Annotated in this window: 44 protein-coding genes, 3 CRISPR repeat arrays and 1 riboswitch; of the genes, 6 read left to right on the top strand and 38 right to left on the bottom strand. The window is 38.6% G+C overall.

What is annotated here, in order from left to right; translation table 11 throughout:
• Position 1 precedes the first annotated feature (1 nt).
• Positions 2-3,140: direct repeats of the CRISPR family, unit length 32 nt; unit sequence TTTCAATCCACACTCTCCATACAGAGAGTGAC.
• A gap of 64 nt (positions 3,141-3,204) precedes the next feature.
• Positions 3,205-6,618: a CRISPR direct-repeat array (repeat unit 33 nt; unit sequence ATTTCAATCCACACTCTCCATACAGAGAGTGAC).
• A gap of 162 nt (positions 6,619-6,780) precedes the next feature.
• The 13 genes from cas2 to AN161_RS24725 form a co-directional block, all read right to left on the bottom strand.
• Complete coding sequence (gene cas2 / locus AN161_RS24785) at positions 6,781-7,071, bottom strand: CRISPR-associated endonuclease Cas2 (RefSeq protein WP_053596978.1); 291 nt, start codon at positions 7,069-7,071, stop codon at positions 6,781-6,783.
• A gap of 9 nt (positions 7,072-7,080) precedes the next feature.
• Positions 7,081-8,112 (bottom strand): type I-C CRISPR-associated endonuclease Cas1c, encoded by a 1,032-nt coding sequence (gene cas1c, locus AN161_RS24780; RefSeq protein WP_053596977.1) that lies wholly within the window; start codon positions 8,110-8,112, stop codon positions 7,081-7,083.
• A complete protein-coding gene (gene cas4 / locus AN161_RS24775) occupies positions 8,112-8,762 on the bottom strand; it encodes a CRISPR-associated protein Cas4 (protein ID WP_053597034.1) in 651 nt (216 codons plus the stop codon). The genes cas1c and cas4 overlap by 1 nt, the downstream gene beginning before the upstream one ends.
• On the bottom strand, positions 8,752-9,588 hold the full coding sequence (gene cas7c / locus AN161_RS24770) for a type I-C CRISPR-associated protein Cas7/Csd2 (protein ID WP_053596976.1): 837 nt from the start codon (positions 9,586-9,588) through the stop codon (positions 8,752-8,754). Before cas7c ends, cas4 begins: the two co-directional genes overlap by 11 nt.
• Before the next feature lie 3 nt (positions 9,589-9,591).
• Positions 9,592-11,517, bottom strand: a complete 1,926-nt coding sequence (cas8c, locus tag AN161_RS24765) for a type I-C CRISPR-associated protein Cas8c/Csd1 (protein ID WP_053596975.1) — start codon at positions 11,515-11,517, stop codon at positions 9,592-9,594.
• Positions 11,514-12,230 (bottom strand): type I-C CRISPR-associated protein Cas5c, encoded by a 717-nt coding sequence (cas5c, locus tag AN161_RS24760; protein ID WP_053597033.1) that lies wholly within the window; start codon positions 12,228-12,230, stop codon positions 11,514-11,516. The genes cas8c and cas5c overlap by 4 nt, the downstream gene beginning before the upstream one ends.
• Positions 12,231-12,603: 373 nt before the next feature.
• Positions 12,604-15,042, bottom strand: coding sequence for a CRISPR-associated helicase/endonuclease Cas3 (locus tag AN161_RS24755; RefSeq protein WP_053596974.1), 2,439 nt, complete (start codon positions 15,040-15,042; stop codon positions 12,604-12,606).
• A gap of 95 nt (positions 15,043-15,137) precedes the next feature.
• A CRISPR array of direct repeats spans positions 15,138-15,575; the repeat unit is 33 nt; unit sequence ATTTCAATCCACTCTCCTCATACGAGAAGAGAC.
• A 327-nt stretch (positions 15,576-15,902) separates the two neighbouring features.
• On the bottom strand, positions 15,903-16,829 hold the full coding sequence (locus tag AN161_RS24750; RefSeq protein WP_053596973.1) for an LPXTG cell wall anchor domain-containing protein: 927 nt from the start codon (positions 16,827-16,829) through the stop codon (positions 15,903-15,905).
• A 72-nt stretch (positions 16,830-16,901) separates the two neighbouring features.
• Entirely contained in the window at positions 16,902-18,584 is a 1,683-nt protein-coding gene (locus AN161_RS24745; RefSeq protein ID WP_053596972.1) for a methyl-accepting chemotaxis protein, read from the bottom strand.
• A 302-nt stretch (positions 18,585-18,886) separates the two neighbouring features.
• Positions 18,887-19,324: a hypothetical protein gene (locus AN161_RS24740; protein ID WP_053596971.1), complete on the bottom strand. Its 438-nt coding sequence runs from the start codon at positions 19,322-19,324 to the stop codon at positions 18,887-18,889.
• Positions 19,325-19,384: 60 nt separating this feature from the next.
• Positions 19,385-20,938: a YndJ family protein gene (locus AN161_RS24735; protein WP_053596970.1), complete on the bottom strand. Its 1,554-nt coding sequence runs from the start codon at positions 20,936-20,938 to the stop codon at positions 19,385-19,387.
• Positions 20,907-21,518 (bottom strand): DUF4166 domain-containing protein, encoded by a 612-nt coding sequence (locus AN161_RS24730; protein WP_053596969.1) that lies wholly within the window; start codon positions 21,516-21,518, stop codon positions 20,907-20,909. The genes AN161_RS24735 and AN161_RS24730 overlap by 32 nt, the downstream gene beginning before the upstream one ends.
• Positions 21,515-22,459, bottom strand: coding sequence for a DoxX-like family protein (locus tag AN161_RS24725; RefSeq protein ID WP_053596968.1), 945 nt, complete (start codon positions 22,457-22,459; stop codon positions 21,515-21,517). The genes AN161_RS24730 and AN161_RS24725 overlap by 4 nt, the downstream gene beginning before the upstream one ends.
• Before the next feature lie 669 nt (positions 22,460-23,128).
• Between AN161_RS24725 and AN161_RS24720 the strand changes: the two genes are divergently transcribed.
• The 3 genes from AN161_RS24720 to AN161_RS24710 are packed head-to-tail and all read left to right on the top strand — an operon-like array spanning position 23,129 to position 26,884.
• On the top strand, positions 23,129-23,590 hold the full coding sequence (locus tag AN161_RS24720; RefSeq protein WP_343069274.1) for a sigma-70 family RNA polymerase sigma factor: 462 nt from the start codon (positions 23,129-23,131) through the stop codon (positions 23,588-23,590).
• Positions 23,556-24,371: an ABC transporter ATP-binding protein gene (locus AN161_RS24715; RefSeq protein ID WP_082340399.1), complete on the top strand. Its 816-nt coding sequence runs from the start codon at positions 23,556-23,558 to the stop codon at positions 24,369-24,371. The genes AN161_RS24720 and AN161_RS24715 overlap by 35 nt, the downstream gene beginning before the upstream one ends.
• Positions 24,371-26,884 carry an ABC transporter permease gene (locus AN161_RS24710; protein WP_053596966.1) on the top strand — a complete coding sequence of 838 codons (2,514 nt, stop codon included), beginning with the start codon at positions 24,371-24,373 and terminating at the stop codon, positions 26,882-26,884. The genes AN161_RS24715 and AN161_RS24710 overlap by 1 nt, the downstream gene beginning before the upstream one ends.
• A gap of 138 nt (positions 26,885-27,022) precedes the next feature.
• On the opposite strand, the gene AN161_RS24705 is transcribed toward AN161_RS24710, so the two are convergent.
• The 7 genes from AN161_RS24705 to AN161_RS24675 all read right to left on the bottom strand — a co-directional run bounded on the left by AN161_RS24705 (position 27,023) and on the right by AN161_RS24675 (position 33,389).
• The gene (locus AN161_RS24705; RefSeq protein WP_053596965.1) at positions 27,023-27,547 is read right to left on the bottom strand and encodes a hypothetical protein; all 525 of its coding nucleotides are present in this window, start codon (positions 27,545-27,547) and stop codon (positions 27,023-27,025) included.
• Between the two features lie 87 nt (positions 27,548-27,634).
• A complete protein-coding gene (locus AN161_RS24700) occupies positions 27,635-28,741 on the bottom strand; it encodes a DUF4179 domain-containing protein (protein WP_053596964.1) in 1,107 nt (368 codons plus the stop codon).
• A complete protein-coding gene (locus AN161_RS24695) occupies positions 28,725-29,267 on the bottom strand; it encodes a sigma-70 family RNA polymerase sigma factor (protein WP_053596963.1) in 543 nt (180 codons plus the stop codon). The genes AN161_RS24700 and AN161_RS24695 overlap by 17 nt, the downstream gene beginning before the upstream one ends.
• Before the next feature lie 244 nt (positions 29,268-29,511).
• The gene (locus tag AN161_RS24690; RefSeq protein WP_053596962.1) at positions 29,512-30,228 is read right to left on the bottom strand and encodes a toast rack family protein; all 717 of its coding nucleotides are present in this window, start codon (positions 30,226-30,228) and stop codon (positions 29,512-29,514) included.
• A gap of 179 nt (positions 30,229-30,407) precedes the next feature.
• Complete coding sequence (locus AN161_RS24685) at positions 30,408-31,292, bottom strand: hypothetical protein (protein WP_053596961.1); 885 nt, start codon at positions 31,290-31,292, stop codon at positions 30,408-30,410.
• Positions 31,276-31,809 (bottom strand): sigma-70 family RNA polymerase sigma factor, encoded by a 534-nt coding sequence (locus tag AN161_RS24680; RefSeq protein WP_075807360.1) that lies wholly within the window; start codon positions 31,807-31,809, stop codon positions 31,276-31,278. Before AN161_RS24680 ends, AN161_RS24685 begins: the two co-directional genes overlap by 17 nt.
• 365 nt (positions 31,810-32,174) lie before the next feature.
• Complete coding sequence (locus AN161_RS24675) at positions 32,175-33,389, bottom strand: MFS transporter (protein WP_075807351.1); 1,215 nt, start codon at positions 33,387-33,389, stop codon at positions 32,175-32,177.
• A gap of 71 nt (positions 33,390-33,460) precedes the next feature.
• On the opposite strand from AN161_RS24675, the gene AN161_RS24670 reads away from it, so the two are divergent.
• A complete protein-coding gene (locus tag AN161_RS24670; RefSeq protein ID WP_241774642.1) occupies positions 33,461-34,378 on the top strand; it encodes a LysR family transcriptional regulator in 918 nt (305 codons plus the stop codon).
• Positions 34,379-34,671: 293 nt separating this feature from the next.
• On the opposite strand, the gene AN161_RS24665 is transcribed toward AN161_RS24670, so the two are convergent.
• The 3 genes from AN161_RS24665 to AN161_RS24655 form a co-directional block, all read right to left on the bottom strand.
• The gene (locus tag AN161_RS24665; RefSeq protein ID WP_053596958.1) at positions 34,672-35,772 is read right to left on the bottom strand and encodes a beta-propeller fold lactonase family protein; all 1,101 of its coding nucleotides are present in this window, start codon (positions 35,770-35,772) and stop codon (positions 34,672-34,674) included.
• 200 nt (positions 35,773-35,972) lie between these two features.
• The gene (locus tag AN161_RS24660; RefSeq protein WP_053596957.1) at positions 35,973-37,784 is read right to left on the bottom strand and encodes an ABC transporter ATP-binding protein; all 1,812 of its coding nucleotides are present in this window, start codon (positions 37,782-37,784) and stop codon (positions 35,973-35,975) included.
• The gene (locus AN161_RS24655; RefSeq protein WP_053596956.1) at positions 37,781-39,514 is read right to left on the bottom strand and encodes an ABC transporter ATP-binding protein; all 1,734 of its coding nucleotides are present in this window, start codon (positions 39,512-39,514) and stop codon (positions 37,781-37,783) included. Before AN161_RS24655 ends, AN161_RS24660 begins: the two co-directional genes overlap by 4 nt.
• 273 nt (positions 39,515-39,787) lie before the next feature.
• Here AN161_RS24655 and AN161_RS24650 point away from each other — a divergent pair, with 273 nt between their 5' ends.
• Entirely contained in the window at positions 39,788-40,519 is a 732-nt protein-coding gene (locus tag AN161_RS24650; RefSeq protein WP_053596955.1) for a hypothetical protein, read from the top strand.
• A gap of 360 nt (positions 40,520-40,879) precedes the next feature.
• Here the strand turns inward: AN161_RS24650 and AN161_RS24645 are convergent, their stop codons facing one another.
• The 4 genes from AN161_RS24645 to AN161_RS24630 form a co-directional block, all read right to left on the bottom strand.
• Complete coding sequence (locus tag AN161_RS24645) at positions 40,880-41,920, bottom strand: ribonucleotide-diphosphate reductase subunit beta (protein ID WP_053596954.1); 1,041 nt, start codon at positions 41,918-41,920, stop codon at positions 40,880-40,882.
• A 12-nt stretch (positions 41,921-41,932) separates the two neighbouring features.
• A complete protein-coding gene (locus tag AN161_RS24640) occupies positions 41,933-44,146 on the bottom strand; it encodes a ribonucleoside-diphosphate reductase subunit alpha (protein ID WP_053596953.1) in 2,214 nt (737 codons plus the stop codon).
• A gap of 164 nt (positions 44,147-44,310) precedes the next feature.
• A riboswitch (cobalamin riboswitch) is annotated at positions 44,311-44,498 on the bottom strand.
• Positions 44,499-44,605: 107 nt separating this feature from the next.
• Entirely contained in the window at positions 44,606-45,292 is a 687-nt protein-coding gene (locus AN161_RS24635) for a hypothetical protein (protein ID WP_075807350.1), read from the bottom strand.
• Positions 45,289-45,783, bottom strand: a complete 495-nt coding sequence (locus tag AN161_RS24630; RefSeq protein ID WP_053596952.1) for an ECF transporter S component — start codon at positions 45,781-45,783, stop codon at positions 45,289-45,291. The genes AN161_RS24635 and AN161_RS24630 overlap by 4 nt, the downstream gene beginning before the upstream one ends.
• Positions 45,784-45,945: 162 nt before the next feature.
• Here AN161_RS24630 and AN161_RS30385 point away from each other — a divergent pair, with 162 nt between their 5' ends.
• Complete coding sequence (locus AN161_RS30385; protein ID WP_053596951.1) at positions 45,946-46,197, top strand: hypothetical protein; 252 nt, start codon at positions 45,946-45,948, stop codon at positions 46,195-46,197.
• On the opposite strand, the gene AN161_RS24620 is transcribed toward AN161_RS30385, so the two are convergent.
• The 11 genes from AN161_RS24620 to AN161_RS24570 form a co-directional block, all read right to left on the bottom strand.
• A complete protein-coding gene (locus AN161_RS24620; protein WP_053596950.1) occupies positions 46,186-46,578 on the bottom strand; it encodes a bifunctional adenosylcobinamide kinase/adenosylcobinamide-phosphate guanylyltransferase in 393 nt (130 codons plus the stop codon). The genes AN161_RS30385 and AN161_RS24620 overlap by 12 nt on opposite strands.
• A complete protein-coding gene (locus AN161_RS24615) occupies positions 46,527-47,126 on the bottom strand; it encodes a histidine phosphatase family protein (protein ID WP_053596949.1) in 600 nt (199 codons plus the stop codon). Before AN161_RS24615 ends, AN161_RS24620 begins: the two co-directional genes overlap by 52 nt.
• The gene (cobS, locus tag AN161_RS24610; protein ID WP_053596948.1) at positions 47,099-47,875 is read right to left on the bottom strand and encodes an adenosylcobinamide-GDP ribazoletransferase; all 777 of its coding nucleotides are present in this window, start codon (positions 47,873-47,875) and stop codon (positions 47,099-47,101) included. The genes AN161_RS24615 and cobS overlap by 28 nt, the downstream gene beginning before the upstream one ends.
• A 39-nt stretch (positions 47,876-47,914) precedes the next feature.
• On the bottom strand, positions 47,915-48,490 hold the full coding sequence (locus tag AN161_RS24605; protein ID WP_053596947.1) for a bifunctional adenosylcobinamide kinase/adenosylcobinamide-phosphate guanylyltransferase: 576 nt from the start codon (positions 48,488-48,490) through the stop codon (positions 47,915-47,917).
• Between the two features lie 12 nt (positions 48,491-48,502).
• Positions 48,503-49,111, bottom strand: a complete 609-nt coding sequence (locus AN161_RS24600; RefSeq protein WP_053596946.1) for a histidine phosphatase family protein — start codon at positions 49,109-49,111, stop codon at positions 48,503-48,505.
• A gap of 11 nt (positions 49,112-49,122) precedes the next feature.
• Positions 49,123-50,202, bottom strand: coding sequence for an aminotransferase class I/II-fold pyridoxal phosphate-dependent enzyme (locus AN161_RS24595; protein ID WP_053596945.1), 1,080 nt, complete (start codon positions 50,200-50,202; stop codon positions 49,123-49,125).
• On the bottom strand, positions 50,189-51,145 hold the full coding sequence (cbiB, locus tag AN161_RS24590) for an adenosylcobinamide-phosphate synthase CbiB (protein WP_053596944.1): 957 nt from the start codon (positions 51,143-51,145) through the stop codon (positions 50,189-50,191). The genes AN161_RS24595 and cbiB overlap by 14 nt, the downstream gene beginning before the upstream one ends.
• Positions 51,142-51,825, bottom strand: coding sequence for an adenosylcobinamide amidohydrolase (locus AN161_RS24585; protein ID WP_053596943.1), 684 nt, complete (start codon positions 51,823-51,825; stop codon positions 51,142-51,144). Before AN161_RS24585 ends, cbiB begins: the two co-directional genes overlap by 4 nt.
• A 211-nt stretch (positions 51,826-52,036) precedes the next feature.
• Entirely contained in the window at positions 52,037-52,219 is a 183-nt protein-coding gene (locus AN161_RS24580) for a hypothetical protein (RefSeq protein ID WP_053596942.1), read from the bottom strand.
• A 226-nt stretch (positions 52,220-52,445) separates the two neighbouring features.
• Positions 52,446-53,804: an aspartate kinase gene (locus AN161_RS24575; protein WP_053596941.1), complete on the bottom strand. Its 1,359-nt coding sequence runs from the start codon at positions 53,802-53,804 to the stop codon at positions 52,446-52,448.
• Between the two features lie 1,078 nt (positions 53,805-54,882).
• A complete protein-coding gene (locus AN161_RS24570) occupies positions 54,883-56,220 on the bottom strand; it encodes a sodium-dependent transporter (protein ID WP_053596940.1) in 1,338 nt (445 codons plus the stop codon).
• Positions 56,221-56,535: the final 315 nt, after the last annotated feature.

Here is a 56,535-nt window from a genome sequence, read left to right as displayed (position 1 = left end):
ATTTCAATCCACACTCTCCATACAGAGAGTGACATTTACGTATACAGTAGAGCATTTCGTTCCTGCTATTTCAATCCACACTCTCCATACAGAGAGTGACTTAGGTAGAAAAACTATAAATGGTGTCTTAGTTGAATTTCAATCCACACTCTCCATACAGAGAGTGACGCTTTTTGAAATTCTCTAAATAAAACGTCCAGTTATTTCAATCCACACTCTCCATACAGAGAGTGACATCAATTTTTAAAATCTTATCTCCTGTCATTGTTATTTCAATCCACACTCTCCATACAGAGAGTGACATGCATGATGCAATTACTGTGTAAAAACCTTCTGATTTCAATCCACACTCTCCATACAGAGAGTGACATAATATTTTTCACCATCAAACATGCCGACACGATTTCAATCCACACTCTCCATACAGAGAGTGACGTTACACAGCTTGTGGAAATTGCAACAGAAAGTATAATTTCAATCCACACTCTCCATACAGAGAGTGACTGATTCTTTTACAAATGTATGTTCACTATCATATATTTCAATCCACACTCTCCATACAGAGAGTGACAACTTCTACTGGATAACTAATTCTTGTACTCATAATTTCAATCCACACTCTCCATACAGAGAGTGACATTTCTTCAACCTTGCTCAGGTCGTTAGCTTTAAAATTTCAATCCACACTCTCCATACAGAGAGTGACTGCTTAAACAACATGTATTCATCGTACTCATACATTTCAATCCACACTCTCCATACAGAGAGTGACCTTCCATTTCCATTTGTCCATTTGGACTATAGTAATTTCAATCCACACTCTCCATACAGAGAGTGACATGCTAGATTATACGGATTGGTACAGAGTGGCAATTTCAATCCACACTCTCCATACAGAGAGTGACAGTGATTTAGCTAGTGTCTACGGTAAAGCTGATAATTTCAATCCACACTCTCCATACAGAGAGTGACGGGAAAACGCTGATGATGTCCCTTTTGGCGCATTGGTGATTTCAATCCACACTCTCCATACAGAGAGTGACATGACATTGCTGCTGTACTGTTTGATTTTACAGGATTTCAATCCACACTCTCCATACAGAGAGTGACGGTACTGGCGACGAAAATTACGAATTCATTCAAATTTCAATCCACACTCTCCATACAGAGAGTGACACAGGCTGTTAGAGTTTCTTTAGGTGGTACTTATAATTTCAATCCACACTCTCCATACAGAGAGTGACGGAGCACTACCTCCTCCGGCACCCTTACCTGTACTATTTCAATCCACACTCTCCATACAGAGAGTGACAAATAGACGCATTACAGGCTGATATTAAACAGCTATTTCAATCCACACTCTCCATACAGAGAGTGACAAGGACCACTAAACGGAAACTGAAACAATGGTTTATTTCAATCCACACTCTCCATACAGAGAGTGACCAAGGTGCGTTAGACATCCATAGCCCAAGCCGTTGGATTTCAATCCACACTCTCCATACAGAGAGTGACAACGTTTAAGGATGAGCAAGATTTACTTACCTTATTTCAATCCACACTCTCCATACAGAGAGTGACTTCGGACGTTTAGTAAGAATGGCTTGTACTCGATCATTTCAATCCACACTCTCCATACAGAGAGTGACTAGTACATCTTTTTCCATTGGATTATCAGCTATTATTTCAATCCACACTCTCCATACAGAGAGTGACTGTTTCATCGATGTCCATAGGATCAACTAATGTACGATTTCAATCCACACTCTCCATACAGAGAGTGACTCCAGTTGCAATATTTAGTTAGTTGTAGATTTAAAATTTCAATCCACACTCTCCATACAGAGAGTGACTAAATCCTTTAGTCCAGATGAAGCACTTCTAAATATTTCAATCCACACTCTCCATACAGAGAGTGACAGGTGCTGTACCAAAAACAACTGGTACAATACTAATTTCAATCCACACTCTCCATACAGAGAGTGACCTTTCATGCGATGACCAACGTGTAGTATGTGCACATATTTCAATCCACACTCTCCATACAGAGAGTGACGGTAAAGCCATGATAGTTAATAAAGATGGTACGGCTATTTCAATCCACACTCTCCATACAGAGAGTGACAACAATTACAAGTAAATTTAACTGTTCAAGTACCAATTTCAATCCACACTCTCCATACAGAGAGTGACATCAATAAAAATTTGAAAATCACTGTTAAGCATATTTCAATCCACACTCTCCATACAGAGAGTGACGACCACCTTTGGAGACACTATTGAAAAAAAGTAGGTATTTCAATCCACACTCTCCATACAGAGAGTGACTGCTCTCCTGGAGTTACGTTGATATTCCTTAACGCATTTCAATCCACACTCTCCATACAGAGAGTGACTTGTTTACCTAAGACGTATATTTGAAAACCTTATAATTTCAATCCACACTCTCCATACAGAGAGTGACACCAGTAATTTCTGCTTCAATCATTGTAGATATCATTTCAATCCACACTCTCCATACAGAGAGTGACCGAGAGTGTTCAAACAGATTGGTCTATGGACAGGCATTTCAATCCACACTCTCCATACAGAGAGTGACTTGTTTACCTAAGACGTATATTTGAAAACCTTATAATTTCAATCCACACTCTCCATACAGAGAGTGACACCAGTAATTTCTGCTTCAATCATTGTAGATATCATTTCAATCCACACTCTCCATACAGAGAGTGACCGAGAGTGTTCAAACAGATTGGTCTATGGACAGGCATTTCAATCCACACTCTCCATACAGAGAGTGACTTGTTTACCTAAGACGTATATTTGAAAACCTTATAATTTCAATCCACACTCTCCATACAGAGAGTGACACCAGTAATTTCTGCTTCAATCATTGTAGATATCATTTCAATCCACACTCTCCATACAGAGAGTGACCGAGAGTGTTCAAACAGATTGGTCTATGGACAGGCATTTCAATCCACACTCTCCATACAGAGAGTGACTTGTTTACCTAAGACGTATATTTGAAAACCTTATAATTTCAATCCACACTCTCCATACAGAGAGTGACACCAGTAATTTCTGCTTCAATCATTGTAGATATCATTTCAATCCACACTCTCCATACAGAGAGTGACCGAGAGTGTTCAAACAGTCTATGGACANACACCAGTAATTTCTGCTTCAATCATTGTAGATATCATTTCAATCCACACTCTCCATACAGAGAGTGACCGAGAGTGTTCAAACAGATTGGTCTATGGACAGGCATTTCAATCCACACTCTCCATACAGAGAGTGACCGAGTGTGCTAGACTAGATTTTTCTTGCCACAATATTTCAATCCACACTCTCCATACAGAGAGTGACAATACCGATCCTTGCTCGTTGGCGTGTCCACGAAAATTTCAATCCACACTCTCCATACAGAGAGTGACCTGACAACACTTGCCATTATTGATACAATTTAATAATTTCAATCCACACTCTCCATACAGAGAGTGACAAAAAATCTTTGGATGAACTTTCTTTAATGGAAATTTCAATCCACACTCTCCATACAGAGAGTGACAGACTACTTTGCTATCCACGTTCTTGGTCAAGAGATTTCAATCCACACTCTCCATACAGAGAGTGACAACAAAAATATTATTTTTATGAGCTATATTTGAGATTTCAATCCACACTCTCCATACAGAGAGTGACTCTTCATAAAGTTCATCATCTTCGTCTAGATAACATTTCAATCCACACTCTCCATACAGAGAGTGACCAAAACTCTTAGTAACTTCTAAATCTAAAACAATATTTCAATCCACACTCTCCATACAGAGAGTGACGCATTAACTCCATTTCTCTTTGCGCTTTCTCTTATTTCAATCCACACTCTCCATACAGAGAGTGACCTGCGTTAATTTTTACTTTTCGTTTTTACAATCAAATTTCAATCCACACTCTCCATACAGAGAGTGACAAGATGTTACGGTGGCTAAACCTGTATTCGATGAAATTTCAATCCACACTCTCCATACAGAGAGTGACTAAATGAATCTGCCAATAAACTCGCAACTACCTTAATTTCAATCCACACTCTCCATACAGAGAGTGACGAAGCAAGAGGTTAAATCACAAGCGGAAGCATTGAATTTCAATCCACACTCTCCATACAGAGAGTGACTGTTATCCATGGTCAATAACTATGATTTATGGTTGATTTCAATCCACACTCTCCATACAGAGAGTGACTTGATACGTGGATCACATAAGATATGTTCTTCTAAATTTCAATCCACACTCTCCATACAGAGAGTGACGATGTATTAGCTGAGTACATGGATGATGAATTACGTATTTCAATCCACACTCTCCATACAGAGAGTGACGAAAGGCGCGGTAGGTGCTGGTAGATGGGCAATGATTTCAATCCACACTCTCCATACAGAGAGTGACACGTGGGGCATCAGTGACGCTTGCAGCATTGAAATATTTCAATCCACACTCTCCATACAGAGAGTGACAAAAATTATCAGACTGCCAAATTATCGAAACGTTTATTTCAATCCACACTCTCCATACAGAGAGTGACGCTACATCGCCATCTAGTATGTCTTTAATGGTAATTTCAATCCACACTCTCCATACAGAGAGTGACCTTTGCTTTTTGATCCCACTTAGGCCCAGTGCCAATTTCAATCCACACTCTCCATACAGAGAGTGACGTTAAATTGAGAAAGAATTTAAGTGATTTAGGAATTTCAATCCACACTCTCCATACAGAGAGTGACACCAATATCTCAAATTGCCCTCTCCGTCCTCTGTGATTTCAATCCACACTCTCCATACAGAGAGTGACGTTTTCGATTTTTTACGATAACTACAAAGATAGTATTATTTCAATCCACACTCTCCATACAGAGAGTGACCTACAAACTATCGTAACAAATTTATTAACAGGTATTTCAATCCACACTCTCCATACAGAGAGTGACGAGATATTACGATACTATGCAATAGATATTTGCAGAATTTCAATCCACACTCTCCATACAGAGAGTGACGCAAAGAAAATTGATTAATGTTATACTAAGTTAGATTTCAATCCACACTCTCCATACAGAGAGTGACGAGACCACTATGACCGTGTAGAGGATGCTTACAACATTTCAATCCACACTCTCCATACAGAGAGTGACTAGCAACGCCATAAAGTCCCAGGGCAATGAAAAAGATTTCAATCCACACTCTCCATACAGAGAGTGACAGTCCATCCATCAGACACCGCCTTCGCTAAGATATTTCAATCCACACTCTCCATACAGAGAGTGACTCGTAACGTGTCAGTTGATGGACGTATGGTCGATATTTCAATCCACACTCTCCATACAGAGAGTGACGTCGTCCTGGTCTGCCATCTCAACAAACTGACGAATAATTTCAATCCACACTCTCCATACAGAGAGTGACACGTCCACCAGCTTTGCGTCTTGTATATCATTAAATATTTCAATCCACACTCTCCATACAGAGAGTGACGTTCTTCAAATTTATTCATAACAATATCATCTATTATTTCAATCCACACTCTCCATACAGAGAGTGACCGTATTCAACACCGCCGATTGTCGCCACTGCTCCTATTTCAATCCACACTCTCCATACAGAGAGTGACATTTTCACTCATCCTTCCTTATCAATTCTATAAAAATTTCAATCCACACTCTCCATACAGAGAGTGACTGGTCGTTCAGCACGTCAAGATGATGGAGATATTATTTCAATCCACACTCTCCATACAGAGAGTGACCTTGTCCCGAAAACTAGTAGTTCTTCTATTAGATTTATTTCAATCCACACTCTCCATACAGAGAGTGACGAAAAAACTATTAATAGTGGAAATAGGTGATAAATTTCAATCCACACTCTCCATACAGAGAGTGACGTCATTGAACGATTAAAAGACATTGACAAAGTAATTTCAATCCACACTCTCCATACAGAGAGTGACGATTTACCGCAAGCTAGTGTTATACCTGGAGGATATTTCAATCCACACTCTCCATACAGAGAGTGACTAAATGGAAAGTTAAACTACTCTTTAAAAGATGCATTTCAATCCACACTCTCCATACAGAGAGTGACTATATTAATCACGAGTTTTATCGATGGTTTAGGAATTTCAATCCACACTCTCCATACAGAGAGTGACGTTTATTCCACTGTTTGCAGCAAGTCTTAAATTAGATTTCAATCCACACTCTCCATACAGAGAGTGACTCGTTCCGACTCACTTCCAATGCATTGATAAAATCATTTCAATCCACACTCTCCATACAGAGAGTGACGCGTATAATAAAAGCCATCCACTGATAAATGCGATTTCAATCCACACTCTCCATACAGAGAGTGACATCATCCTGTCGCCTCCAATGTACAAACGTATTTTGATTTCAATCCACACTCTCCATACAGAGAGTGACCAAAGTTTATCATTCTATTTAACAAATAACTGAACATTTCAATCCACACTCTCCATACAGAGAGTGACTGTGTTAACGTCGTTGATGAACTTACGAGACGACGAACATTTCAATCCACACTCTCCATACAGAGAGTGACTGCAAAAATTCATAAAAAAATAATAACTCTAAACGATTTTTGCTATTTATCTTTTCATTCTAATTCTTTCATACCATTCTTACCATTTCTGATGATTGAATTTTCATCAAAATTTGGTGCGGATCTCTCTAGGAATTTATGTTTGCTTGGCATCCGCACCGATTATAAAATTATTGTATCTTCAACATTGAATGTTTCTTTTGCTCCGATATGAATAACCTTTGATTTGTAATTGTTGCCTAGCTGATAGAAACGTAGACTATCTTCTTCCACATCAATAATCTCCTGTAGTGCGAGTTGTAGTTGCTTAAACTGAGTGGCATCTACTACACACTCAAAAACTGAATTTTGCACACGTATTCCGAAATTTTCACATATTTTTGCAACCTTTCGTAATCGCTTTCGGCCAATAGGTGTTTTCGTGACAACATCGTAAGTGACTAATACTAACATGTAAGCCCCTCATTTCCATAAAAAAGGTGGATATTCTTCTATATCCCCCCGTAAATAACGTGCAAGTAGAATTGCTTGTGCGTGAGGGACAAGACCCCAATTTATTTTTTCGTTTAAGTATGGATGTGTAAGACTTTCTTGTTTACGTTCTTGCCATGCTTTAATAAATTTCCTTCGTCCGTCATCCGTTAAGAGTACAGCACCGTTTTCTTTTTGTACAAAATCAGTAGATTGCATCATTTTTTTATTAATCATTTTAAGGACAAAGCGATCTGCCATAACACCACGTAGCTCCTCCATGACGTCTAGAGCAAGTGATGCACGACCTGGGCGATCACGGTGTAAATAGCCAACATAGGCATCCAAGCCTACTGTTTCCAATGCAGATGTGACATCTGAGGCAAGCAATGTGTAAGCAAGTGACAATAAAGCATTTACGTTGTCTGTTGGTGGACGACGATTACGATTTCTAAAGTAGAAAATGTCTTTTTGTTGCAAAATCATTTGGTCGAACAGTTTAAAATACGCTGTGGCAGCTTGTCCTTCTAGTCCACGTAAACGTTCTAAATCCTCAGTCACTAAAATCGCCTTCATGGCTGTTGTCAATTCACTAGAAACTTGCTTAAACATGGGTACATCTATACGAAGCGGGTAATCACGTGCCATTCGCTCTAAAATCCATTTTTGATTTGCAATCTTTGCAAATATAAAATTACGAGCAATTTTCGCACTTTCAACTTCATTTTCTGATAAACGATATTGCGTCTTACGTAATATTACATTGCCTTTACTTTCGCCAACTACTCGTGCTAAAAACCTCCCTGAACGTGACAAAAACGTTAAATTAATATTTTTTTCTGCACATGCATACATTAATTTAGGACTTGCTCCAGCATATCCAAAAGTACAGATTGCCTCAAAATTGTGTAGTGGAAATCTGCCGAGTTGCTGATTTTCATGTGTTATGACAACATTCTCACCTTTTAACGACAGGTAAATATCAGGAGTTGTAATAAATAATGTATTTAGCAATTTTTTCATTATAAATACCTCTCCATATAGCTGCGAACCGTAGTCGATGACATGAGCTCCGGCATACATAAATTTTGTAAAGAGCAGCTTACACAGTGCTTTCCTGTTTTCACTTTTGGCGTATGTCTTCTATCAAAATAATGATGCATTTGTTTAAACATAGACTGTACTTCATTACGCATTTCATCTGTAATATCAACTTTTACACGGCGTTTTATTTCATCATAAAATAAGTATGCAGCCGGAATGTCACATAATAGCATCTCCTCTAAACACATAACTTGCGCCACAAGCTGAACAACATCCTCCTGTCCCCTCTTTGGTTTTCCGCGCTTGTATTCTACTGGGATTGGTAAATAAGTACCAGTCTCGCCATGTATAGGAACACCATCTTTATGTTCGTAAAATTCTACGACATCACAAATACCATTCGTCTTTAAACTGTGAGAGCGAATGGGCATCGCTCTCACAATTAATTTATTTCCACGCTTTTCACGTAAAAATGGTTGATCTGCTTTTTCATGAACATGTTGTCCTTCAATCGTCAAAACATTTTCTGCCCATTGCTGTTCTATATGGATCAACGCCCATTGTCGTGAACAGAAGCGAAAATGCTGAATACCCGATAACATTAAATAATCGACATCATCATTTACCATCCAGCTCATGAACCTTCAGCCCCTCTAATGGCTCAACAGTAATTGTTAAATCCTCAAATGAATTTCCATCTAGCTTTAAAGAACGGTGTACTTTTGCTGATGAGTATTGGCCAAGCTTTGAATTATGCTCCCACCAAATCACTTTATGTACTTCTAGCGATCCCTCTGGACGAGCAGAAGAAGCATCGTTTTCAAACAATGTAATTAATGCTTCTTTTAATTTAACAGCATCTTCATTTGTAAAGCCTGTTTTCTCAGCTAATTGTGTATTAATACTTCCAAAAAACTTATAGATACCAAAATCAACTCGATGCTTCATGCCCATTGTATCAGAGCCCTTTTTATCGCCCGTTACAGAATTCACACTTTTTGTTATTTGAATACTTGTAATGTCGATTGGAGCAAGACTAATAGCTGGGTGAATAGATACTGGACCACGAACACCGACAGACAAAGAATCTCCTTTAAAAGCAAAAACTTGTCCAAATGCACGCACATCAAACCAAGTACCACTCGCAATCGTTGCATACACATCGGCATTGCCTTTTTTATCAGCCTTTATCTTTTTAAGCTCTGGAATCGCATCTGCTCGATCGTTTAAACTTTTAAAGCCGTCATTATTACGATCATCAGATTGTACAAAAATTGCTTCCCCCATATCTTGTAGGCGGTTGCGTAATTTACGCTTAATACATACATCCGATACTTCACCATAACCATCGTAATTTTGACGCGGACGATTACCATTTAATGGATCACCATTTGGATTGGCATTTTGTACAGAAAATACAACCGCAAAATCAATTTTATGATCTAATGTTGTCATCGTTTAACTCTCCTCTTCATTCTTTTCTTTTTTTGTATACAATGCTTGTCGTTGACTGTAATAACCTAATAAATATTTTCCACTAAGTGGCTCATCCGTAAAATCTTTTATATCCATTTGTGCACCAATGTCATCAATGAGCTTCGTATAATAAATGCCCTTTTCTCTTAACTTCATTTGATAGGGTTGTAGATTTCTTTGAATCGTTTCCCATGTCCTTGCAGGATGTCGAGAAAATGCATTCATATAACGCAACGCATTAGTCGGACGGTTTTCTTCCTTGCCCAAGGCATTACGTTCTAACACATCTGCAACTGCGAGTAAACGACCAAATAAGTAATCACGTTCTGGACTTGTCGTATCAAGTGCCATAGTATAAACCTCCTTATCTTTATCAAAATAATGCTTTTTCACGAGTGAGCATGCTACTCCTAGTACCTGTTCCCACTCCCACATTTGATCGTAGAATTGGGGATTTGAAGCACGAACAATTGCACTGCGCACTATATCAATCGGAATTTTTCGTCCATCAAGTATGCAAGGCAGCATTCGCTCTATCACACCTTTGACGACCTTATCACTAGGTCTTGGGCCATATGCGGCATGTGCAATTGTATAAAAGGACGGAGAGCCGAAGTACTGCACCCATTCATTTTCTTTCTTCCGCGTATGACGCCAGCTACAATCCTTATGCCAGATTAATAGCTTATCAAAATAATCTTTAATATCTAAATCTCGATAATAGAGTACTGCTAACCGTCCAGGCGTTGCCGCATCAAGCGTTAAAATATAAACCTTTTCATCATCATGTTCTTGAATATTCAGATTCTTTTTTATACCGCTAATAAGTAGACTATGCTGGTCTGCCAATACCTTCTTTGTATCAGCTTTTTGCGCAAGCATAGCATCGCGTTGTACCAAGAAATCATTCCATCCAGTAAACACACTACTCGATAAATCGTCAGCTACATATGGCATATCTGGATTTTTTGAGCCCCATACAAGAAAGATACGACCGTCCACTTGCTTTCCTTGCCGTTCAATCAGCCACTTTAATGCATTATGCGCTTTTTGCGAGACATCATAACTAATATTCGCTGCTTCAAAGCTATCCTTAAAACGACCACGGTATGTAAAACCGCTACTGTCATTTGCTGAAATTAACTTAGCCTTATCCCCCGAGTTACGTAGCTTATTAGGGTGACGCACAGTGAAAGGTAAATATTCACCTGTTACATAGCAAATATCGCTTTCCTGAAGCTTTGTATTATAAAATTGACTATATGCATCATAAATATCCTTATTACTCCAGACAGGATCAGTAATTTCTCCAGGTACATGAACATTAAAACGAACAAATGCGCTTTCCTGCGCACCTGCGAGCATCTGGAAAATAGGTGGCTTGTCCCCATCCTGCTTTGTATCCCATTTTGAATGCAATAGTCCTGCTTCTGTTAAATGTAAAATAGAGCGCTCTACCAAATCTTGAATAAGTGTTCCCTTTTTCACATATTCGTATATTGCTTGTATGTGCGGATGACTATAGTGCGAATCACACCATTCTCCGAGTTGTTCTAAATAATGGAGATGTGCATCTCTTTTATCTTCTTCTTGTGTAAAAGCAACATAATCACCTGCTACATACATCAGCTTGTCCTGTAACATATGAGACACATAATTTTTCCCTGAACGACTACCAGAGCTTTCGGTAAACGGTAAAATGGTATTGATTTTCCCAATTACTTTTGCATCATATAATGTACCATCAAGATTAATAATCATTTCAATATGTGCTGTTTGAGTTGTGTGCGAAATCGGCAGTAGTGTATATTCTAGCACTTTTTTATCTTTTGTTTCTTTTGAGAAAATCTCTCCTACTTGCGCTTCATTTTCCTCGTAGGTATTAAACAAAGCACGTAAATAACTCATTTCTTCACCTCCAGCTCATCGTATTCTTCATCCACAGCTGTCATTGATTCTCCTAGATTAAACGACTTTGCATGCATTTCCTTAATTGGACGAACAAGAGAACATTCTTCCGGACGAATAAAAGAAATATAGCCATTTTTCATCCTAGGTTGCCAAAGTCTTGTTTCTAGCATATTACGTCCTGTTTCGTCAGGATAATTTAGGCCATGCACCATCGTACCAAAATGCACCTCATCATAATTATCATAAAAACCTTCCCCAGCGCCGAAATTGCACGACTCTACATAAGCCTGACATTCTCTTGCACCCAAAAAAACATCACGACGACCACCCTTTTCGACACAACGCTTGGCAATATTATGATGTTTGTGCTCGTTGAAGTCTGGCTTTAAATCCATACGATTTGTATTAAACTCAAAATGTGCCTTTACTTGATAACGTACATCTCGCAAATAACTGTAATTGGCAAGCGTATTTCCTCCCGACATATCAATCGGTCGTACACCCTTCGATTCCATTCGAATAGCATTCATTACACGAATTTCATCAATATACCAAATGATAGATGGTTTCCAATAGATTGATTCCACAATTCCCTTAAGTGCTTGATAACTTGGAATTTGAGTTGTCATCTTTTCACCACCAAGTTTCATTAGTGGGTCTGTAAATAATGCATAGGCACCATGTACCTCAAACTCAATTTGATTTCGTATTTTTGTCATCCTGTCACCTCCTTGCACAACTTCTCTGTGAATTTTCGAGGGAAATTCTCTTCTTAATGAAAGTGAGTTAATTAAAAAGAAGAATCCCACACTCAAAAATTCCTAGAGAGTAATTCTATTTAAGAATTATCTATAACCAATTATTCCAATATGGACCTATTTTGTCAACAGATTATCTAGAAACATGACAAACATTAAATAAATATATTATATGAACAATATATTTTTAAATTAAACTTTAACTCTCCAATAATTATGCTATTATTATTAATGTCGCTTGATAGCGTGGATTGAAAAATATACTATATCATTTAAGTTTGAATGCAGCTCACTACCTGAAAAGCAATGAGCTGCTTTTCACTTCTTAAATAATACAATCGTCTAACTGTGCTTCTCCCTGAACACTTATTCCAAATTGATCGTCATATGCTGTTTCTTTTGCAACATAAATATTAAATATCCCGAACTGTACAACAATCAACTGATTGTTTTGCTTCAATGCTTCAAAATCATGTTTGAACACATTTACACTGCACTGCTGTGCCTTTTTCAAAAATACTTGATAATCATCAATTGGATCGTAGCCCATGAGCTGGCTAATGAGATTCTTCCCCTCACCGTACGGCACGAGTACCCCCTGTGTTTTGGCATCAATCACTTCAAAATGCGAAAAAGCTGTTTTATAACTAGCCAAGGTTGCTAATGGATAGTGTCTACCAGGTCCCTTAATATATGTTTTATTCTTATCTGTATCTATTCGAAATAATAATTCATAAATTGATGTTTTAAGTTTTGGTAATGGATAATTCAACGTTGAATCAAACGCCTTATAAATATGATTAAAGTAATGCGTCATTGCTTCGGTTGACAATAAATAACCACCAAATAGTGCAGGATTATCCTGTAAATCCTTCATTATATAATGCGAACATTCTCCGCCCATTTTAATAGTTGGTAGCTTGCTGAGCGATTCCTCTGCATGGTTAAAAACATATACATCTTGTAATTCTACCTCCCCATTACGATTACAACGTCCTGCAGCCTGTGCAATAGAGTCTAATCCAGCTAACGAGCGGATAACACATTCGAAGCTAATATCCACTCCCGCTTCAATCAATTGCGTACTAATACAAACAAACTTTTCCTTTCTTTGAAGTTTCAGTCTCATCTCTTCTAGTTTTTTCTTTCGATGTGCAGGACACATGCCAGTACTTAAATGCATAACGTCAAAATCAGCATATTTAAGCTGTTCGTATAAGTCATGAACTGCTTTTTTTGTATTTAAAATAACTAACAAATTGTTGCGAGTGATTAACGATTCTTCAACAAAACCACTGATTTCCTCCGTGTTCCACCCCTTATTTTTTAACAGTGGCGTGATGGATGTACGCTTAAATGCTTGAATAATCGTTGGCAAGTCTTCCACAAGTTCCCGATTAATATCAATATTATTGCGTACAAGCTGGAGAGCAGGTTGTGTAGCTGTACATAGAATAGATGTGGTATTACATGTATTTTTCATGAAATTCAACGCTTCATTAAACAATGATACACAATGAATCGGTACGGATTGTACTTCGTCAAAAATAAGTATACTATTTGCTAAGTTATGTAACCTTCTCACATTACGCGACTTCCCACTATAAAACGTCTCTAAAAATTGCACCATCGTCGTAAAAATTATTGGTGCATCCCAATCATCCTTTGCGGTATTCAACCTTCTTGCCACTTGATACTCCTTAAAGGATAGATTTTCATTGTGTTCAGTATCCTCAATTACATTACTGTGATGCTCCAATACATAATCCTCTGCCTGTAAAACTTCACGCACCTCTTGTGCATTTTGCTCAATGATGGTTGTGTACGGTACAATGTAAATAATACGTTGCTTTTGATGAAGTTGTGCATGTCGCAGGGCAAAACGAAGACTTGCTAAAGTTTTTCCACCACCTGTAGGAATAGATAGTGTATATATACCTGTTGGTAGTGATGCTTTATCAAGGCAATCTATCGACATTTGTTTGCGTAAACGTGTAATTTCGTTAGGTAATGATTTTTTCTGCTTCTCGGTTAAATCTTTATTTAGGCGTCCTTCAAAAGTTTTCCATAGTGATTGAACATCGAAAGGTGTAATTTCCTCCTGTTCCTCGAATGCTCGTGAGTTGTGACGATCTGCATCAATCAAGGCACTGAAAATAAATATCGTGACAAAGCTTGTTTCTTTTTGTATTACACTAGCTGCTTCTTCTGTTGTTTTCGCATTTTTCAGTTTACTTTCAAAATACGTTTCCAATTCCTTTGCAGCTTTTATAACGTAACTGTTCAAATAGGATAAATCATACATATGCTGTAAAAAACGTTGCTTTACAAGTGAAAAATCAATATTCTTCTCAGATGTCAGCCGATTCACAAAAGGCGACTGTCCATCCATATCTATCATATCTAGTAACTGTCCATGATGTGAAAAAATAGCATTTGCCACACACTCCACTAAAAAAGGAGAAACTGGATTAACTCTTTGAAAATGCTCCATCAAAAATTTGCCACCAGCAGTCGAGTGATCAACACTCCCACGTTTTGGTGGATCAGAAGGATTTGCCACCGCATCGCGAATATATTCCTGAAACGCATCACTAAATTTGCCCATATCATGCAACATACCTGCAAGTCCTGTTACATGCTTAAGCCCTATTTTCTGTCCGATTTCTTCAGCAATATATTGCACCTCTTTTAAATGATCTACTAACAATTGCTCTGCTCCGTCACTAGTTCGAATATGCGCAATAAAGTCTTTTACCAACATTTATATTCACCTTCTTATTTTATTTATTTTTTACAATCGACTTCCTTATATGAGCAGAGACATCATACATATCACTGTAATACCCTTGATGCCAAATTTCAAACCACTCCTCTCATACGAGAACAGACGCTTTTCCACAACTTCACTTCTTACGAGTGACTCCAATTTCAATCCACTCTCCTCATACGAGAAGAGACCATCAGTTTTAGCATCGACATTCCACAACGGATTATTTCAATCCACTCTCCTCATACGAGAAGAGACGAAATGTTCTATCAATAACAACCACTAAACAAGTTATTTCAATCCACTCTCCTCATACGAGAAGAGACGTTAGGTATTATTTCACTAGATGCTTACAACCAGATTTCAATCCACTCTCCTCATACGAGAAGAGACTTGTATTACTTTGACTCTCATATTGTTCCATTTTATTTCAATCCACTCTCCTCATACGAGAAGAGACAGAATTTCCTCTAGAAGTTGTGGAGAACGGAATAATTTCAATCCACTCTCCTCATACGAGAAGAGACAGCAAAACTTAATAAATCCATAACAAATACATCATTTTTATATCATAATATCTAATGCGCATAGGTTTTAAGGAATAAAACGACAAAATTAACGCTATCATATTTAAATGAATTTCGGTGCGAATCTCTCTATAAAGTTATGTTCGCTTGCTATTCGCGCCTTACCTAATTATAACAAAACATTGTATAATAAACCTAAATTAAAACTATTATTTTACATTTAATCAGTATAATATATTCCCTTGATTTAATCCTATTTTCTAAGCCACAAAAAAAACCAGCAATGACAAGATTTTCTCGTCAATTGCTGGTTTATTTCGATTTTCATTATTTTTTTCGTTTCATAAATACGAAGCCGAGGATGACAGCTAGTAATGCGATAATTGCTACAATCCATACAGTGCTTGAGCTTGATGTTGCGTCGTCAGTTGCAGTCGCTGATTGTTGTTCTTCTCTTGGTGTAGCTTTCGCTGATTTTATTTCTTTTGTGTCGTCTGAAGTCGCTTGTGTACCTGAATGTATTTGAATGTATTGTAGTGTTGGTGTGTTGGACGCCTGTTCTTCTTGATGATCATCACCGTGATCATGATTACCGTGATGATGGCCACCATCTGTTGTTAAAATGGATTTTTCTAATGTTTGACCAACCCAGCTTTTTGCCTCCGTTGAATCTGCAAAAATTCGTGGATGACCTGAAAGCATGTATGTTTTGCCTCCAATGACTACACCCGTCTCGTCACCTGTTACTACATCTTCAATCGTACCAGTTGGACCTTCAGAGAAGCCGCCCATTTGAATCAATGTGTGACCACCCATATCAACGTCCAGATTTTCTGTTAAAAAGGAAATATACTCCTCTTTCGTTAGTGTAGCATCTGGCTTTTCAAGATTTAGTTTATGATGAAATAATGCTGTATTAATTTCTTTATAAGTAATGTCTCCCTCAAGTGAAGAAACATAATCTTCATTTTTTGCTGCTTGGGCTAGCTCATCGACAGTAGCACCTTCAAGGCCAAAGAAGCCTCCTACCCAGCCAGCAAAATCTTTACGTGATAAATTTTCTGTTGGATTTAAAGCCATATCTTTGCCATTATAGCCAAGCAATCCGATGCTATGAAGTACCATTATTTCCTGTATATTTGTTGCAGTTTCTGGAACATCAGAAAAAAGCGTACTTTTATCCATAGTATGAGCGTAGGCTACAGGGGCCATAAGCAAAGTGCTCATCAGTATTAATAGTAAATATTTTCTCAATATGATTCCACCTTCCAATACAATAGTATACAGTCTAAATGTGATGAAAGTGTGAAATTCCGATAGATTTAATTATAATTTAAATTTTCGAATGAGCTCGTTCAAATTCTCTGCCATGCCCGCTAAATTTTCGGAACTATTGTTGATCTCATCCATAGAGCTTGCTGCTTGTTCGACAGTTGCAGAGGTTTCTTGAATGCCTGCAGCGGATTGTTCTGATACAGCTGCAATTTCGTCCACTGATTTATGAATATTCACAGTATTTTGTACTACTTCTTCTAGCTTTGTCGACATGCTGTCAATGTTTGTTGACATCGAATAAACAGCCTTTGCAATTTGGCTGAATGTTTCATTTGTAGAAGCAATTTGTGTTGTACCTTTTTCAACCTCTCCATAGCCATTTTCTAGTGAAGATGTAACCATGTTCGAATCTTGTTGAATTCTTTGTACAATACTTGTTATATCGTCAACTGAGACGGCTACTTGTTCAGCGAGTTTACGAACCTCATCTGCAACTACCGCAAAACCTTTACCGTGCTCCCCTGCTCGAGCCGCTTCTATAGCAGCATTAAGCGCCAGTAAATTCGTTTGCGCAGCTATATCCTGTATTACAGACACGATTTTTGAGATTTCCTGTGTTTGTTTACTTAGTTCGTCTACCTTATAAACAGCATCCTTCACAATATGATGAATGGATGTCATTTGCTCAGTGGATGCATCCATTAAACCTTGTCCCTCTTTCGTTAAAGACATGACATTTTTGGAATACTGATGAACATCCTTACTGCTGTTATTGACATCTGTCATCTTTAAGGTGAATTCTGCCATTGTTGTAGCTACATCTGATGCATTACTTGCCTGCACCTCTGTGCCACTCGCGATTTCAGTGACTGTATCGACAATTTGTTCCGTACCAGTTTTCACCTCTGTCGCTGATTGCATGAGCTCTTCACTATGCGCAGCTACGTCATTGGATACTGTTTGAATTTGCTTTAATAAACGATTCAAAATATCCGACATCGCATTAGTCGCTTCCATAAGCTGTCCTACCTCATCTTTTGAATTCACAATAAGTGCAGGCTCACTTAAATCACCTTCAGTAATTCGTTGCATACGATTTGTCAAAGTGATGATTGGTCTTGAAATGACTCGAGCACTTAACAATGCAATTATGATTGCAACGATAACAATGACAATTCCAACGATAATGCCTGTAAGCTGCTTATTCTCTCCTGATTTAATAATGTCTGCGCCTAACACATTAATCGCTTGTTTACGATGCTCGGCTAACCCCTCATAGCCTTCACGTATTTCCGTAGCCTTTTCATTCATAGTAGCTAAATTTTTCGTCGCTAGTTCAATCTTGCCTTGATCATAAACAGTAAATACTTCCTGTTCAACATACCTGCTCCATTCCTTCGCCATTTCCGCAAACTTGCTGAAATCTGCTGACTCTGATATTGCTAAACGTATTTTCTCGTTCTCTTCAGCATGCTTTACATTCTCTTCAAATATTTCCTTATACTTTTTTTCACCAGAAAGTACATACCCTCTAGCTGCGGCAATTCTTAGCCCAATCGTTTGAGCTTGTTCATAATCTGTAATGAGTAATTGTAATTCTTCATCAACGATTTGTTCCGTTGCGCTGTTGCTTTGTGATACTGCATAGTAATTGTAACCAATGTATAAAACCACTACTGCTATTACAATACTGAAGGAAAAAACGATTCTTTTACTTATTGACTTGAAATTCATTTCAAATTCTCCTTATTTTCCGAATGCAATCTAATGTGCCTTGTTATCTACCAGAGGCTTTTGGCCAACAGGAAGTTAAATTTTGCACATCATTAGTAATCTACCATTTTTAAGCTGGACTTGGATGATTTGAGAATTTTTTCTATATTAAAAGAAATAACTAGTACATTTTTATGTAATTTTAAGCATCTTTCGAAATATCTAAACAAACAGATGAACTACCTTAAAACGTTAAAACAAGACTTTTGCTCTAAAAAAGGAACAGCCTCAATAGTCAGCTGTTCCCTTCTATAGAAATATCATTAATCCCAATAATTAAACATAACGTCTCCGATTGTTTTACTGTCAAAGTGTGAAATATATTTCCATTCAACCTCAGATAAACTATGAAGCTCCTTATCCTGTGTCAGCAATATGTTTAGTGTATCTGCGACAAGGCATTTGCGCATCGGAAAATATTTGTGTAAGTGAGGCTTCGTTAAAAATTGAAAGTTTAGTTCTTCATCAAATTTAGCAAACGCAATATAAGGCATTAGTCTATGATGAAGAATTGTGAATTGTTCATCCCCCATTTGAATCAACGCTTGCATATAAACAAAGTGTGGTTGGTCAATAAATTGCAAAGCTTTCGCTCGTTGTTCACTTGTAGCTAAATGATAAACCATCGACTGAAATCTACGCATATCCTGTTCGATTAAATGGTCTGCATCAAAACCTGAAATGCCCTTCGTTAATCGCAACGAATCACCCCTTTTATTATTACCTTCGAGTAAAGACAGGCAGATTCCTTCAATAAAGATCTATTTTCTTGTTATTTGATAGTCAATTTGTAAAAAAGCTAGACCGAAAATGCGCATTTTGTGTACAGCCGTTAGTGTTGCTTCATCCTTTGACGTAATCGTAAAATGTTCATGTAAAGGTAGTTTGAATAAAAAACGATTGATTGCTAAATAAATCCCCGCATCTCCATCGTGATTGCTCGTTAAATGTAAATCACCATTATCTTCATATAAATATAACACCCCAATCATTGTTGAAAAAGGCAGTGGGAGCGCAATATTCATATATGTTATTTGCTCTGTTGTATGCTTCGAATAGATTGCGACAAAGGTTGTTTGTTTGTCTATGTTACGAATCCATGCACGTGGAGCTAAACGCCCATCTTGCAGCTCATCTACTTTAACAATCCTGCCTGTCATCTCAATTTGCTTACTGGAAAAGGGTAAGTTTAGCTGTTGCATGAAACGACTTAAGCCTTGATAAATCAAAGCAAACGGTTTAAACCAGGGTTTCCACTTTACAGATGCCCTTAAACGATAATGATTTGTTTCTTCATAAAAATGTGGAATCGTGTGAGGCAGTTTTGTCGTATCAACAAAGTCACTAAGCGAATCGACTAAACCAGGATGTGGATCACTTTGTTCTCGCAATTTCCCACGAATTTGGCTGATTGGAAATTGAAATGGTTGATGTGTGGTTTCTGGAATAGCTACAGCCCAAGCCAGCACCCCTACACTACCGAAGAAAACACCATTCATGAATCCATGAAATTTTAGCATCTCTGGTATTCCTACATAGACATTGCCTATAAGATGACCAAATGCATACATAAATGACCATAATATCGTGACACATAGAGACCCATAGGAAATTCGTAAAAGTAAGCCTTGCCCACGAGGGAGTTTCGTTTTTAGAGCAAGGAAAAATAAGCTGTAAATAGCAGCGATATAAAGTACCACTGAAACAATTTCTAGTATCGTAGAAAACGTTATACCCAATGCAACAAGGAGCGGGCCTGTCAATAAAATAACAACGACCGCATTGTACCATCTACTATTATGTATTCGCCCAAAAAGACCTATCGAAATCGCTAATAAACAAGCTGAGTAATGAAAATGAATGGCTGTTAACCACGTTATCAATGATGAAAAACCTGTATCGATGTTTGCGATAAAAGCAAAAAACCATAGTCCTCCGATAAATATATAGATAAGTCCAACATCAATCGAGATTTCTGCCATGTTTGTAAAGCCTCGCTGTAAAAATCGCTTCACACCTTGTATAGCTATAAACACCGTATAAAGCACATAAATAAGCGCAAGACCGATTGCTACCGACCCTTCAGACCACCAGTGGAGCATCGTAATTGCAACCATCATCACGACAATAATAGCATCACCGGCTTTGTTAAAGGCAATAACCATTTTCACCATCGCAGGAACAAAAATAAGCTGTGCGACTGTCAGTAGCAACATATATTCAGGCTGAGGGCTAAACAAATAACAAACGACCGACAGCACAAGCCCTAATACTAGGACTGGACTACATAGATTGTTGCGTAAATTCACCAGCATACATCATCAACCTCCCTATCAATGGATTATGGATGGACACATGAATCGTAAACACATTTCTTTTGTTGTCAAATCCTTCCTCGACAACAACACGTCCTTCCAACATTTTTGGTATCGGACATTCTATTTGAGAAACTACAAATCGCTGAACACCAGAACGAATGACCAATCTCCCCTCACTTGTCACCGCGAAATGTAAATCTGAATAAAAAAGAGCCGGTGAGCCTAAATAATCCTTCACTATTTTTTGAACTGGATCAACCGTCATCCTCGCATCAAAGTATCTTGTCTTGTTAGAAAAATAGAAGGTACGCTCCCATAATACTTCTAGTTCTCCGCTTGGCAATACTCGACAAGTATTACAAATTGAAAATGGCACATCCTCACCTGATTCAGGAAACAGGAATCTAGTTTTTGTAGCCATAGCATAAAAGGGACGCAGCCACTTTGCACCAGACTCAATTTTATGCATCACACCCTTTGCATAAAAAGGTTGATCTACAGGTAATGCATAACGCTTTTGTAGCTTCGGATGAAGTCGTGTAAAATCCTCGCCTAATAAAGTTTGATAAATCGTCATGCTGTTTCTCCTCGCTTTCGTTTACAGCTTTTAGCACTTGGCATATCTTTACTAAGAACAAACCCAATAATGGACAATACCCATAAAGCTACATTAAGTGTTACTGGATTAAATGGAGCAGTAGCAATCGTTTTATCTGCTAGCACGGCACCCATTGTTAAAAGCGGAAACAGTAAAATTTGAGCTCCAAACAATAAGCGCTTCCCTCGAGGTAACAGCCAACAAAGTGCAAAGATCATCTCTGCAATACCAATCCAGCTTACTATTTGAGTAGCGTTGCTCTTAGATGCTCCAGCATCGCTAAGCTGACTAGTTCCCCCACCTAGTAATTCCTCAACCATCATCACCTCACTCGGATGCTGCACGATGATTTTCGGCACAAGCCCATGGTATAGCCAGACAAAACAAAAAAGCACACTAATTAGGATTGTTAAAAAGAAGCGACGATACTGAGAATAAGGATTTTCTCCCTTTTCAAGCCATCTTTTTAAGACATCGAAGCTAAGAGCTGTTGCCCAGCCCATTATTGGACGAAACACACCATCAAATAACTTCCCTAATTTTCCATAGCGAACATCATAGTCATACTGCGTTAAAAATGTAAGCCCCTTGTTATGAGGAATATACTGCCAGTATCCTTTCCCCTCTGCAATCGGTGATATTTTTTGAGGCGTGCCAAAATGTAACGAGGATGTTTTGGTGCCATCTTCCTTCTGATGCTCCCCTTTACTTTCACCCCAGCCACTTACCTTCAAACCTGGCATCACCTTCGTCTCATAGGTAAAGCGCTGTGGTTCTTCAGGTGAACTTTTATCGATATATGTAATTGAGCTAAAACGTAAATCCCACTGCTCATGCAGCTTTGGATTTTGGGTATAGGTCCAAGCCTCGTCAATGGGTGCTAGTATATCTACCTCCACATAAATAGGCTTTTTCTTCATCTATATTTCCTCCTTCAAGCAAGCTAGTCGGTTTTACCTTTCAAAATATAAAACTTCAATAACTTTCATTCTTTAATGGTATTATAGCAATAAATTAATTTATCACCATAAATTGGACTTTATCTATTAAATTGGAACAACCCCAAAAGTAGGGATAACATTTGTATGTGTTGATCTTCGTTCCGACTGGGCGACTCCTTGGGGATCACAACGTCACAGATGAGACCCTGGAAAGTAGAGGAACGAAGGCTAAGAGCATCATGTCCTGTGATAACGCCTTCGTGACCAACTTCGTGCCTGTCGCTACGCTTTCGCACATACAAAACCCTCTGCTGCCGCTACGTTAGCACTACGCTTTCGCGCAAAAAACATCTTTTGGCCCAAGCGGCTCATCGGACGCCCCCAGGAGCTTTGCTCTGTGCGAAAGCGAAGCGTCAGCAGCAAAGCGCTCAGTCGGAACGGAAATCAACCCTACGTTATCGTGATTACCCACTAAATTCGAAGAAAATAAAAAAAGTTGAATCGAAATGATGGTTTGCCAAGTCTAATAGTCAGAAGGAGGCGATTTTCATTACTACAAAGCAAGAATCACTTGTAGAGTTAGCGCAAAACGGAGATGAGCAAGCATTTTATCAGCTTATTGAACAAGAGCAACATAAGTTATATCGAATGGCTTATGTTTATGTCCAAAATGAAAATGACGCCGTAGAAGTTTTTCAACAGACCATTATCCGTGCGTATGAGGGCCTACCTCAATTAAAGGATCCTCAATATTTTTCTACCTGGTTAACGCGCATTATTATCAATTGCTGTAAAACCTATCTTGCCAAGAAAAACTCTGTACAGCTTGTCGAACCACATTCATTAGAGGATCTCAATAGTACATCACCTACATATATCGAAGAAGAACTAGATTTATGGCATGCACTCTGCAAGCTAGAGGAAAAATATAAAACGGTTTTACTATTACGTTTTTATCAAGACAACTCTGTAAAGGATATTGCTGTGATTTTGCAATGTCCTGAGGGCACAGTGAAAACTCATATTCGCCGAGGCTTACAAGCTTTACGACAACAATTAAAGGGGGCATATATAGATGAATGGGTTCAATCCGTTGAAAGAAGTCATTAATGGGATTCCAATTCCCGAGGGACGTTTAACAGAAGTGTTACGCGTTGAAGGGATGTCAAAAATCTTTCAACAAAAGCATCATACGGTCAATGCATTGAAAAATATCCATTGTACGATTTATCAAGGTGAAATGGTGGCCATTATGGGGACGAGCGGTTCTGGTAAAAGTACACTGCTAAATATGATTAGTGCCATCGATGAACCAACTGAAGGAGCGTTATTCTTATTTGGAAAGGAAGCGCATGATATTTATCAAGAGCCAAAAGCATCGAAATTCCGTAAAGAGAATATCGGCTTTATCTTTCAATCATTCCATTTGTTGAAGGATTTATCAGTTGAAGATAATATTGCGCTCCCCCTTATCCTCAATGATGTACCAAGTAAAGAGATCAAAGTACGTGTACAGCAAATGATGGAAAAACTAAATATTGCTGCCTGGGCAAAGCATCGACCAAATGAGCTTTCTGGTGGTCAAAAGCAACGAGTAGCTATAGCACGCGCCATTATTGCAAACCCGCCAATTTTACTGGCCGATGAGCCGACTGGTGCATTGGATGTGAATACGACAGATGAAATTTTAGAGCTGTTAGTAAACTTGCAAAACAATATGAGTCAAACCATTTTACTCGTGACACATGACCCTTATGTGGCTACTTATGCAAACCGTGTATTATTCTTCCATGATGGTGCCATTGTGGATTCCTATCAAAATACGCAAACAGCTGAGGATTTAGATTGCATTTTATCAAAGTTCAAGCTGGTTACTAGAGGTGATGTGTAATGTTTACGATGCGTACCATTGCTCTGAAGCTATTTCGTGCAGCGTGGGCCAATGTATTAACGAGTATAAGTATTATTACCATTTCTATTTGCCTTGTCATGACAATGAGTGTTTACATATGGAATGCTAATAGTCAAATGAAGGAAGAAATACAAGCATTATATGGAGAAATGGATATAATGGTCGGCTATAATCCCGAGCAAAATATGCTATTAACTTCTCAGCAAATCGAAAATTTTGAGACAATGCCAGGTGTGACAAAAGTTTCTAGTGTGTCACTAGCTCATACAATTGTTGAAAATGAAAAAAGCACATCATTTTATACAGTTGGTGTTGAAAGCGATGACTTAGTGAAAAGCCGCTATCATTTTAATGTCAATCTTGGTCCGAATGATGTTGTTATTACTGAAAATGTGGCGCGTCTCTTCCACAAAGAGGTTGGCGATACTCTAAACGTTACTTTTAATAAAACGGTTGGAGACTCAGTTGAAGCAGATACAGGCAACTTTACGATACAAGAAATACTTCCACCTCTAAAAGGCACAGATAGCCCTAATATAATCCTAATACAAAATGATGTGTTGAAAATGTGGATGGAAAATAGTAATGCACAAACAGCCGGTATGTTTGCACTCATAAAAACGGAAGATAATGTGGCAACCGCAGTTGGTACGGATTTGAAACAGCTCGATGGAACATTACGTGTCGATGTCATGAGTGACTATGATGACTTCAAGAGAAATTTACAAGCATTAATGATTTTTATGATTGTTCTGTCATTCTTTATCTTACTTATTTCAAGCGTCTTACTACTGTCAACGTTCCAACTATTATTCCACAAAATTAAAGAACAGCTTATGGTATTACGTGCACTTGGCGCCTCCACAAAGCAAGTAGGACGCATTGTACAATTGCAATTATCTTTAATCATCGGCTTCGGTGTATTGCTGGGGACATCGATCAGTTTATTAGTAATAAAAAGTTGGCTACCACAGCTCATTAGCATCATGAAAATGCCAGATGCAAAAACTAATTTACCGATGATCTTTGTGTTAGGGATTGCTATTGTAAGCTTTTTATTGCTCCAGCTAATCACAAAGTGGCAAGTCCATAAAAGCTCTAGTCTATTACCTTTACAAATCGCAACAGAGAATGAAAATTTAAGTTTACGATGGGCAAAATGGAAAACGATTATTGTGAGCGGCGCTGCAGTCATATCCCTATTCTTGTTTTTGAATGCTTATAAAGTCGGAAAGAATAGTGGGCAAGGTGCACTCATGATTTTAATTGGCACATTACTTGTCAGTGGAATTTTCCTTTATATAATGCCATATCTCTTTACAGCACTATTCAAAATTTCATTGAAGCCTATTCGTACTGTGTTCGGCAAAGAAGCATACTTAGCGTGTCATCAGCTTATGCCACAGGTACGAAGAAATACACCGATTATACTTAGCATTATCGGGTTAATGGTCATTTTAATTTTCGGCAGCTCTTTATTTAAATCGGTTCAGCAAAACTCATATGAGTATATTAACTCTCAATATGAAACGTCGATTAAAATTGAAAATGAATTAAATGACCCAACTATTACACCTGCTCTAACAAAAGAAATTGAGGCATTGCCGAGCGTGTCCTATGCCTATGCACAAAGTAACTTTGCTTATATCTCATTACTGATTGATGATAAATGGACATCAAATGACATTATTGCGATAGATGTTCCTAAATATGTTCAATTAGATAAGCTAGATGCTATTGAAGGTGATTTTAAAAATGGGCTTATTGTTAAAGAAAGTTTTGCAAAAGAACATAAATTAACTGTTGGGGATCACTTAAAAGCAGGTACCTATGATAATGCATTACATCAAGAAGTTCCTATCGGCGAATTTCAAATTATTGATATTGTAGATTCTCCAATTAATGATTCCGATTTAATGGTTGATTGGTCCTCTTTCCTTTCAAACCTTGAAACAACAAGTATTAGTAGAACAAATATAACAGACATTATCGTGGAAACAGATGATACAGATCAGGCATTAACTGACCTCTCTTACTTACAAGAGCGTTGGCCAGCTTTAAAAATTACTGATAAAGAGACATTTATCAGGCAAAACGATGAAATGACCTTCCAGCGCTGGAGCCTTTTTGTTGGCGTCTTTGTTATTTTAATTTCTGCTACTTGTCTTGGCGTATTGCAAACATTGCTTCACTCCATTTACTCAAGACGTGCCGATTATGCGATCCAGCGGCTTATTGGTCTTTCACCTCGAGGATTAATTAAGCTGATTTTGACGCAAGTGTTATCCTTTGTCCTTTATGGACTGGCTGTTGGGACATTTCTTGGACTTCTAGTTACAAAATTAATGTTCACAATTGATGGAGGATCTTATGACTTCGTTACATTAGGTGTTACGAGTATCGTCTTTTTAGGCGCGACACTTATTGTCTTTACGCTACAAGGTTACTGGATTAGTCGTAAAAAATTGGCAAATGAAATGATTGATATTTAAACGAAAGCAGACCCTTTTTTGTAGCAGAGGGTCTGTTTTTCATTTATCACTCAATTGTTTCAGTTTATCGCCCTATTTTTTTGATTTATCACCCAACTATTTCAGTTTATCGGACACTTTTTCAAATTTATCGACATCTTACGCACCTACAAACAACACTGCTTGTCCGATCGCAATAAAAAAGGCTTCATGCTGTATCGGGCTGTTGTCTTCAATTTGTAGCGTAATCTCAAAATGTGTCTCACAAAAGACAGCCTGCCAGCGAGCAATCGGTTGATCGTCAAGAGAAAATACGGACCAGTCCTCCATTTCCTTGTTCAAATTTATTTTTTGGACGCCATCTGTGATGATTAGATCAGGAATCATAATTTGCCAGCCATCATAGGCAATCATATACTCTTTGCCTGTAACGAAATCCTTCCCTCGAAAATGCACTCGCCCACGACGCGACATCTTCTTACATGTAAAAAGAGCCTGACCAGCAATATCGCTAACATCAAAACGTACAAAATAACGATAGTCCATCGTGCGGTCAAACGCCTTTTTCAATCCATTCGAATACACACGTTGAACAGTAGACGATACTTCGCCCGCTTCATTTAAAATTGCGACTGACTCCGTTGACTCAATGGCCGCTGGTTGTTTATATGTATAAATCTTCAATCCGTTCGCTCCTTCATTCAGTTGCTTCCTATAAACTAACACAAAATAAGCGCCAAATACAAAGGTAGTATTTGACGCTTTGAATGTTTATTTAGTTTGCTTAGGTACTTCGACTGTGAATGGTTGGAACTTCACTTCTTTTAGTGACGACTTATCAAATGGTATTTCTGTTTCTGTACCATCTTTATCCATTTGTACGCCACCTCCGCCTGAAGGAAGCGATAAATAAGGGGAGATCGTTAATTTTTGAACAACGTCTGAAATCGGGTCAAAGGACTTGGTGCTACTAAATTTCCATACACCATTATCGAAATGACCTTCTGTCCCACCTGAATGCGATGTTATTTCCTTGCCATGCTCATCTGTAATACGGAATTCTATAAACGATGCACCTACTTGTGGATTATCAATTGTCCCCTTTTCAGTAGCTTTATAGTCAAGTGCTATACCTGATGGGCTAAATGAAATTTTGGACACATCGAGTTGAATGCCTTCTGCTTGTTGCTGATGACTAACTGGAACATAAATAGTATTCGTAATCTTTTTAACAGGAACTATAAATTCCCACTTTTCCCCTTCTTTCCCTTCTAACGTTAAGCCCATTTCAAAGGAATCCGGCATGTCCTCCTTCACTTCAAATCTTGCGATGCCTGTACGGACCGTTGAATTTAAATCTTTTTCACCATAGCCACCAGAACTCACTTTAGGGTTTTTACCATTAATAGTAAAGTTCGGTCCTGCCCCGAAGTAATTCTCACTTAATTCCTTTTCAGAATCAATCGTAAGTCCTACCGTAATATTAGATTCGTCATAAAGGATTTCATCTACGGTTACAGAAATACCGTTAATTGTATGCTTTTCTCCAACAGTGCTTGTTAACCCTTGTTCACTAGCTTGTTTTAGGCCAGGTAAGCCTGAGTTACTGAATACTGACCCGACAATTGGTAGCTGTGATAATGTACTTGCGAAAGTTGGTGATACATATGCGACAGAACCGATCATAATACTAAATGCGGCCGCCGCACTTGCTACATATAATAATGGTTTACGTTTACTTTTTCTTTTCATTTGCACAGGTGTTTGAGTCATATTTGTTTGCTCCTCTGCTTGTTGGATTCCTTTGGTAATTGCTGCTCGTACCTCATCTCTAGGGAATTCTGGAAGGGGTCCGTTTTCATTAAATGGCTTTTTCATTGAACGTTGCACTCCTTTCTAATTCTCGCTTCAACTGTTTTTTTCCACGATGCAAATACGTCTTAATAGTGCTCACAGGCTTTTCCATTACTTCAGAAATCTCTTTAATCGGTAAATCGTGATAATAAAATAAAATGATGGCCATTTGTTGAGAATGATTCAATTGATGTATGGCATCCGATAAATCGATTGGATTCGCCATAACATTTTCTTGCTCCTGTAACCGATTTAATAATTCACTTTCTTCATAAGGAATAATTTTTTGCCCTTTTTTTAGCAATCGGTAGCATTCATGTATTAAAATGCGAAACAGCCATGTGGAAAAAAATTCTGGATGCTTTAACTGATGAACGGTTAGATAGGCTTTACATGCTGCTTCTTGGATAGCATCCAATGCATCCTCTTTTTGGCCAACATAAGAAAACGCGGCATAGAATAGTTTTTCTTCCTCTAGAATGAGTAGCTGCTCAAACGCTTCCTTATTCCCTGCAATAGCCTGTTTGACGATAGATAAATCATGTTCCATGCTGTTTCCCCCTTTCAATACTTAGAGTAAATAACTCTATCAAAAGGTTTCACTTTGTTAAAATTCTTTTTTCAATTGTTGGGTGAACCCCACTTCGGCAGTCCTATCCGTCGTTCAGTCGATACTTTCCGTCGCTCTGACGGTTCTCTCCGTCACTCTGTTTCGATGTATGTATACCGTAACTAATATTATAGAACCAAAAAAGTAGACTACTTCAACTTAAAGTAGCCTACTAAACTTTTCTTTATTTATCCAATTTAAAAGTAATGTCGCCAACCCCAAGTTCTGAATTAACCTCTAATACTACATCAGCTTTATCATATGCTTCGTTAACATAAACCCCTTTACCTTTAGAAATTAAACCTTCTATATTTGAAGTGCCGATGCCTTCTTCTGTCGTAAGTTTTACACCAACCTTTGATGGTAAAATGACAGTAGTTTGCCCAACACCTGTTTCAATATTCGTTTCGAAGCTTTTTTTCCAATCACCACCTAAGTTCACACTTAGATCACCAATACCCGTTTCAATATCTAATTTTTCCAACTGAAGCCCTTGTAAATCAATTTCTGCATCCGAGGCACCTGTTTCGATTGACAGGTCCATTGGAATATCTTCATTCAGTTCGATATCCCATGTATTTTTTATTTTTCCAAGACGCACGTTAGTAGAACCTTTATGGTCAATCACTACTTTTCCTGTCTTGCCGCGTAAGTCATATTTAACTTTTGGTGCCAGTTTATCAATATTATATTGAGCAGTCCCCTCAACCCAATCCTTGGCACCCTTTTCAACTGTAATTTCTCCAACCCCAAATTGTAATTCAACATCTAACCTCTCTGCTTTATCCTTTTCCACTAGAATTGTTTCATCTTTGGTTTTACCTGGCATGACTGAGTTACACCCAGATATAACAAATAAGGAAGCACCCATAACTAAACCAAGTCCAATAATTTTTTTCAATGTAATTTCCTCCCGCTATATAATCTTCCAATAAATTCATTATATAGGAATATTCATTATTAAAAACGACCCTCCGCTTTAAATTCTTCTAAGACCTAAGACGTAGGGACGACTCATTTCATAGATATGTCAAAAATGAACCCCGTATGAAGGCATCTTACCTTCATACGGGGTAACTGTTAATAGGTAAAAATTTTTGAATCATTATAGAGAATATAGGTTTTTCCTTCATGATCCAATGCATGTATCACCAATTGTGAAGTAGCTATTTCTGATTTAAAAGGTACTGATACTAATTGTGCTACATTCGAATCAACTGCAATCTCCATTCGCTCAGCATCAGTGTCTATTATTAATTTTTCGATGTTATGATTTTCAAGTAATGGAATAACAATGTAGTGGATGTCTTTCAAATAAACGGCAGTCATTGTATCTAATTCACTCTGTATAAAGAAATCTAATGCATAGCCTTTTCCATTATGCTTGAAAATTGATATACCTTGAAAGCCATTCTCCGAAAAATAGCCAATTCTATACTGTTGAATCGTTATTGTATCATTCATTTTAACAGTATTAGGATGGAATGGTCCCCATTTTATAGCATTTTGAATTTCCGCTTCATTTTGTACGTAAACGCGATAGCCAATTCGTTCAGACATATTTCCTAAAATGGCAATCATAATGATGATACATAGTAGTACACGCCAAAACCATTTTTTCATCAAAGCAAATAATGCAAAAATAAATAAGGAGACTGTACTTGCTAACCCTACTACCATCCAAGGACGCTTTAATACGCTATAGTCTTTAAACTTCCCAGACTTTTCTGGATAAAGATTTGAATCGATGATTGCCGACGTCGTTGATTGGAAATCATTTTGGGATAGCATTAGCTTTAAACTGATTAACAGACATCCTGATACGACTACTGTTAGGATAATAGGCGTTAACGGTGTTTGCCTCTTCGTTTTTTGATTGATTTTTTGAAACGTTTTTACATGACTTTCATGAGAGAATTTACCTTCCTTATACATTTCGTTGATGGCATTACGAATCTGATCCATATTCGAACCCCTCCTCCAATAGCGTGATCCCAACCATTTGACGCGCTCGCCTTAATCGTGTTTTCACCGTATTTTCTGGTAGCTTTAACAGTTTTGCAACGTCCTTTAAGGAAAACTCGGCAAAGTGAAATAGTAGTAGTACATCTTTGTATTTCGTTGGAAGTTTTTCAATCGATGTCACTAGCATTGCATCCGTTTCACCCATCAATACTTCCTTCTCAGGATTATTGGAAAGGCTCTTTAATTTGTCCCAGTAATCAATGACTTGTATTTTTTTATAGCGCCAGCTTGAAAGATAACTATGGCAATTGTTGATCGCAATTCGATATAAATATGTTTTGACGGAAGCTTCTTCACGAAACTGGTCCATTTTCTCATAGTATTTAACAAATGTGTCTTGTACCAAATCCTCGGCCACTGTCCAATCTTGAACATATGTATAGCATACTCGTAATAAATAATCTCCGTAAATTGTCATAGCACTAGATAAGTGAGCGTCCTTCTGTTCTTTTAACATTTTGCTCGCCCCCTTTGCTTCAAAAGCATTTATAGTTAGACTAATGAACAATGAAAAAGTTTCATGAAAAAATAAATTTTTTTCCATGAAACTTACATGTTAAGGGATATCCTTTCCCTCCACTAAAGCTTTTAAGTTGACAAGAGAAGCGTCATAGCCACTCCTAATCAATTATGCCTCGGCATACGGACGCCCCCAGGAAGCTCTGCTCTGTGCGAAAGCGAAGCGTCAGCGGCAATGTTTTATCTGTGCGAAAGCGAAGCGTCAGCAACAATGTTTTATCTGTGCGAAAGCGAAGCGGCAGCAACAACAAAGCGCCCAGTCAGAACGGAAATCAACCCCATGTTATGGTAATGAGCCAAAATTCACCTTTTTATCGATCTATATAAATTAACTGCACCTAGCGCTACAAAGATCGCTACAATATCCATCGCCAATTGATAGCTTGAAAAAATAGTGACCATGAATCCAAATAACGTTGGGGCAATCACAATAAATAGTTGATTCAACGTCAAAGCTGCACTCACAGTTAGACCTACATAATTTGGATTCGATTGTTCTGTCACACAAGCAATGAACAATGAATACCACCCAAGAGCCACAAAGCCTAATACAAAACAAAACAGTAGCATCAAAATTTCCACATGTAGCATAAGTGGCAATATTACTGTAAGAATAACTGCACCCGCCATCACCATCATTAATAAATGTTCTCGCTTCTGTGCAAAAAATTGATCACTAATCCAAGCAATAGCTACCCTTCCAACCATTCCTCCTATTAATACAAGGCTTAAATATTGTCCCGCCTCCGTTAAGGAATAACCTCCTTCTTGATGTAAATAACTCATGAAATGGGCAACGAGTATCATTTGTAAGGTCATCATGACGATTCCTACAATATAGATTGGATATAAATTCTTATTATTTTTAATGGCGTTGAGCTTCTCTTTTAAGGTTACAGATGTTGCTGCTACCGTTACGCGATTTTTAGGCTCCTGATAAATAAGTAAAAAGAGTAGTCCGCCAGCAATAGCTACCAAGCCTTGAACAAGATGCACTGATGACAGGCTAAAATGATGGTACATATATGTGAGAATGACTGATGCTAGAGCTCCACCGATTGGAATGCCTGTTTGTCGAATGCCAATCGCCAGCCCGCGATGTTTGTCTGGAAACCATTTTACGATTGCCGTGCTGCCCCCTGTTTGCGCACTTCCGTACCATATCCCCACGACTAGTAATAAAATTAACAATACCGTATAGTCATTTACTAACATTAGTAGCAAAGCTGAGAACCCTAATAAAATGGAGCCCCATCCGATGATTTGTTTTTCCCCTTTTTTATCCATTAAATAGCCAAACAAAATCATTGAGAAAATTGGCCCAATATTAACTGCAGAAACGATAAATCCTGTTTGTAACGATGATAAATTCCATTCAATTTGATAAAATGTAGCAATTGGTCCCATGCCGTACGTAACAAAAGTTGCCGCAGTTTGAGAAAGCGTAGCCACTAATACGATAATCCATTTATAATATGTATTCATGAAAATTCCTCCAATACCGATACACTGATTCATTTGTGTAGAATAACTTTATGTACAAGAGTTTACGCTAGCCCTAGGAATGCGTAAAATGGAGGAAAGTGATAGTGGCTATCAAAAAATTTTATAGGTGTGTGAAATACAACATGAACATAGAAGAAATAACATTAAAAATCGAAATTTTGGAGAGGCAAAATCTCAGTAAATCTGCAGAAATGACGAATTATACTCAATCTGCCTTAACTTCTAAAGTGAAAAAAATGGAGGCTGAAATTGGCCAAGAGGTTTTTAAGCGTACACCACAAGGCTTGAAGATTACGGATGTAGGCATACAATATTTAAACTTTTTAAAGCTTATGACACAGGAATACGATGAATTTTTACAAGCAATTGGATCGGCACAAACGGACACAAAAATTAGCTTTGGTACTTCACATACAACGATCAAAATTTATGGCGCACCCATTATGAATGCCTTGCAGACAAATAATATTCCTTTAGATGTCGATTTCATTGTGGAATCCAGTACTTCTTTAAATCAAAAAATACACAATGCCGAAATGGATTGTGCACTCACGAGTAATCCTATTAAACATTATTCTGATTTAAATTATGACATGATTGCAACAGAAACTTTTGAAGTCATATCGAATAATACATGTATCATTAATTTTGAGGAACGTTCACCCGTTACACTACTTGTGTTAAGCAGAGGCTGTATGTATACACATGCGATGGCAGAGTGGCTAAAAAAGAATCAAATTCCATTTACGATGAAAGAAATAAAATCAGTAAGTAGTATTCTTGATTTCCTACAAATAGACAATTCGATTGCTGTGTTAAATACAAAACTAATTGATCTTTATAACTATCCCAACATTCACTATTACGATTTGCAGCAGCTAAACAAGGTGATAGAAACTGTCTTTATTTACAAGAAAAGCGAAAGTAAACAATCTTCTATTTTTCAATTAAAACAAGTTATTGAATCGTTGTTGCTGGAAGACCCTATCGAACAAAGCTAGTTCGATAGGGTCCAAATTAATTTATCGGAACAATTTCAAGGTTTATCGGAACAAATTTTTGATTTATCGGAACAATTCCAAGGTTTATCGCCCTAATTTTTAAATTTATCGCCTAACTTTGATTTATCGCTCAACTTTTTTTATTTATCACCTAACTTTTAAAATTTATCACCCAACTTTTCTTATTTATCACCTAACTTTTAAAATTTATCACCCAACCTTTCTTATTTATCACCTAACTTTTAAAATTTATCACCCAACTTTTTTTATTTATCACCCAACGCTCAATAAATTCAAAGAACCGCTAACCCTTGCGAGCCAAAATAAGGAAGTTGAGTCCAAGCAGCAACCTGCAATCTAACTAGACTTCCATTCCCTTGAATAGCAAATACGGAGACTGTCCCCTGATTGCCGTTAAGGGTGTAAAAATGCCGTCCATCTTTACTCACTCCAACATCCATCGGCAGTCCTGGAGCAGTGCCAACTGGTGTACTGGTAATATGCCCTGCTACTGACAGTGCACCATTGGGATCGATCCGGTAAGTGGAAATAGTGCCACTTAAAGTATTAGTTATGAATGCAAAACGTTCATCTCTTGTCGTGATTACCCAGCATGCGGTTTTATAGCCGTTTGGTACAGAGCCACTGATTACATGAAGAATCCCGTCGTTGCTCATTGAATAGGATGACAGGGCATTCGAACTTGCTTCAGTAACTAAGAGAATTCCAGATGATAAAAAATAGGCACCTAATGGGCCATCACCATAAGAGTCATTAACGGTCGGTTCTGTAACCGTACCATTTTGATTTACATTGTAAACACTAAGACGGTTTGAAGTATACTCGGTTACAAGGAGCTTATTACCATCACGCGTGAAAAGAACTTGAGCGGGCTCGGCATTGATAGTGCTGAGAGAACGTGAGGAGCCAGCAATAGGAGTAAGGCGTCCGTGTTCATCTATCCGAAAACCCATGATGTTCGATGCAAAATTGTTTGCGGCATACCCTACATTGGCAACATAGACAAGATCTCCAAATATATCTACACTATTTGGCTGAGCACCTCCCGATGGCTTCACATCCACGAGAACAGGCGCACCGCTGTCACTAATGATAAAACTGCTAATACTATGGCTGCCTGCGTTTACTGCGAGTAGGAAACGACCATCACGAGACAAGGTTAAAGCTCCTTGTGACGTAAGGGGATCGACACCATTGTTTGGCGTTGCAGCAGAAACTTTCCTTGTACCAGTACCTCTACCATTAGTTGGATAGGCACCCACAAAGGCGAGCATCCCATTTGTGTCCCTGTAAAAAGCAATGACTTGATTCATCACTTGATTATTTGTCATCATGTAAACCATACTCACATTTGCAGAGAGATTTTTGTTCATAAAAACTTTCCTCCTTTTATAGTTTTATATGGTTCTTTTACGATTTCAATTCCCTAAAATTAATGTAAATTGGTTTAAAGGATTATCATCTGCTTATGAATATGCACGTGTGTCAGGATTATTATTAATTTCTCTCTATTTACAAAATTAAAAAGGCTGTCTAAAAGTTTTTACATACTTAATAGACAGCCTTCTATATCTTATTCCACTCGCTCTAGCAAAAGATTTTGCTGGAGGTTACTATAAATGCCTTGTTTTTGCATGAGCTGCTGGTGATTGCCCTGCTCAACGATTTCACCTTGTTGAATAACAAGAATTTGGTCGGCATTTTCGATTGTTTTTAAGCGGTGTGCAATGACAAAGCTTGTGCGTCCCTGCATTAAATGCTGTAGACCTTTTTGAATATCGACCTCTGTTTGCGTATCCACACTGGACGTTGCTTCATCCAAAATTAAAATATCCGAATTTTCCAAAATTGCCCGGGCAATAGCCAATAATTGGCGTTGACCTTGACTGAGGTTTGCGCCGCCCGCCTGTACAGGTGTATCGTACTGTGCAGGTAAATATTTAATGAAATTATGGGCATTGGCTATTTTCGCCGCTTCCTCCACCTCTGCATCCGTGGCATCAAGCTTTCCAAAACGAATATTTTCACGAATGGTCCCAGAAAATAAGTACGTATCCTGCAACACGACACCCACTCTTTGACGAATCGTTGCCATTTTATAATCCTCGATGTTTTGACCATCAATTAAAATTTCACCTGCATCAACATCATAAAAACGAGTCAACAAATTAATAATGGTTGTTTTCCCTGATCCCGTTGGTCCGACAAGTGCAATGGTGTCACCAGCCTTGGCATGGAAGTTAATATTTTGCAGTACTGGTTTCTCTGGCAAATAACTGAAGGACACATGTTGAAATGTCACTTCCCCTTTTAGACTTTGACAATCAATAGCATGCTTTTTATCAGCTACTTCCGAAGGTTCATCTAAAATTTCGAAGACTCGTTCTGCCCCTGCAATCGCTGACTGGAAGGTATTCAAAAGATTGGATAGCTGATTCAGCGGACGGAAAAATTGACGGGTATACGTGACAAACGCAGCGATAACGCCAACAGAAACGATACCTTTTACTGATAAAAATGCCCCCGTGCCAATGACAATAGCTAAGCCTAAGTTATTCATAAAGTTATTAATTGGCCCTAGTAGACCTGAAGTAATTTCTGCGCGCTGTGCCGAGTTACGGAGATTTTCGTTTTGCTTATGGAACGTCTCGATAGTTTGTTGCTCTTTCCCAAATAAAGTTACAACCTCCGCCCCTGTAATCATCTCCTCAATATAACCGTTGAGTTTCCCTAAATCACGTTGACGTGCCGCATAGTTTTTACTACTACGTTTGACAATTTGCTTTGTCGTAAAAACAATTAGCGGAATAATAATAAGTGTCACGATCGCTAGCTGCCAGCTAAGAGAGAACATGGCAATACTAACACCAATTACTGTTAAAATTGACGATACGATTTGTGTCACACTTTGTGCAAGTGCAGTATTTAAATTATCGATATCATTGGTCACACGGCTCATTAAATCACCAAGTGCTCGCTGATCAAAAAATCTCAATGTTAACGTTTGGAGCTTTTTAAATAGTTCAAGCCGTAATGTTCGAATTGTTTTCAAGGCCACATGAATCATGACATAGGTTTGTAGCCATGTAAAAATAGACGCTACTGTATAGATAACTGCTAGTACAATACCTAAACGAACCGTACCAGCAATGTCCTTTTTCATAATGTATTCGTCAACGATATGTCCGATTAAGTACGGTCCTGCTAAGCTTAAAAACGTCGAGGCAATAACAAAAAATATAGAGAAATAAAGCCCTATTTTTTGCTGCTTCACATATTGCCACACACGATAGATCGTTGTCTTTTGATTTTTAGCCTTTTCAGCAGGCCCTGCCATACGTGGTCCACGTCCAAAATTCATTTGCTTCGGTTGATTTTGACTCATTGTTGTTCACCAGCCTTTTGCTGTGAAGCGTAAATTGCTTGGTAGGACTTATTATTCTGTAATAATTGTTGATGTGTACCTTGACCAACTATTTCGCCGTCCTCTAATACTAAAATTAGGTCTGCCTGTTGAATCGAAGCAATTTTAGACGCCACGATAAACGTCGTTGTGTCTTTATATTCATTGCTAATGGCTTGTTGGACATGTCTTTCAGAGGCGCTATCAAGAGCAGATGTTGTATCATCCAGCACTAAAATAGCTGGCTGTCTTACGAGTGCACGCGTTAACGAAAGTCGCTGCTTTTGACCGCCAGAGAGATTTGTTGCCCCCTGTGACAGTTCATGCGCTAAGCCTTTATCAAGTCGCTCCACAAATTCTGTGGCACATGCTGCATTAAGAGCTTGCTGTAATTCCTCTGACGTTGCATCTTCCTTACCAAGGCGGATATTGTTGTCAATTGCACCTGAGAATAGTAATGCTTTTTGAGAGGTAAAGCCTATATGTTTTCGTAAAGTTGGTAATGCATAATCCTTTAGAGGCTTTCCATCCAAGCGTATTTCGCCACTTGTTGGGTCAAACAAACGTGGTAAGAGCTTGACTAGCGTTGATTTTCCGCTTCCTGTTTTGCCGATTAGACCTACCGTTTGCCCTGGTTTTACCGAAAATGAAATATTTTTCAGGACATCCTCAGCCGTTTCATAATAACGATAGCTCACATTTTGAAAGTCGATCTCTCCTTGAATTGGTGATGTAAGTGCATTTTCTGCTTCCTTGACCGCTACTTCTTTGTTTAAGACGTCTACGATACGCTCTCCCGAAGGAATAGCACGTGCAATTTGCATCAGCACCATGCTAGAAGTCATTAATCCATTTAGTATAATCGTTAAATAGTTAATAAAAGCGAGAATCACCCCAACCTGCAATGTACCGGCTTCTACTTTAATAGCACCCAGCCAAAGTGCTGCTACAATCCCTAGATTGACAACGAACATCGTAAACGGCACGAGCACGCCAACGATTTGTTCAGCTGTAATAAAGCGTTTTGTCAGCGTATTATTAAGAGCACCAAATTGTTCAATCTGTTGCGTTTCACGACGGAATGCCTTGACGACACGAATCCCCGCTAAATTCTCCTGAAGCTTCGTATTGACACTATCAATTGCCTCTTGCACCCTACGATATAGGACACCCGAATACTTGGTGAAAAAGTACATCGCAATAATTAACAGTGGCACGATAATAAGAAGTATGGAAAATAGCTCACGTGCCGTCACAAAAACAATAACGACAGCTCCAATAAATAAAAGTGGGCCACGCACAAAAATACGCAGCGTCATCATAAACGCACGCTGAACACTTTCCACATCACTCGTTAAAATCGTAATGAGCTTCCCTGTCGTAAAAGCATCACGTTCCTTTGCCGAATACGTCATCATCTTTTCATAAAGTGACTGACGAACATCCGATGCAAAATGAATAGCTGCCTTCGAACTATAATAGGAGCAGCCTATCCCACCAACAAGTCCTAGTACTGCACTTATCAGCATCCATATGAACATTTTCAGCACATATGGGTTGTCGCCATTGGCAATACCTGTATCAATCATATGCTGCATAATGGTCGGCTGAAGTAAATCCATCGTTACCTCTAGTACCATTAATAATGGCGCAATCAAGGTGAAAAATTTATAGGGCCCTAAATACTGCCCTAACTGTCTAACTGCCTGCATTCTTTCGTCTCCGTTCTATTTAAATCACATTTGCTCCTAATTATAACTGAAAAACATTCTCAAGTGGCAATTAATTTTTCGTGTCTCGTACTATTTGGGACACGATTGATAATGTTGTTCAGCCTACCAACCTTAGAATATCTTCAATTAGGGAAATCCGGGATAAAGGTTCTTTTACTATTATCACTATGTTGCAATGAAAATTAGGATGAAGAAATATATTGCCAATAATGTTATAGCTTCCAATAAAGCATCAAAAGGGGATGAGAAATAGTGTTTCCAATCTTTTATTCCATTGGTATGCTAATCGTATTGCCTGCCAGCTTTATTATTTCGCTATGGAAAGCTACTTTTAAAAGTAAACTGGAATGGTTGTTGGACTCATTCGTGACTGCAGCACTAATCGTTTGGTTATTTCAAGCAGGAAACTGGAGTTGGGTTGGTTATTATGTTCGCTTTCTTTGGTTGGTTATCTTGATTGTCACTTTCGTTTTTTCTTGGAAAAGGGTAAGTAATTTACCGTTCACCATAAAATATACACTAGATCAAAAGTTTTCAATTGGTATTTATATTGTCCTTATTTTGGTTTTTGGTACTTATAATGCTTTGGTCGTAAAAAGCTATACAGTAGCCGAAAAAGGAATTGAGTTATCTTTCCCACTTAAGAATGGCACCTACTATGTTGGACAGGGTGGCAATCAGGAGTTAATGAACTATCATCAAGCCCATCCAGGTCAAAAATATGCTTTAGACATTTTAAAATTAAATACGATTGGAACCCGTGCAAGTGGACTATATCCTGAAGAATTGGATAAGTATAAAATATTCGCAGATGATTTGTATAGTCCTTGTAATGGAAAAGTAGTCAGCATCCAAAATGATTTATCTGATCTCCCTCCTCCTAAATCTGATCCAGAAAATCCTAAGGGAAATCATGTCACCCTATCATGTGAGAACCATGATGCTACCGTTTTATTAGCCCCTATGCAAAAGGCGAAAAAGTAAAAGAGGGCCAAATACTTGGAAAAGTAGGAAACTCGGGAAATACAAGCGATCCACATTTACACATTCACGCCGAAAAGGATGGGAAAGGTGTAGCGATAACATTTAATGATCGATTCTTAGTGCGAAATAGTTTAGTACGATACTATAAACTTATTTCTTTTTCTTGTTATTACGATAATCGCAATTGCCATTCCAATAACCTAAAGGAATGAAAATGCCTCCTTTTCTTTTATGAACTCAATCCAGGTCTCCCTCTTAGCTGGGCACTTCTTTATTTTACCTAAGTCGTTTACCCCTAACCCGAGTACTCTCACAAAAAATACACCTCAATGTTATGTCAACATTGAGGTGTATTTAGCATTACAAATCATCAAAGCCGTTATCTTCTACATTGACCTTTACATATTGACGAGAACGTTGCTCGAAGAAATCTGTTTTTCCTAAGTCAACATCCTCGTAAGCTTTAACCCACTTCAATGGATTTTTGCGGTAGCCCTCAAATGGACGCTCCACGCCAAGCTGATTACAGCGAACATTGGCATAGAAATGCACATAATCATGCACATCTTCCACATCGAGGCCTTTAACTTTATCGCCAATTACTTCATTTGCCCAATCGATTTCTAGCTGTACAGCTTCACGGAAAATCTCCTGTACACGAGCTGCTCGTTCAGGCGTATCGTATTGAGGATATTCCTCTAATAGCTCCTGATAAATTTTCACAAATAAATCGACATGAAGCTGCTCATCGCGGTTAATATAATTAATCATCGTTGACGTTGCCACCATTTTTTGATTGCGTGCTAAATGATAGAAGAAGGCAAAGCCAGAATAGAAGAATAAACCTTCCAAAATCACATCATAGACAATCGCTTCTAGCATATTTTCAACAGTTGGCTCCTCCGAAAATGCACGGTAGCCCTTAATAACGAAATCATTGCGTCGCTCTAATACTGGCTCTGTACGCCAAAAGTCAAACGTACGATCCTGCTCATCTTTATTGACAATACTTGAGAGCACGTAAGAATAAGAGTGATTATGGATTACCTCCTGCTGCGCTAAAATAATCATTAACGCATTTAAGCTGGAATCTGTTAAATAGTCTGCCACTTTGCCAGCAAAATCTGTTTGTACACTATCTAATAGTGCCAGTAAGCCAATTATTTTTAAAAATGATTCCTGTTCATCCGCTGATAGCTCAGGAAATTGCTTGACATCATTGCTCATATTAATTTCGAATGGTGTCCAGAAGTTACCAAGCATTTTTTTATACTTTGGATAAGCCCAGCTGAAACGCACATCATCCCAGTTTAAAATGTTTGAAGAACGTCCGTTGACAATTCCTGTTGAACGGTTCGGTGCATCTTTATCCATAATTTGTCGTTTTATAATTGTTGTCATTGTTACTTCCTCCTAGCTCGCGCAAGACTCACATTCTAGCAATTCTACAGATGTTGAGCGCACATAATATGTCGTTTTCACACCGCTCGCCCAAGCATTCATATGCAGTGCTAGTAAGTCCTTCGCCTTAATCGTATTTTGAACATATAAATTAAGTGAAATGCCTTGGTCGATATGACGTGCTCGTGCAGCATTTTGTTTGATTGTCCAATTTTGATCGATGAAATAAGCAGATTTATAATACCAAGTCGTCACTGGTGATAGATCTGGTACTGTTACTGGAATTTTGTAATCCTTTTTCTCCTCTGAATAACTCTTTTGGAAGATTGGATCAATCGTTGCCGTACTGCCCGCTAAAATGGATGTTGATGAGTTAGGGGCAACCGCCATAACATAGCCGTTGCGCATACCTTTTTCCGCAACCGCGGCGCGTAACGCATTCCATTTATGACTGTCATAGCCACGTTTGTCAAAATACGCACCAGTATGCCAATCTGAGCCTTCAAATAATGGGTAAGCACCTTTTTCACTTGCCAAATCGTTGGAAGCACGAATTGTTAAATAGGCAATTTCCTCATATAGCTTGTCCGCGAATTCTACAGCATCCTCAGACTCCCATTGAATTTCTTTCAAAGCTAGTAAATGATGCCAACCAAATGTTCCAAGTCCAATCCCACGGTAGCGCAAGTTTGTACGCTCTGCCTGTTTAACTGGAATTGTATTTAAGGCAATAACGTTATCTAACATACGTACTTGAATTGGAATCAATCGTTCTAGAACACCAGCCGGTACAGCTCTACCTAAATTAATAGATGATAAGTTACAGACAACGAAATCTCCTGGCTTGCGACGTGTTACGATGACATCATCTTCTAAGGTAATAGACTCAAATTCAGTAGCCGACATATTCTGGAATATTTCTGTGCACAGGTTCGAGCTGTAAACCATCCCTTCATGCTTATTCGGATTCATGCGATTTACTTCATCACGATAGAACATAAACGGTACGCCTGTTTCAAGCTGTGAACGCATAATACGCTTCATAATATCAATAGCCGGTACGCTCTCACGACTTAATAATGGATTGGCGATACATTCCGCATATTTTTCTCGGAAGGAACCGTCACCTTTTTTCTCATCGTAGAAATCTTCTAGTGAGAAGCCCATGACCTCTCGCACTTCATGTGGGTCAAATAAATGCCATTCCTCACGTGCCTCAACAGCTTCCATAAATAAATCCGGTAAGCAAAGCCCCGTGAAAATATCATGGGCACGCATACGCTCATCCCCATTGTTTAAGCGTAAATCTAAAAACGTAAAGACGTCCTTGTGCCAAACATCTAGATAGACAGCAATTGCTCCTTGTCGTTGACCAAGCTGATCGACTGAAACCGCCGTATTATTAAGCTGTTTAATCCACGGCAATACACCACTTGATGCACCTTTAAAGCCTTTAATAGATGAGCCACGGCTACGAATTTTGCCCATATAAACACCAATACCACCACCGTATTTCGATAATGTTGCGACATCTGTATTCGTGTCATAAATGCTTTGTAAACTATCATCTACTGTATCGATAAAGCAGCTAGATAGCTGTCCATGCGTTTTGCCTGCATTCGATAATGTCGGTGTGGCAACAGTCATATATAAATTACTCATCGCCCAGTAAGATTCACGTACTTTTTCTAAACGATTTTCTGTTTCATCCTGCATAAGTGTCATCGCAATGACCATCCAACGTTCCTGCGGTAGCTCCACTGGTGTTTTCGTGTAATCACGGACAACATAGCGATCCATTAATGTTTTTAAGCCAATATACGTAAACAATTCATCACGGCTTTGTTCTAAATAAGAAGCAAGTTCCTGAAGCTCCTGCTCACTATATTTTGTTGTTAAACTTTCATGATACAAACCAGCCTCTGTATAGCGCGCTAATTGTGCTGGGAAAACCTTATAAACATCTTTTACCGAAACACCGCGGCGCATTGCAAATTGGTCATATAATTTTTCTAAATAAATTTGCGCTGCGACAAATGTCCAGTATGGCTCCTCTTCGTCAATTAGGCTAAGCGTTTGTAAAATCATCGCATCCGCCCATGCTTCAAATGTGGCATTGTCGTTTTTTCGTAGCCATCGATCCGATAACCTTACAAAACTTTCAAGTTCATCCTCCGTATAACTTTTCTTAAGCTTAGCCATTTGCTGTTCGATTTGAATTGTCATGTACACATTCTCTCCCTTTCTTTCTCCAGACAACACAAAAAAGCGATCACGCAACATCTATCGGTTACGTGATCGCTGTAAAATCGGAAATGGAAATGAAGGACATGCACACAAAGAAGTGAACAAATCTCTCGCCTCCACTTCTCAATCCCCGAAGAATGTGTTGCTGTCTTGAACATCTCGGCAGGTCTCCTGGCTCATGCTTCCTCCAAATGATAGCCTTCCCATTTTTCACAGTGGCCTATTCATCATTTGTCAGCACTTACAGTTGCGGGGACAGCTTCGGCTTAAGATGACTCTTTTTCCGAATTCCCTTTTAAACCATATTGGTACCGTTTGTCCAAAATACTATATATTGTGTTTTAACTCCTAAACAAATCTAACATATTGTGTTTACTGTTGCAATAGGCGATTTGCCCCTTGCAATTTGTAATGTGCTACTTTTTCTCGAAGCAAGCCCTAATACAATGCAGTTTTACGTAGTTTTTCAAAATTTCTAGGAAATTTTTTTTGTGCCAGCTGCTCTTTTTCTGGATGTATTCCGAGTAAAATGACTGCACATGGACCAGCTGTTTTTTCAACATCTAACGAACTTCCGACCTGTTGATCATCAAAAAGTCGTGTAAATTCTGCTTGCAGCCCCTTTGATCCAACTGGCCAAACTTGCTGCACAATTTCCTCTTTCCACGCCTGAAAAATAGGTTGTAGCTGTGCGACATCCTCAGGCTGCGCAAGGACTTCATTGCCTACAAGCGGCAGTCCATATGTGTACCAAACAAGGTATTCATGCTTAGATAATGTACGTTTCTGCTGCTCACCAAGCATCGTAATGGACAAACCTGATTGTAAAGTCGGCATATTGGACTCTGTGCTACCGTCTATTGGTGGACAAATAAGACCAACCTCATCGAAGACCTGTTGAATGCCGGCAACATAACGAGACCATGCAGCATCCCCTGAAAAATTAGCTAATAGGATATGTGTCGGTAAAGCATTTGCCGCAAGCTGCTCTAAAAAGGTAACACGTGCGGTCAAGTATGCCGTTAGTTGATCTGGGGCAGACACAATATCTTGTGGTTTTTCACCAATTGCTGCGGCATTATCTGTTGTAGTAATGAGCCCACCTACTTTTATTGCATTTCTCAATGTACTCGACCTTCCTTACGCACAAACACCTTAGACAGAATTGGCATCACAATGGCAACGATGACTAAATTAATAAGTGTTGCTAATGGAAGACTAGTAAGAGAACCCCAGTAAAACGCCGGACTAATGATAAAGTAAAACGGTAATGGTGAGACAACGCCGTTTAAAATAAGCGCAACAGGCCATTTCCAAAAATGCATTCCTTTTTTATGCATAACCCCGAAGATCCATACAACAATAAACATTTCCACTGCGATAATAATATGTAGTGGTCCATATAGAAAACCCGAAGTTAAGGCTGAAATCAAGTGCCCAATTCCCCCCGCAACCCCAGCTAATACTGGAGATAAAAATACAACGCTCAAAAATGCAGGAGCAGAGTCCAACGCAGCAGTTGTAATAAATGTTGGAATTTTAATGACTGCACCCACTGCACAAATTGCCGCTACCATGGCAGTGAGCGTCAATTTCATCAATCTTTGTCGATCCATCCCATTCCCTCATTCCTTTAATATTTGGCTATTCATTATAACGTGTGGTTGATTTCCGTTCCGGCTGGGTGCTTTGTTGCTGCCGCTACGCTTTCGCACAGATAAAACATTTGTTGCTGCCGCTTCGCTTTCGCACAGAACAAAGCTTCCTGGGGGCGTCCGATGAGCCGCTTGGGCCAACAGATGTTTTTTGCGCGAAAGCGTAGCGACAGCAACAGCATGATGTTGGTCACGAAGGCGTTATCACAGGACGTGATGGTTTTAGCCTTGGTTCCTCTATCGCTGATCCCCAAGGAGTCACTCAGCCTCCACTCCAATCAACTAACAAACATAGCGAAGGTTTTAACAATCATCAACCCAAACATTTTTAATGAAAAGCCTTCTAAATTTTTCAAATCTATATTATTTGATTAGTTCCCCGATACCGTACCAGATGCGTACAACGAGTTCGGCTTCAGCAAATAATGCCTGGTACAAACGCCCACATGCATCACGTAATAATCGTGCCTGTTTTTCCATTGGCACAACTCCCCGTCCCATATCGGTCACAATAATATACAGTGTACAATTTTCTTCAAGAGTCTTTAGCCTTGTCAAAATGGTTCTAATAAGGGTTTCATCATCCTCAAGATCTTGTGTTATGAGCCACTTCTCTAAGTTTTTAATAACAAGTACATCACAGGCAGGAGTATCATCAGGTACATAGCCATCTACAAGCTCAACTTGTTGATCTGCAAGCAATTTCATAACATAGTCGGTTTTTCCACTATAGGCTCCTCCGATAAAGACATGCATCTCGCTCCCTCCTCCCAAGCCTTTTTTGTAAACGTTAAAGAAAACATTTTATCATGCGGTGTTTGATACGACCAAAAAGGTTGCTCAGTTGGTGCAAATGCAACAAGTAGCGCTCGAATGACTCCACCGTGTACAACGAGATGATAAGTATCTTCATCTTTTGGTAATGCTGTGAATCCTTCAATGACACGCGCACAAAATACATCGAAGCCTTCCCCTTTTGGAGGTGGTGACTGAACGGGATCATCTAACCATGAACAATAACGACCATCCGATTTTAAGTCCTCATATGTTCGCCCTTCAAATTCTCCAAAGTTCGACTCTCGAAATCTTCTATCTGCCATGTAAGTTGCATTCGGAAAATAACGAGCAGCTGTTTCCCTACAGCGTAGCAAATCACTACCGTGCACTTTCGTGACACCTTTATCTACAACAGAAAGCAAAGATGCATCAGCTAATGACGAGTCTGTCCAGCCAATATATCGCTTTTCCAAATTTTCCTTTGTTGGTGCATGTCTCATTAAGCGCACAATAACAACGTCACCCACAGAACAACCTCCATCCCTTCAATTGATGCACCGAGTAAATCCCCTGAAACGCCACCAAAGTTGCGCACTGTAAATTGCCGAAAAACTAGAAAGGCAATCGCTAATACAGCTATCAGCACTAATGGAACAATTGAGAAGCCTATTACAAACAATAAGCTACTATACGCCACAACTAGTGTGATAAGCATAAAGCATATAAGTAATCCCGGCTTAATATGTGATTTAAAAAAGTAGGCAAGCCCTTTTTCTTTTGAGCACTTCAGCGACATAAAATAAAAACTCATGCCTACTCGTGTTAATAAGGGAATAAAAATAAGCATCCAAAGAGCTAACTTATGCTGCACGAATAGTTCATGCAGTATAACAAATTTACCTAGCACTAAAAATAGCACTGAAAGTACACCAAATGCACCGACACGTGGATCATCTAAAATTTCAAGCCGCTTCTCTCGGTCCCGATACGAAAAATACGCATCCCCCATATCAATAAAACCGTCTAAATGTAAACCACCAGTAAATAAAGCGAGTAATCCGATAATCACAAAAGAAAGCAATACCTCACTGCTCGCCGTCCATTCTGTTAAACCATATATCACCGCTGCCACTAAGGTGCCCATAAGAGCCCCAATCCATGGCAAAAAGGCGAACATCCCTGTAATAGTTGCCTTCGTTAAAGGAATTTCTTTATGTACCGGCAAAACTGTAAAAAATTGAAATGCAAGTTGTATGCTATGCCAGAAACTTTTCATCGTCTTGCCTGCCTTCTTTTAATTTTCTAAGCGCGTTCATTATTTCCACTTCTTTACGATACCATAATTAATTTCATACGCCTCATCCGCTATAGAAACGAACCATTGATGTAATTGTCCGAGCATTTGTCGATATAATTCAACTTCCTCGTTTATATATGGAGGCTCATCGAATAATTCATTCGAGACGACAAAAAACGTCACCCTTTTCTCAAGTAACGTCCCTACTGCCTTTTTTAAAACACGAAGCTTCTCCTCTAAACAGCCTGGTTGTTCCACACAGGGAGTCCCCATGTCATAACCCTCATAAAATGCATTTGTCAGCCATGTAGTCACACAGTCCCATAACACGATATCTCCATCGGTCAGTTTATGCAATGTACCTGCGATTTCATAAGGTGCTTCTATCGTAAGCCACTCGATATTTTGCGCTTGTCTGTCTGCCTGATGTCGCATTATCCGCTTCTCCATTTCACGATCCATCGCTACTCCAGAAGCAATATAAATAAGTCGTTGTGCTTGCATGAACTTTGTTTGATAGTGAGTAACAGCCGCTTTTTCAGCAAAGTGGGATTTACCACTGCGTACTCCCCCTGTAATGAAAATCAGTGGCAATGGTTACGCCTCCTATTGTAAATGTTGAATGTTACCGATATCTTTAACGACCCATTGTTGCTGGAATTGTTCAATGATCGTTACACTTGTACCATTAATGAATGGTGCTGCCCAAAGCTGATCGATGCTTCTGCCTAAAATGGCGTTTATAATACATTTAATCGTTACAGCATGGGATACAATTATGATATTGTCCTCCGGGTATTTTTCTGCAATCTTTTTTAACGTAAACATCGCTCGTTCCGTTACCGCACCAAAGCTTTCGGTATGGGTTGCAACGAATTGTGCAGGATAATCGGTATATAATTCATAATCAAGGCGATGCGTAGTCATGATGTCCCCGACTGTTTTCCCTTGCCAATTTCCTAAAAAAATCTCCCGAAAATTATCTTCATAGTATATCGGAAGCTGTCGATCACCTACAAGAATGTGCATCGTTTCCTTGGCACGTCCACTTGAACTACTAAATGCCGCTGTAAAAGAAAAATTTTTCAAATGATCTCGAAGTTTTTCTGCATGTAAAATACCTTTTTCAGACAGTCGCGAATCTAACCATCCCTGTAGCCGATGCTCTTTATTCCACACCGTTTCGCCATGTCTCACTAAATAAAATGTTGTCACCTTTCTCACCCCTAATTAGCGTTAAACCACGCCTGTAAACAGTTCTGTAAATAAGTCATGGCCACAATATCTTTAATCCCGATACGGAACCATTCACCATTTAAGCCCATAAAGTTTTTGGTATGACGTAGTACGACGCCCTTTGATAAACAATACGTAAAAAATGTATCGGCTTGCTGATTTTTTGGTAAGGCAAAACATACATAATTCGTTACACTATTCGTTACCTGGCAACCATTTTTTTGTAAATAGCTTTGTAGCGATTCCCGCTGCTTTCTTGCATAGGCAATAGCATGCTGACAATAAACGTGTTCATCTAAACAGCCTGTACCGATAGTGAGGGCAAAGGCATTCAAGTTCCAATGCGGTAGGATAGACTTTAGCTCAGCAACAACTACAGGGCTCGCCACTAAATAGCCTAGGCGTAATCCTGGAATCGCATACATTTTTGTCATCGAACGAACGACGATCAAATGAGGGTTTTCTACCACATACTGGATCAATGAATAGGCTTCATCCACCCAGTCAATAAATGCCTCATCAATGACAAGCTCACAATTGACCTTTGCACCGTGAGAGATTAATTGGAGAAGCTCCTCTTTCTTTGGAAGCACCCCCGTCGGATTGTTTGGTGTGCAAATATATAAAGCATCTGCGTTCACCATTTCACGCTTCAGATGCTCCATCGGCAATGTGTAGTGAACAATATCCTCTACTATAACAGGCACAATTTCAGCACCTACTGCTGTTAATGTTCGTTCATATTCTGAAAAAGTTGGGTGTACGATAATAATACGCTTATTGGCATAGCGTCTAACTAGAACACTAAAAAGCTCGGATGCACCGTTACCTAGTAATATAGAATCTTTCTGAACATCATGAAAAGCTGCCACCTTTGATAAAAACGGCTCACCGTCCGGATCTGGATAACGTTGAATAAGCGGATAAAATGTCCGCCAACGTGCCTCAACAAACGGAGGCGGCCCTGCCGAATTGACATTTTCACTAAAATCATACACTTCTTCGGGCATAACAAGCCCTAGCTGATGATAAACATTTTGCGGATTTGCTCCGTGATTAGGTAATTGCAAAAATTAACACCTCCACTGCTAATATAACAAGAGTAAAGAGCAAAGTAGCAATGCGCATATGAATAACAGACGTTGCAATATGCTCTTTTGTTAATGGAACTAATTTTTCGCCCATTATTGCTCGATATGAAACGACACCCTGATATGTATTTTTTCCACCAAGCTGTACACCAAGTTGCACAGCTGTTGCTGCCTCTAAATAACCACTATTAGGACTCGGGTGCTTTTTCGCATCCTGAGCCCAACGTTTTAAGCGCTTAGCAAGAGATACATTTGTTTCATTTTTCGTACCTAGCACCATTAGTAGGCCAGTTAATCGACTTGGAATAAAGTTTAGTACATCGTCCAGCTTGGCAGCAAACATACCAAAGTCTTTATATTTTTCATTTTTATAGCCAATCATAGAGTCTAACGTATTGACTGCCTTATAGCCCCATAACCCTATTGCTCCAAATAAAAAGGCATAAAATAATGGAGCTGTTACACCGTCACTCGTATTTTCTGAGACCGTTTCCACAACACCGCGAACAATCTCATCTTCGTCAAGCTTCTCCGTATCACGTCCGACAATCCAAGAAAGCTTCACGCGAGCTTCAGCAAAATCCCCTTCGGCAAGCGGTTCGTAGACAGCCATCGCCGCTTCCTTCAAGCTACGCTGCGCGAGTCCTATACCAATAAGTAGCCCCTCAACCAATATGCCAAATAATAGGCTAACCTGATAGCTTAGTAGTAAAATAGCCGTCACGACAAACATGGTTGTGCCTACTACAGCGAGCGCCATCACCATGCCACGGAATTTTCTCATTCTTCCTTTATTCCATAATTCTGTTTGAGATTGAATGAGCTTTCCAATCCAGCGTACTGGATGAGGCATTTTAGGAGGATCCCCTACAATTAAATCAAAAACAAGCCCGATGATACAGGCAATCATCAGTACCATCATATAGGATTCTCCTCTTTATCTTTTTTATATTTTTGAATAGCCTCACGCATCGTTTCATAAACACCGTGGCCAATAACTTTTCCTAGCATCGTAATCGGTCCTGCATATTGATGGTAGTCACCTTCCTCTGTTGAGGCAATCAACAAGCTATCCGTTGAAGTACCTGTAGCTTGTGTACCCGTTGTTGGATCTGTTATGCCCTCATCCATAAGTGCCTTGACCTTTGCCTCTGTCGTAGAAATCATTGCCTGAAATAAAGCTTCATCCGACAATCTCCCATTTATTAGTACCCACGTATTAATTGTCCCAGCATGATACTGCTCCTGACGATGAAAGGCACGCGTAATATCGACGGCATTGCCAAGACCAGCCGTAATCATTATGACAAGATGAATTCCCTCATATGTAAACTCACGAATTGTTGCATACCTGGCATAGACAGCCGTCATCATCGCAACTGTATTGTCAATTGGAAAACCCTCAGACTTTAAAAAACGTTGTAATTCTACCTGTGGTTTGCGTTCATCATACGTATAGGGCACTGAACGATTCATCAAATGTGTATAAAAGCCAAAGCCCGGATTATGTACTGCCGAGGATACGACCTTCATCGGTGAATCTGTTTGGACGGCAACATAATGGTCGGAAATATGAATATCATCCTTACGTAGTACTGGCATTATCTCACCTCCTATTCATTTCATTGATAAAAAAAACAAATTCTTACAAAGAAGAATTTGTACTGTTCAACCTTAATTTAATGATCTATCCCAAATTTGAACCTTTCGAATTTTTGTACAGCATTATAACTTCATAATACTCGAATTATTTATTTTTTTGAAATTGTATCATAAATCTGCGTTTTATAACAATTCAATTTCGAGATATTTCTTATTGCTTTTGTTTTAAATTTTTAAAACGAATAATGGATCCAGCAATGATAAATACCCAGCCAATACCGATATAGACAAATTTCATTGTTTTTGTCGATGACGGTAAGATATCCATGATCGTTAAACAAACAAATAGTATGCCAATCATTGATAGAAACATACCAAACGATAATTTTTTCAAAAAAAGCCCTCCAATCTATGTACGCCCTCGATTTTACCGTATTCTCGTCAAAAAGAAAACACTAACCCAATACAAGGATTAGTGTTTATCTCGCATTAACGAGCCGTAAGACTCCCATTTAACGAAAGCAAAGTTGGGAGGTGGGACATTAACTGCCCGTAAAAGCGCGATTGGTGAAGACTATTAATCAGTGGGGGTGACCCCCTCCACTGCTCACTTTATTTCCTTATACTCTTGCATGTGCAAAAAACTCTTCATAAAGCGCTTGTAAAATTTGATTTTCAAATTCTTGTTGCACACCGAATACTAGACTAACTTCAGATGAACCTTGATTAATCATCTCTATATTTGCACCTGTTTTTGAAATCGCAGTTGCAGCACGTGCCGCTAGACCTGTGTTATTGCGCATATTTTCGCCTACGATAACAATCATAGAGAAACCATGACGCATCTGCACATCATCTGCAAGTAATTCATTTTTCACACGAGAAAGAATTCGTTCTTCATTTTCTAATGTTATTTGATTTGAACGCATAATGACAGAAATATCGTCTAAACCAGACGGTGTGTGTTCATATGAAATATTTTCATCTTCTAAAATTTGTAGAAGCTTACGTCCAAAGCCTACTTCACGATTCATCAAATATTTTGACACATATAAAGTTGAAAAGCCACTGTCTGCCGAGATACCTGTAACTGGACGACCTGTTGCAGGGCGTCTTGGTACGATACGAGTACCTGGGGCTGTTGGATTATTTGTATTTTTTATGTTAACTGGCACCCCAATCTTGTAGACAGGCATTAACGCTTCATCATGGAACACCGAAAAGCCTGCATAGGATAATTCGCGCATTTCGCGATACGTAATTTCTTTAATTTCCACTGGATCATTCACGACTTTCGGATTCGCGGAGAACACGCAATCCACATCCGTAAAGTTTTCATAAAGCTCCGCTTCAACAGCTGCTGCTAAAATTGAGCCTGTAATATCAGAGCCACCGCGGTCAAATGTACGCAGTATGCCCGCTTCAGTGTAACCGAAGAAACCTGGGAACACAATAATTTCTTTTGTATGTTTTAGAGGTGCTAAATTGGCATAAGCCTCTGGTAATGCATACGTGCGTTCAGGTAAATCATTGACTACCAAACCCTCTTTTGGACTTACGTAGCGTGCCGGCATTCCGATTGAATTGAAATAAGCTGCGATTAGCTTCGCGTTATTGTCCTCTCCTGCCGCTTTGATACTATCAATAAATAATTCCTCATTCGTTTTATTACCTTGTACACGTTCACGTAAATCTTTGGCTATCACGTCACAAATTGTATGATCTAATTGCAAACCATCTGCAATCGCCATAAAACGATTCACAACAATTTGTAATTCCCCTTCAATATCTTCATTTTTTAATGCTGCCGTTGCTAAATTAATTAATAAATCAGTTACCTTTATATCGTCACCAGAGCGTTTCCCAGGTGCTGAAACGGCTACGATTTTACGTGCCGGATTAGACTTTACAATGTTTGCTACTTTTTGAATTTGTTCTGCACTTGCTACAGATGTTCCACCAAATTTACATACGATCATAATCCATCAAATCCTAACTTTTTAAATTAAATGTATTCCTCCAAAAAACAATTGAATGTACACAGTGTACAAATTATCGTTCCCTACGTCAATACAATTTAAAAAATTCACGCAATTAATCGATAGAAAATGTACAATTTTCACACTGTTTGATTTATTATACGGATTTCATATGAAATAGTTAAGGTTTTTGCGAATTTTTTTCGTGGATTTCCTATAATCGTACAAATATTTGTCTGAACTAGCTGAAATTATCTAATTTACAGAATTTAGTGAGAGATTGGACATGCCAAAATAAACCACGTCTTTACGAAAATATATGTGGATATCAATATAAACAATTTTGCTTGTATAAAGATGTATCACTTCAACAGCAGGTTGTGGATCTTTATTACAACATCTACATGCCGAATCTCTTCGGACATGACTATCCAAAGATAATTAGCCAATCAAGGTTTCATGCCCTTCTCCCCAAATGTTGTAATAAAACCAAGTAACGAAATGTACACCATGCAAGAACCCTTTTATCCATACTTAAATTAGCAAGTATTTTTCAGCAAACTTGATTGAATTGTAGTGCCTTTCTTCTATATTAATTGAAGAAAACGCTTTCTCCATTATGATATGCAGAAAAAATTGTGATGTTTGTGCTATTTCGTTTGATGTCAAGCTATTCTTTTTTTGGATATTTTATCTGTTTTAGACAGGTATTGCTTTGATTTGCGTTGGTTTCCGCTTTTATTCCGTGGAGGGCTATATTTGATTGAACCGGAGCAGTTTTTTAGGTGAATAGAGCGGTCTTCTTTTGAACCCGAGCAGTTTTCTTTTGAACCTGAGCAGTTCTTGAGGTGCCCCGATCAGTTTCTTTTGGACCTGAGCAGCTTTTGGGATGACGGTTAAAATCAAATCTTCTTGTGCCGAAAAAAAGTGAAGTAAACAAAAAATAACTTCAAAATCAACTTTTATTATATATTTTGAAGTTACTTTACGTTTACTTTTTTACAGTACACGAATTGCCAAACAGATAATTGATAGCGAAAAGGCCCTAACATAACGATATGCTAGGGCCTTTTGTATTTTAAATCAATCCAATTACATTTAAAAATACGATAATAATTGCAATTGGTGCTATATAGCGAAGTAAGAATAACCATAATACAAATAATTTATAGCCTTTATTTTTACTTACACCCAATTCTTTCATTAAAACATCTTTCTTCATTTTAAACGGTACGAAGATCGCAACTAATAATACACCGAGTGGCATAAGAACATTACTTACTGTAAAGTCTGCTAAATCAAAGATGGTTTTTCCAAACAATGTCACATCGCTCAATACGCCAAATGAAAGCGCCGATGGAATCCCTACAACAAAGATTAGTAACCCTACCATCAATGCCATTTTTTCGCGTTTCCCTTTACCTTTTGTCGTTAAAGAGGCAACGCTAATTTCCAACATTGAAATGGCTGATGTTATCGTTGCAAAGAAAAATAGTAACAAGAAAATAATGAAGAATAATTTTCCGAATGCTATTTTACTGAAAATCGCTGGCAATACAATAAATAATAGACCTGGCCCTTGAGATGGTTCCATTCCAAATGCGAAGACTACCGGGAAAATAGCAAGCCCTGCAAGTAATGTAATCACAAGCGTTAAACCGACGATAGAAAATGCGGAACGTGGTAAACTTTCTTCTTTCGGTAAGTATGAGCTATACGTTACCATTACGCCTACACCGACAGATAACGAGAAGAACGACTGCCCCATCGCATATAAAATAACTTCAGATGTAACATTTGAGAAATCAGGTTGTAAGAAGAAACGAACCCCTTCTCCTGCTCCATCTAATGTAAGAGCACGAATAATTAATACAAAGAATAAAACGAATAGTGCTGGCATGAAATACTTATTTACTTTTTCAACACCGTTTTGAACACCTTTACTTACGATAAAAATAGTAAGAAGAATAAATAATAGCTGTGATCCAACCGCTAAAAATGGATTAGAAATGATTTCATCAAAAGTTGCTTCGTACGCACCATTTCCTTCCCATAGTCTCCCTGTAATTGCATTCCATAAATATAATAAAATCCATCCTCCTACAACACTGTAGAATGAAAGCAATATGAAACATGTGACAATCCCTAATTTTCCGACCCACGGCCATAGCGTCTTTGGAGCAATATTTCTATATGCTTCAACAGCCTCTTTTTGTGTACTTCTTCCGACTACAAATTCTGCTAATAATAATGGTAAACCGATTAATAATGTAAAACCGATGAAAATAAGGAAGAACGCACCGCCACCTCCAATACCGGCCATATACGGGAACTTCCAAATCGCGCCAAGACCTATTGCTGAACCTGCTGCAGCTAAAATAAAACCTAATTTTGATGTCCATTGCTGTGACTCCATCTCTTTATCTCCTCTCTTCTTCTATTTCTTTGTTTATTACAATTCGGTCTTTATTCATATTGGTCTATCGTGACTCCTTTCTCATACAATTGCTTCCTTTCATATAAAAATCGCCCCTACGAAAACGTAGGGACGATAAAAATATCGCGGTACCACCCTAGTTATGAAGATACAACAAGAGCAAGACCTAAAGAAAAAACGTCCCTACGTAAAATACGTAGGGACGATTAAAATCGCGGTACCACCCTAGTTATGAAAAATACAACAAGAGTAAGACCTAAAGAAAAAACGTCCCTACGTAAATAGGACGATATA

This window comes from Lysinibacillus sp. FJAT-14222, assembly GCF_001278875.1.
Lineage (GTDB): Bacteria > Bacillota > Bacilli > Bacillales_A > Planococcaceae > Lysinibacillus > Lysinibacillus agricola.
Note: the sequence above shows the minus strand (reverse complement) of the source record. Positions and strands in the feature narration are given on the sequence as shown.

Bases quoted from the DNA above. Each gene is read 5' to 3' on its own strand.
- AN161_RS24645 (WP_053596954.1), bottom strand. From the start codon at position 41,920: ATGACAACAATTATAAAACGACAAATTATGGATAAAGATGCACCGAAC.
- cas2 (WP_053596978.1), bottom strand. From the start codon at position 7,071: ATGTTAGTATTAGTCACTTACGATGTTGTCACGAAAACACCTATTGGC.
- AN161_RS24725 (WP_053596968.1), bottom strand. From the start codon at position 22,459: ATGAAGAAAAAGCCTATTTATGTGGAGGTAGATATACTAGCACCCATT.
- AN161_RS24620 (WP_053596950.1), bottom strand. From the start codon at position 46,578: ATGCATGTCTTTATCGGAGGAGCCTATAGTGGAAAAACCGACTATGTT.
- cas4 (WP_053597034.1), bottom strand. From the start codon at position 8,762: ATGGTAAATGATGATGTCGATTATTTAATGTTATCGGGTATTCAGCAT.
- AN161_RS24720 (WP_343069274.1), top strand. From the start codon at position 23,129: ATGGCTTATGTTTATGTCCAAAATGAAAATGACGCCGTAGAAGTTTTT.
- AN161_RS24695 (WP_053596963.1), bottom strand. From the start codon at position 29,267: ATGGAACATGATTTATCTATCGTCAAACAGGCTATTGCAGGGAATAAG.
- AN161_RS24685 (WP_053596961.1), bottom strand. From the start codon at position 31,292: ATGGATCAGATTCGTAATGCCATCAACGAAATGTATAAGGAAGGTAAA.
- AN161_RS24680 (WP_075807360.1), bottom strand. From the start codon at position 31,809: ATGTTAAAAGAACAGAAGGACGCTCACTTATCTAGTGCTATGACAATT.
- AN161_RS24715 (WP_082340399.1), top strand. From the start codon at position 23,556: ATGAATGGGTTCAATCCGTTGAAAGAAGTCATTAATGGGATTCCAATT.
- AN161_RS24730 (WP_053596969.1), bottom strand. From the start codon at position 21,518: ATGACGATTTATCAAACTTTATTAGGCGAGGATTTTACACGACTTCAT.
- cas8c (WP_053596975.1), bottom strand. From the start codon at position 11,517: ATGAGTTATTTACGTGCTTTGTTTAATACCTACGAGGAAAATGAAGCG.
- cbiB (WP_053596944.1), bottom strand. From the start codon at position 51,145: ATGATGGTACTGATGATTGCCTGTATCATCGGGCTTGTTTTTGATTTA.
- AN161_RS24660 (WP_053596957.1), bottom strand. From the start codon at position 37,784: ATGAGTCAAAATCAACCGAAGCAAATGAATTTTGGACGTGGACCACGT.
- cas7c (WP_053596976.1), bottom strand. From the start codon at position 9,588: ATGACAACATTAGATCATAAAATTGATTTTGCGGTTGTATTTTCTGTA.
- AN161_RS24575 (WP_053596941.1), bottom strand. From the start codon at position 53,804: ATGATCGTATGTAAATTTGGTGGAACATCTGTAGCAAGTGCAGAACAA.
- cobS (WP_053596948.1), bottom strand. From the start codon at position 47,875: ATGAAAAGTTTCTGGCATAGCATACAACTTGCATTTCAATTTTTTACA.
- AN161_RS24570 (WP_053596940.1), bottom strand. From the start codon at position 56,220: ATGGAGTCACAGCAATGGACATCAAAATTAGGTTTTATTTTAGCTGCA.
- AN161_RS24745 (WP_053596972.1), bottom strand. From the start codon at position 18,584: ATGAATTTCAAGTCAATAAGTAAAAGAATCGTTTTTTCCTTCAGTATT.
- AN161_RS24655 (WP_053596956.1), bottom strand. From the start codon at position 39,514: ATGCAGGCAGTTAGACAGTTAGGGCAGTATTTAGGGCCCTATAAATTT.
- AN161_RS24665 (WP_053596958.1), bottom strand. From the start codon at position 35,772: ATGAACAAAAATCTCTCTGCAAATGTGAGTATGGTTTACATGATGACA.
- AN161_RS30385 (WP_053596951.1), top strand. From the start codon at position 45,946: ATGAGCCGCTTGGGCCAACAGATGTTTTTTGCGCGAAAGCGTAGCGAC.
- AN161_RS24755 (WP_053596974.1), bottom strand. From the start codon at position 15,042: ATGTTGGTAAAAGACTTTATTGCGCATATTCGAACTAGTGACGGAGCA.
- AN161_RS24630 (WP_053596952.1), bottom strand. From the start codon at position 45,783: ATGGATCGACAAAGATTGATGAAATTGACGCTCACTGCCATGGTAGCG.
- AN161_RS24585 (WP_053596943.1), bottom strand. From the start codon at position 51,825: ATGCCAGTACTACGTAAGGATGATATTCATATTTCCGACCATTATGTT.
- cas1c (WP_053596977.1), bottom strand. From the start codon at position 8,112: ATGAAAAAATTGCTAAATACATTATTTATTACAACTCCTGATATTTAC.
- AN161_RS24700 (WP_053596964.1), bottom strand. From the start codon at position 28,741: ATGAAAAAGCCATTTAATGAAAACGGACCCCTTCCAGAATTCCCTAGA.
- AN161_RS24735 (WP_053596970.1), bottom strand. From the start codon at position 20,938: ATGCTGGTGAATTTACGCAACAATCTATGTAGTCCAGTCCTAGTATTA.
- AN161_RS24710 (WP_053596966.1), top strand. From the start codon at position 24,371: ATGTTTACGATGCGTACCATTGCTCTGAAGCTATTTCGTGCAGCGTGG.
- AN161_RS24640 (WP_053596953.1), bottom strand. From the start codon at position 44,146: ATGACAATTCAAATCGAACAGCAAATGGCTAAGCTTAAGAAAAGTTAT.
- AN161_RS24675 (WP_075807351.1), bottom strand. From the start codon at position 33,389: ATGAATCAGTGTATCGGTATTGGAGGAATTTTCATGAATACATATTAT.